We start from the raw sequence: 44,197 nt of genomic DNA on the forward strand, positions 1-44,197 counted from the left end.
CAACACTTATTGAACGAAATACACGGCTCTGTATCTTGGCAACATTACCTGATGCAAAGGCAGAATCAGTGCGCAAGGCTTTAACTGAAGCTCTGAAATATTTACCTGCAGAACTGCGTAAAACGTTGACCTATGACCGTGGACGCGAGATGGCAGAACATAAAATACTTGAAGAAGATTTAGGCATAGATGTATATTTCTGTGACCCACATTCACCCTGGCAAAAAGGCACATGCGAAAATATGAATGGTTTAATTAGGCAATATTTACCTAAAGGGATTGATTTAAATCAGGCAGATCAGCATTATTTAAATCAAGTTGCCATGTCACTGAATACTCGTCCTAGAAAAGCGTTAGATTGGCTTACACCATTAGAGAAATTTGCTCAGCTTGTTGATTATCATAAGACTTTTCAAACTGTCGCACCTCATGTTTGAATTCGCCATAGTATTGATTAAATATTTTCTATTAAAATAAGAAGTTAATTTTTAAAATAGAAATTTAATATTTAACTGTAAAGCAGCAGTAGGAAATTTACAAAAAATAATAGAACAGCTATAAGCTAATATTTATAGAGTGGCTTTTAAATATTAAGTAAAAGGTAAAAATGGTAATTTATAAAAATAAAAATGGAGCCAAGACTCCATTTTTATATAAAATTTATAATATTAGGCTTACTTAGCGAACAACTTTTGCATGAGGGTCATGGTGCACTGTTTTACCCAGTTTAGTACCCGTATAAATTAGATAAAGTGCAGACAAACCAACCAATACATAAATAATTCGGGATAGAGTACTCATTTCACCAAAAATTGCAGCAACTAGATCAAAATTAAATGCACCAACTAGGCCCCAGTTAATTCCACCAATAATTGTTAAAGCATATGCAATCCAGTCGATTGTATTAAGTCTCATAGGTTACTCTCCAGCCATCTATTTGATATATTAATTATGAGAATTTAATTAAATTTAATATGTTGTTTTGATGCTAAAAAGCTGTTTTCTATGTTGAGCTAGTGTCATTTTATAGAGTTTAAATTTTAACTAGGTTACTTTTATTTGTACAATTAGTGTTCAATGTAAACTTATAAAAATTGAGTTTTTTAGCTATAAAAAAATACTATTAAATATTTTACGTAATTTAAATTCCTTATATAGAGTGCCTAAAGATTAAAAATTTTGGAATTTTCTATTTAAAAAATTTATCTCCAGCCAATTACTAACTTATACTCTTAAAATTAAGAGAATAAATAACTTTAAAATATTTAATGAAATTTTTTTCTTTTTTATATAACCCATTAAGTAAATATAAATAAATATACTGAAAATAAAAATGGCTTATCGGAAGACTCAACTTATTCAAAATAATATCTAGAAAAATAGGCTGAATATCATTAACAGACTTTTTAAATCCTAAAAACAAGAGCCCGGGTTCGGGCCTTGATTTACTGTTGCTGTTGTTGCTGCCAGCGGCGCTGTTGTAGCTTCTCACCTTCTACTTCCCGCTTATTACGTGCCGACTCATACAATTGAGTACCTTTTAGCTCAGGGGGCAAGTACTCCTGTAATACAAAATGCTCCGGATAATCGTGCGGATATAGATAATTCACTCCATAACCTTGATCTTTCATCAGTTTAGTAGGCGCATTTCTTAAATGTAGGGGAACAGGCAGGTTGGCAGTTTTCTCGGCCAAGGCCAAGGCTTTATTAATTGCCAGATAAGTACTATTACTTTTCGCACTGGTGGCAAGATATACTGCTGTCTGACCTAAAATAATCCGTGCTTCAGGCATACCCACTGCCTGAACTGAACGGAAGCATTCTCCAGCCAGTAAAAGTGCATTCGGATTAGAATTGCCAATATCTTCTGATGCTGCAATCAGCATACGGCGAGCAATAAATACCGGATCTTCTCCACCTTTAAGCATCCGGGCCATCCAGTACAAAGTTGCATCCGGATCACTTCCCCGAATTGACTTAATAAATGCTGATACTAAATCATAATGCTGTTCACCGGATTTGTCGTAACGTGCGATATTCTGCTGTGCAACCTTAACCACGATGGCATTATTAATTATATTTTCAAGGCCGGATTCAAAGGTACTGGCAATCAGATCAAGTAGATTGAGTGCTTTGCGAGCATCTCCAGCAGCAAACTGGATGAGTGCATCATATTCTTCAATCTGGATATGTCGTTCTTTTAAAAATTCATCTGTTTGAAGTGCTTTATCAAGCAAGGTTTGAATAGATTCGCTATCAAGAATATTTAAGGTATAAACCTGGCAGCGTGACAAAAGCGCACCATTTACCTCAAAAGACGGGTTCTCAGTTGTCGCTCCGATTAAGGTGATTTTACCTTTCTCTACCGCATTTAATAGCGCATCCTGCTGAGACTTGTTAAAGCGATGAATTTCATCAATAAAAACTACAGGTGTCAGCAGATCGCCACTTTCAGCAATAATTTCCCGTAGTTCTTTAACCCCAGTATTGAGCGCTGAAAGGCTAATAAAAGGTCGATCTACAGCCTGTGCCAGAAGCAAGGCAATAGTAGTTTTACCCACACCCGGTGGACCCCAGAAAATAATAGAAGGCAAATGCCCCTGATCAATCATCTGCCGTAAAGGTGCCTGCTCACCGAGCAGATGATCCTGTCCGATAATTTCTGAGAGGTCACGTGGACGCAGACGTTCAGGTAGAGGGATTTGAGTATCTGACATATTCTTTTTGCATTACTGTATAAGCTTTTATAGTAGCGTATTTTCAGGCTGCTGCACGGCAGTTTTTAAGCAGTACTGTATATAAGTGCGGGGCAAAAATAGCAAATATTCTGGCTAAAATATCAGCTTCATACCCGGATGCTTCATACGCCAGCCGTTAGTTTCAAAAGTTTTGCATTTTTGCCATCCTCAATAACCCAGATCGAACCATCCTGAGCTTCCTGTAATCCCCGAATACGTTCTTTCATATCAATACGCTGAATTTCTTTCGCCGGGTTTTGCTCCAGCTCTACGATAATCAAAGCCTCTGAAGACAGCCCTCCAATCAGTGCCTTCCCCTGCCACTTGGGAAATTGCCGGCCTTGATAAATCAGCAGACTCGAGGGAGAAATGACAGGTGTCCAGCTTAGCTCGGGTTTTTGAAATTCAGGTCGGGTTGAATGGTCAGGAATCGGTTTACCATCATAATGATCTCCATTGGAAACGATGGGATAACCATAATTTTTCCCCTTTCTAATCAGGTTCAGCTCATCCCCACCTTTCGGTCCCATTTCTACGACCCAGAGCTGATTTTTAGCATCAAATGCAATCCCAAGCGGATTTCGATGGCCGAGTGACCAGATCTCGGCGGTTACTCTACCCTGCTGTGCAAATGGATTATTACTGGCCGGCGTACCGTCATCGTTTAGACGCAGTACTTTCCCAAGATTAGATTTCATATCCTGTGCCGGCGTAAACTTCTGGCGCTCACCTGAGGCAATCCAGAGTTTTCCTTCATGGTCAAAAGCCAGACGATGACCATAATGGCCTTGCCCCGAAACTTTTGGTATCTGACGCCAGATTACTTCATGGTTTTTTAAAGCTGGTGCTGCACTGTTCAGGTCCAGCCGGGCTCTGGCGACAGCTGCTCCCTGTCCTCCAGCACCTTTTTCCGCATAACTATAGTAAACCCACTGGTTTTGATTAAAATTTGGATGCAATACGATATCGCCCAGACCGCCTTGCCCACCGTATGCTACTTCAGGCAGACCTGTGATATTTACTGTACGTTTTGTCAGCGGGTCAAATAGCTTGAGCTGACCTTTTCGTTCAGTGACCAGTAGTCGCTGGTCAGGTAGAACAGCGAGTGCCCAAGGTTCATTAAACTGGGTAATTTGCTGTACTTTAAATGTCTGTAACTGCTTAGAAGTTGAAGTCTGGTCAGCCTGTTGATGGCTTTCCGGAGTATTAGTGTGTCCCTGATTTGAATTACAGCCATACAAGGTAAACAGGCTAAAAAATAGTATGGATGTTATGCGGAATTTATTGTTATACATCACTTCTCTCTTAAATTCTGACTATATTTTCCATCATACAAATGAATGAATATATCTGTCCGATTTAATCAAAGTATTGCTTTACCAAATATTTCCTTTTGATTTAGTTAATTTTCAGGGAAGTTAAAGCTTATGGTTCAGGGTGCTTAAGGCCAGAAACAATTTTGCAGTCCTGAATAGTAAGGTCAGCCCGACAGGTCTGGCGCAGCTGCTGTAACTTTGTACGGAAATTTTCAAGGCGTTGAAGTTTTTGTTCAATATGTCCCAAATGATCTTCTAGCAGTTGATCAACTGTATTGCACTGTTGCTGCGGTTTTTTCAACAGTTCAGTCAGCTGCCCAATTTCTTTAAGTGACATTCCCAGTTCACGGCAATGCCGGATAAAGATAAGCTGTTCAAGCGCAGTGTCATCATAATAACGATAGTTATTATTACCCCGTAATGGCAGCGAAAGCAGATTTTTCTTTTCATAAAAGCGGATACTGTCTACCGAAATTTTACTTTTCCTGGCCAGTTCACCAATCGAATACAGCATACATTCCCCTCTTGACTCTGGAGTTACTCCAGACTTTTTAATTATTCTATCTGATCTTTCAGGAGTTGAATAATGGCAGGTTGCTGTAGTTGTCAGGAAACACAGGCCAAAAGCCGTAAATTCAGAAATGCGCTGTGGATAGCCCTATTTTTAAATTTCACTATGTTTATTGTTGAGGTTACAGGTGGAGCACATACAGGTTCCACTTCACTCTGGGCTGATGCACTGGATTTTGCAGGAGATTCTTTCAATTACCTGATTTCTATTTTTGTACTGGGTCTTGGATTATACTGGCGCGCAACAGCTGCCCTGTTAAAAGGACTGATGATGCTGGTTTTTGCTTTCATTGTTCTGGGCAAAGTGGTCTGGTCCTATATACATGGTGTACCACCAGAAGCGATTACTATGGGTATTATTGGTACACTGGCACTGATCGCGAATATCCTGACTGCCCTGATTCTATATGCTTTTCGGGATGGTGAAGCCAACATGAAGTCAGTATGGCTGTGCAGTCGTAATGATGCAATTGGTAACGTTGCGGTAGTTCTGGCAGCTGTAGGCGTATTTGGAACACAGCAGGTCTGGCCAGATTTAATTGTAGCCTCAATTATGATTTTACTTGGCTTAAGTTCCAGCCTTACTATTATCCGGACCTCATGGAAAGAACGGATTCAGGCCAAGCTCGGATGAGATAGAATAAAAGAGAAGCTTGAGATACTTCTCTTTTATTTTTAATTTAACGTACCCAGCGCACGATATATTCTTCTATCTGGTCTTCCTCAATGTCCAGTTCAGAAATACAGCGGCCGGCTGCTGATTTTTTGGCTTTCATCACACTTTGGCGGCTACCGGTATTCAAATAGTGCCATGAAGGTAAATTTTTACCTTCAGACAGACGGCGATAAGCACAACTCGGAGGTAACCAGTGAATTGTAGCGAGCTTTTCTGGAGTCAGCTGGATACAGTCAGGAACCTGCTGTTTCCGGTTGGTATAATCACTGCACCGCGCTGTCTTGCAGTCCAGTAATTTACAGGCAACTTTGGTATAGGCAACCTCTTGAGTCTCTTCATCTTCAAGTTTGACCAGACAACACAAACCACAGCCATCACAAAGCGCTTCCCACTCTTCCGGGCTAAGTTGTTCAAGTGGATAGACTTTCCAAAACTGTGGACGCAACGGCTTCACCATAATACTTCATACAAATTTACTACCTGAACAGTATATCATTGTGTGTTTTGACTTTTAAAAAATACATCTCTCACAAATCATTTACTTAACGCAATACCTGGTATAATTTTTAAACACAAAGCTCACACTTATATTTTATTTTGCTCTCTATACTAAAAACACATTAATAAAAAATTATGGAGATAAATCATGTTTCGTTGGGCGATTATTTTTGCGGTGATTGCACTAATTGCAAGTCTGTTAGGTTTCGGTGGCGTAGCAGGCTTATCTAAAGACTTTGCAGTGATTCTGCTTGTGATTGCAGTTATTCTGGCAATCGTTGGTTTTATCTCACGCGGCCGAGTATAAATATATATTCATCGTGTTATAAAAAAGAAGGATTTATCCTTCTTTTTTATTTTTTCATCTTATTCAAAACATAAATTTTCACATTTCTTCTTTCATATTCTTTTTCTTTTCAGTCATTTTAAATATTTTTTATGATTTAATCAGGTCATTCTCTTAAGTTTATACAAGGATTGATCAGAATGACTTCAACAATCAAAACCCGCGAAATTCATTATAACGCAGCAGATGGTACCAACTTAGTTGGCTATTTTGCTGCGCCAGAATCTGATGCACCAGTAGCGGGTGTGATTGTAGCGCCAGAATGGTGGGGCAGAACTGAATATACTGAACAACGTGCCCGTGAGCTGGCTGAGCATGGTTATGCTGCACTTGCAATTGATATGTATGGTGACAAAAAGGTAACTACCGATGCGGGCCAAGCCAATGAATGGATGACTCAAACTTTTCAGGATCCGGACACAATAGTGACTCGTGCGTCAGCTGGCCTAAAGGCTCTGGCTGAACAAAATGAAGTAAATCCGGATAAACTGGCAGCAATAGGCTTTTGCTATGGGGGCAAGGTCGTCCTTGATCTGGCACGCTCAGGTGCACCACTTAAAGCCGTTGCTACTTTTCACGGTAATCTCTCTGCAAAAGAGCCGGCACAGCCTGGAAAAATTCAGGCTGAAGTTCTGGTATTGCACGGTGAACTCGACAGCATGGTCACTCTAGATGATGTAGCCAGTTTCAAGCAGGAAATGCAGGCAGCCGGTGTAGAGCATGATGTTATTGTATTTGAAGCAGCAAAACATGGTTTTAGTAATCCATTAGCCGATGAACGTGCCCGGGCCAATGGAGTAGATCTGGGCTATAACGCAGAAGCAGAGCGACAAAGCTTAAAGGCCATGTATGATTTGCTACAACGTCACCTTTAACCTATAAAAGATTAAAACCGCAGTAAGGTGCTGATTACCTTACTGCATAGATTCAACCTATAAATAAAACGATGAGGGTATAATCATGATTGAAAATAATTGTCCATATTGTGACTTTGATGAATATGATGTGATTGATAAAAATGACTTTGGTGCCATTTTGCCTGAGCCAAAACCGTTATCTAAGGGACATTCTGTTATTATTCCCCTGCGCCATATCAGTTCATTTTTCGATGTCACTGATAAAGAACGTAAAAGTCTGATGTCGCTTCTGGAACTGGCGCGTAATGAACTTAAAATTCGTCATCAGCCTGAAGGTTTCCATATCGGCTTTAATGATGGTTCTGTCTTTGGAGAAGCTTCCCAGCATCTCCATATCCATATTATTCCACGCTATGCGGGTCAGGCTTTAAGACTGGACGAGCGCTGGGGAATACTGGACGAAGAATAAATGAGTAGATGATGCCTAGGGCATCATCTTTTATCCTGGTTACTGGGTTTAATGATTTCTGCCGTTTACTATAACGGTGCTATTTATCTTTAATACTTAATCTTTAAGCTGTTTAAAACCCCTGCCATGAAACAGCCTTTTTCCAACTAAAAAATCTATTCTCGCTGTAGTTCAGCTATAATCTCTAGGTAATTCTTGCCTGAAATTTATATGTCCGAATTTTCCTTTTCACATGCTTTACTTGAATGGTTTGATGTTCATGGCCGGCATGATCTGCCTTGGCAAGTCAGTGATGATCCCTATAAAGTCTGGGTTTCAGAAATTATGCTTCAACAAACCCAGGTCAAGACTGTGCTGCAATATTTCGAACGCTTTATCCAGCGGTTTCCTACTGTAAATGACTTGGGACTGGCTAGTTGGGATGAAGTAGCCCCATACTGGGCTGGACTGGGCTATTATGCACGTGCCCGAAATCTGCATAAAGCAGCTGAAATAGTTAGCCGTGAAGGTAAATTTCCAGACAGCCTTGAGGGCTGGATTGCTTTGCCCGGTATAGGCCGCTCGACAGCAGGCGCATTAATGTCACTCGGATTGCGCCAGTACGGTGTCATTATGGATGGCAATGTTAAACGGGTACTGGCACGCTTTTTTGCAATTGAAGAAGATTTGAGCCAGCCGGCACAAGAACGCAGGCTCTGGAAACTGGCAGAAGAGCTATGTCCGACTGAACGTAACCATGATTATACGCAAGCTATCATGGATCTGGGTGCTACCATTTGTACACCCAAAAAACCGTTATGCCTTTACTGCCCGATGCAGCAGCACTGTCTTGCCCATCAGCAAGGGTTAGAAACTGAATTGCCTTATAAAAAACCAAAAAAGCCTGTGCCGCTGAAACAGGGCCATATCTTATTATTACAAAGCCAAGACCAATGGTTATGGCAGCAGCGGCCAGCTAGCGGTCTCTGGGGCGGCTTGTATTGTCTGCCTATAATTGAAGATAAGCAGCAGTTTTCTCAGCTGCTGGCACAATATGGTTTAAAGCAGAAGCAAGCACCTGTTCAGATTACACATGGCTTCACTCATTTTACCTGGCTGCTAGATACCTATCTGTTCCACGTGGAACCAGAACAACGTGAGTTTCTACAGACTGAACTGGGTGGTGAATGGCTGAGTCCTGAACAGGCTCTAATGCGTGGTCTGCCAACGGCTATGAAAAAATTGATTCAGCTTATCGAGTGATGACATACTGGTTACTGTCATTTTATAAACTTATTTAATCAAGGAAGTCGTGTGTCACGTTTTGCCGGTTATATTTTTTTAAGTTTGTGTTTTATCTTGATAGCGGCCTGTACCACTGCGCCGAAAAAACCTTCTGCCCTACCCGCTGCCCAAGTAAGTAAACTTCATCGTATGCAGCTTGCTTCACGTTTGCCGGTTCCAGTGAAGAGCGTGGAGCGTCAACAACTCAGTGATACCTGGGGAGTGTCACGTAGTAAAGGACGCACTCATGAAGGTATTGATATTATGTCTCCACGCGGTACAAAAGTTTATAGTGCCACAGAGGGGCTGATCGCAGATCTGCGCAATAACAATCTTGGAGGTAAAGTCATCTGGATTTTGGGACCAGGTGGCAGCTGGCACTATTATGCCCATCTTGATGGGCACAAAAGAGGTCTGGAAGTCGGTGATTATATTAAAAAGGGACAGCTCATCGGTTACGTAGGCAATACTGGTAATGCCCGTCATACAGCCCCTCATCTTCATTATGGAATTTATCTGCAAGGCAAAGGTCGTGGTGCAGTGAATCCATATCTGTATCTGCGTTAGGAAAAAAATATGTCAGAAGCTTTAATTCAACGGCTGGTCGAGTTTGCAGAATCTGGAAACCAGCAGAAAATTGTGCTGGCCGGACAGAATTACCAAGGCTGGATAATGGAAATTACTGAAGATGCACTGATGATCAGCACAGGTTTTAATGATAAGAATGGTAAAGATTGCTGGTTAAAGTTTGACGATCTTACTATTGCCGAACTATATTTTTGGAATAATCTTACCAGTGAGTGGATAAGATTTACTATTTAAGAACCTTAAGTTAAACCACTCAGGGAGCACCATGATGACCCCTCAGCGCTGCGGATGGTGCTCAGATGACCCGCTTTATATTGCCTATCATGACCAAGAGTGGGGAAAACCTGAATATGATGAGCAACGCCTATTTGAAATGCTGTGTCTGGAAGGTCAGCAAGCCGGCCTCTCCTGGATTACTGTTTTGAAAAAGCGCGAGGCTTATCGGCAGCATTTTTTTCAATATCCGATTGCTGAGATTGCCGGCTTGAGTGATGAGTCGTTACAGCAAAAAATGCAGGATTCAGGTCTTATCCGTCACTTGGGCAAGTTGAAGGCTATTCGTGACAACGCAGTTGCCTGGCAAAAATTTAAAGCTGAAGTCGGTGATGTAAGCCACTGGTTATGGCAAGTTGTCGATGGTCAACCTTTATATCGGAATGTAACAGATTTTCGTCAGGCTCCTGCCCAGACAGAGACCAGTCTTGCACTTTCAAAAACTTTAAAAAAATATGGTTTCAAATTTGTTGGACCGACGACCTGTTATGCTTTTATGCAGGCAGTCGGTATGGTTGATGATCATGAAAATAGCTGTAAATTTAAGTCTAAGCCAAACATCCGCTTTTCTGCCAAGGAGTTATTATGAGTCAGAAGAATACTATTCGTGCCTATGCTGCCATGCAGCCAGGTGCGGCACTGGTTCCCTATGAGTTCGATGCCGGTGATTTACAGCCACATCAGGTTGAAGTCAAGGTTGAGTACTGTGGCTTGTGTCACTCTGATATTTCAGTACTAAATAATGACTGGGGCAGTTCGGTTTATCCGGTTGTGGCTGGTCATGAAATTATCGGTACAATTATTGGCTTAGGCTCAGAAGCCAGAGGCTTGCAACTGGGTCAACGTGTGGGTATCGGCTGGACAGCAGAAAGCTGTCAGCATTGTGATTACTGTATTGCCGGTGATCAGGTAATGTGTAATGGTGGCTCTAAAGCGACTATTGTTGACCATGCTGGCGGTTTTGCTGAAAAAGTACGTGCCGACTGGCAATGGGCGATTCCTCTTCCCGATGATCTGGATCCACAAAGTGCCGGCCCCCTGCTCTGTGGTGGTATTACTGTTTTTGACCCTTTATTGAAACATCAAATTCAATCTGTACATCATGTCGGTGTTATCGGAATTGGGGGCTTGGGCCATATGGCCATCAAGCTGCTTAAAGCATGGGGCTGCGAAATTACCGCCTTCACTTCCAGTCTGGATAAAACACCCGAGCTGATTGACATGGGTGCAGACCACGTAGTAAACAGCCGTGATTCTGCGGCACTTAAAGACCAATACGGCAAGTTTGACTTATTGCTCAGTACCGTCAATGTCAGTCTGGACTGGAAATCCTATCTGCACACACTGGCACCACATGGTACCGTACATATGTTGGGACTCACCCTTGAACCGATGCAGGTACCAGTAGGAACCCTTATTGGAGGGAACAAATCAGTGACGGGCTCACCCACCGGTTCACCGGCGGCTTTACGTCAGTTACTCAAGTTTGCAGCACGTAAAAATATTGCTCCACAGATTGAACTGTTTCCAATGTCACAGATTAATGAAGCTATTGAACGCCTGCACTCAGGTCAAGTACGTTACCGGGTGGTTTTAAAAGCAGATTTTGACTAACTGTCTGTGTTATCAAGTTTTTGTTTTACCCATTCTGCCAGTTTATCAATCGACTGGCAGATCTCATGACTTAAGCCATGTCCGGCATTTAAACGGATAAAATGCCGATAGCGCCGGTCTTCTCCAAATACTTCTCCCGGTACAATATTAATGCCATGCTGCTGTGCAAAATGATACATTTCCAGTCCGTCAATCTGCACCGGAAATTCCAGCCACAGGGCATAACCACCCTCAGGCTGACTTAGACCGATTTTAACGCCTTGAAAAACCTTTAAAATATATTCCTGATATTGTCTTACCTGCTGCATAAGACGGGGGCGTAAACTATTTAAATGTTCACTGTAACTACGGCTATATATCAGATCGGCCAGTGCAAGCTGCAATGGTGTATTAACGATGGCATTTCCATTTAATAACCCAATTCTAAAAGACTGTAGCTGCTGGCTGATACATACCCACCCAATGCGGTAAGCAGATGATAAAGACTTGGAAACTGAACCGCAGTAGATGATGTAACCGGCCTGATCCCAGTACTTAATAGGTAATGGTCGTTCCAGATTAAAGCCGCATTCAGCATAAATATCATCTTCAATCACATAACAGCGGTAGCGTTCTGCCAGCTGTGCAATCTGTGCCTTTTCTGTATTGCTCAGACAGTAGCCGAGCGGATTTTGGTAATTCGCAGTCATCAGGCAGGCCTTTACCTGCCCGCTTTGCATCATCTGTTCCAGCCGGTCCAGATCAACGCCTGCATGGCTGGCCGGTATTTCGATAATTTTACGCTTCAGACTGGCCAGTAGCTGTAACTGGCCATTAAAACTTGGGGTTGGTACCAGAATGCTATCACCCACTTCAGTAAGCTGCTGAATAATGAGTGATAACGCAGGCATACAGCCACTGGTAATTAAAATATCTTCTGGCTGAATATACAGGCCATCTTCTGCCCAGTGTTCGCTTAAAGCCTGACGTAACTTTTTATGGCCCTGCCGGTCACTGTATAGAAAGTCTTCCGGCTGGCTATGCTTGAGCGCACGCTGGATCGAACGGCGTAAAGCCTCTACAGGTACCAGTTGTGGTGATAGCTGGATAGCCCCCAGATGTACTAAATTATTCTGAATGGAAGCCTGTTGTATTTCAATTTGCAGTTCAAGATTACTGACATCACGCGGTCTGGACTGGAAATCTAAATGACGGGGTAACGGGTTTTGTAATGACTGCCCTTTCACAAAATAGCCAGATCTGGGCCGTACATAAATTAAGCCTTGAGCTTCTAGTAATTCATAACAGCTTTGTGCAGTGCTGAGGCTCACTTCATGCTGCCGGGCAAAATCCCGAAGAGAACTGAGCCGCTGATCGGCTTTTAAAGCTTGGCTGTGAATTTTTCCGGCCAGCTGACTGGCAAGAAGTTGGTAGTGAAATGCCATATCTGTACTGCTTTTTTAAATTTTTTTGTGTCTGTAATGCTCTATAGCATAGGTTTAAGCTGAAAAAAATTAAAATTGAGCAAAACTTGATGAAAACTTGTACTTTATTATTTATTTGTCTATGGCTAGCAGCTTGCCAGCCACAATATCAGCAGAATACTTCTCAAAATGCACTGTGTCAGTCATTAATTGGAGGTTATTTAAAAATGCAGTCACTGCCTGGCTATCAGCTCTGGAAAATTACAGCACTCCCTTCCAGCACAGAGTGGCATTATCTTTATAAGAAACCTACTGAAAACGGGCTGATTATGACAGGTCTACTCCAGCCTAAAATCGAGTTTGTCTGTTCACAACAGCAGCAGCATTTACGACTCGAATTATTGCAGACATCCAGACAGCTCAGGCTCCCATTATTTGAGCTCCGTTTGCCTGTGCCAGCCTCTCAGGTAAATGGTTCAAAATGAAAACCCGAGCTTAATTCCTGTACCAGATATTCGATCAGTAGCCTGACCCGTTTTGGTAAATGTTCCTGCTGATAATAAACCGCATGAATAGGCTGATAATGTAATTCAATCTGGTCTTCAAACAAGGCAACTAGTCTGTTCTGGGCCAGATCCTGACCCACCAGAAATTCAGACAGGCAGGTAATTCCATGATGCAACAGGGCCAGCTGCCGTACAGTCTCACCATTAGATGCCCGAATTGGTGCAGTTGCGGTAAAGTATTCATTACCCAGTTTGAGAGGCCAAGTGTTCAAATGCTTGGGAGAACTAAACCCGATTAACTGATGCTGCAATAGCTCCCCAGCAGTTTGTGGAGTGCCATACTGTTCCAGATAAGCGGGGCTTGCAACTATATATAAGCGGCTTTGAGTGAGTAAACGAGCATGCAGACTTGAATCATTCAGCTGACCAAAACGGATAGCCACATCGGTCCGATGTTCTAAAAGGTCAATAATCTGGTCATGGCTGTTCAGTTCAATTTCAATATATGGATAGCGCTGCATAAATTTCTGCATGAGTGGAGCAATTACATGTAGCACAAAGGGGGTGGCCGAGTCGATCCGGATTTTACCGGAAACCTCGTGGTCAGATTTAAGCAGCAGCTCTTCAGCATCGTTCAGCTCATTGATAATCTTGCGTGCACGCTCTAGAAACAGCTGGCCTTCCTGTGTCAGCGAGAGCTTGCGGGTAGTACGTTCCAGTAACGTAACGTTTAACTTACTCTCCAGACGCTGCAAAATACGGCTTAAACCAGAAGTTGACTGGCCGAGCTGTTCAGACGCCTTAACAATCGAACCACTATCCACAATACTGACAAAAACCTGCAGCTCTTCAAAAGTAGATTTCATCACATCCAATTAATGACAAATTAACAATAATATTTTGCAGATTATCTACTTTTTTAGCAACAAAGCTTCCGACAAAATAATCTTAACTTTTAAAAATAGTCGAGGTTACGATGATTATTCCTAAAATCGGTGTAGGTACCTTTCGCCTGTCCGGTCAAACCGTCATTGATTCAGTCAGCCAGGCACTCGATGTTGGATACCGGGCGATTGATACAGCCCAGATTTATGGTAATGAAGCAGAAGTTGGTACAGCCATACAGCAAAGTAAGGTCTCCCGACAGGAGCTTTTCTTAACCACCAAGATCTGGACTGAAAATTATGCACCAGAACGGATGATTGCCAGCCTGAAGGACAGCCTGCACAAGTTACAGACAGATGCTGTGAACTTGACACTCATTCATTGGCCAGCCCCCGGTCTGGGCTACTCTGCTGCTGAACTGGTGCAGAGCCTGTATCAAGCCAAAAAGCTGGGACTCACCGAACATATTGGTGTGTCCAATTTCAATATTGCCCAGACAGAAGAGGCGATTGCAGCAGTTGGACCAGACCAGATTGTAACCAACCAGATCGAGCTAAGCCCTTATTTGCAAAACCGTACATTAGTGCAATATCTGCAGAGCCAGAATATACAGGTTACCTCTTATATGACACTGGCTTATGGCAAGGTGCTGCAAGACCCTGTTCTTATGCGTATTGCAGCCTTACATGAAGCGAGTACCGCCCAGATTGCCCTGGCATGGGCTATGCAGCAGGGCTTTTCAGTAATTCCATCTTCTACCAAGCGTGAGCATCTGCTCAGTAACCTAGAAGCCCAGAAAATTCTGCTGAGCCATGAAGAAATGCAGAAAATCGCCGAACTTGAACGTAATGGACGGGAAATCAGTCCGGAGCAGCTAGCACCAGTATGGGATTAAGTACGGATGAAAATTAATTTTCCGCTGCTTGCCCTTGCAGTCGGTGCGTTTGCGATTGGTACAACCGAATTCTCGCCAATGGGACTGTTACCTGATATTGCCGGGGATCTTGATGTTTCTATTCCGAGAGCTGGTATGCTGATTACTGGTTATGCGCTGGGCGTAATGCTTGGCGCACCAGTGATGACTTTATGGTTTAGCAGCTTTAGCCGCCGTAAGGCACTTATTCTGCTTATGGCTATTTTCACTATAGGTAATTTGCTGGCAGCAGTTTCTCCCAGTTATATGAGTCTGATGGGTGCACGTCTTATCACCAGTTTAAACCACGGTGCATTTTTTGGAATCGGGTCTGTAGTAGCCGCCAGTGTCGTTCCGGTCCATAAACAGACCAGCGCAGTAGCAGCTATGTTTATGGGTTTGACTGTTGCCAATATTGGTGGTGTCCCTCTGGCAACCTGGGTTGGACAAAATATTGGCTGGCGAATGTCCTTTCTGGCAATTACCGGTCTTGGTCTGCTAACGATACTATCTTTATGGAAAGCCTTACCTAAAGACCATAAAGGTAGTAGGCCTGATGTAAGAGCTGAGCTGAAAGTATTGACACGCAGACCGGTCATACTAGCAATGCTGACCACAGTATTGGCCTCTGGTGCAATGTTTACCCTGTATACCTATATTGCCCCGAGCCTGGTTGAATTTACCCAGGCATCTCCAGGATTCATCACCTTGATGCTGGTACTGATTGGTATAGGTTTCTCGATCGGCAATCATTTAGGCGGAAAATTTGCTGACCTGTCTCTGGACAAAACCCTAATCGGTTTCTTTGTATTGCTGATCGTCAGTATGCTGCTCTTTCCGTTACTGGCAAAAAGTCCACTGGGGGCAGCAGTCGGACTGGTGATCTGGGGCATAGCTACCTTTGCTCTGGTACCCCCTTTACAGATGCGGGTAATGTCAACCGCTCATGATGCACCAGGACTTGCGTCCTCAGTTAATATCGGGGCATTTAATCTGGGTAATGCGCTTGGCGCTGTAGCGGGTGGTGCCGTACTTAGCATGGGCTGGAGTTATATGGCAGTGCCGGTCAGTGGCGCAGTACTGAGCATAGTAGGCCTGCTTCTGGTATTCATCCAGAGGAAAGGACAACAGCCTTCCATAGCCTGTGAATCATAAGTGCTATCAATTTCAGCCTGTAAGGTAGGCTGAAATGACTTTATTGAATAGCCACAGGAAGTTTGGCATTGATATACATGGGCCGTTCAAGCTCGGATCGCATGATTTTAAGCATTTGGTAAGGCTGCTGTTCCACAAACATGTTCATAAAACTGATGGGTAAACTGCCTTCCGGGTTTACATATCCCATTGTGGTGACTTTAACTTTATTTGCACCTAGACGCTGAAAAGTCCAGTCTCCCTGATAGTCTTGAAGACGTATATAGTCAGGCTGACTAAAACGGGAATCTGCCATACCCCGGTTACGGATATTCACTGTACCATTACGCTCTCTAGTAATTTTACTTTGAATAATAAGGTCACGATCTTTAAGCGGAAAAGGTAAGTCCATTACCACATGCAGCAAAAATTCTCCAGCTTGATCATCTCGGTTTAATATACTGATTTTCCCCATATAGGGGACCCATTGTTGGGCACGCTCAACATCCATAATCAGCGCAACAGCCCGTTCCAAGGGTACATTAAATACTGTCTCTGCCTTATAGGATGCAGCCGGGTTGCGAGACATCTGGTAAGTCCAGACTTTGATATTCTGTTTATTAATTTTTAGTCTGGCCTGCTCTGCCGAGGTAAATTGAGTAATTAACAGACTCAGTAACATCAAGCAAATATTGAATATAGTTTTCTTTCTCATTTTTATTTTTCATACTTTTTATATAAGTGTAATCAGGCCCCTTTCTTCCTGAAAAGGGCCATTAGCGCTACATCTGGATATCATTGAATCCAAGCACATCTTTCATATCATATTTACCTGCTTCACGTCCAACGACCCATGCGGCTGCACGTACTGCACCGGCGGCAAAATTCATCCGGTTGGTTGCCTTATGGGTCACTTCGACACGCTCACCTTCCCCGATAAACATGACAGTATGCTCACCAACAATATCGCCACCACGAATAGTTTCAAAGCCAATGGTCTGACGCTCACGTGGGCCAGTATGGCCTTCGCGGCCATAAACTGCCACTTCTTTTAAATTACGGCCCAAGGTATCCGCAATCGCTTCACCCATCATGAGCGCAGTACCCGATGGAGCATCGACTTTATGACGGTGATGTGCTTCAATCACTTCAATATCAACTGTATCACCAAACACTTTTGCTGCAAGCTCGAGCAGTTTGATCGACACATTGACTCCAACTGAATAATTGGCTGCATAAACTACAGGTGTCTGGCTAGCACTTTCTTCCAGTACGGCTTTTTGTTCATCATTCATGCCAGTGGTTCCAATGACCATTGCTACCCCTGCTTCACGGCAAAGTTTCAAGTGCTGTTCAGTGGCAGCAGGTGCAGTAAAATCAATGATTACATCACAATCATTAAGCACGTCAGCCAGCTGACCAGATACTTTGACTCCCAGCGTACCAATACCTGCCAGCTCACCCGCATCGGCTCCTACCAGTGAGCTCTCTGGACGCTCTACTGCTGCTGCCAGCTGGTAACCTGCCTGCTGGACAGCCTGAACCAGAATCCGGCCCATACGGCCACCTGCACCTAAAACACCAATACGTGGAGTTGCTGACATAACATTTTCCCTGCAGTCATCTTTAAAATTGCTCTACTATAACAAAACTCTTCCCGCTCTCTGAAACTTGTCTGGAAAAATTATGGCTTAAAGTTCCTTTATAAAAATGAACCATTAAGAAAACAAGCAGTTCAAAGAAGAAGCAATATTTTTAGCTCATTCATGACTTTATTTATCCAGTTAACTGCTGAAAAATATTAAAAAATGTTCAGACAATTTCGTATTTTTCACAATTCTTTAAACAAGCAGGCGCAGACTAGCCAGCACCATTGGGTGTCATCAAATAAGGAAAAGATATGCGCTTTCACTTTACGGGTTTGGGAATCGTTTTAATACTGTGTACGGGTGCAGTCTGGGCTGAGCCGGTAGTTCAAGCGGGCGATACACTGGCAAATTTATCTACAGCACGCATCACGACGACTCTGCGCCAGACCTCTTTACCGTCTGGGACAGTACAGGTTCAGAATGAAACAGCTACAAGTATTGCAGTCGAGGAAATTGACACTATTATGCCCGATGAGCAGACAAGTAGAATACAGGAACAGTCTTCTGCGGCACAGGTTACCCAGCAGAGTATACTCCAGGCCTCTACCTCAGCCACTGGGCAGGAAGAACTGGTAAGCTGGAATGATATTGATGCCATACAGCCAGAATAAACCTGTGACTAAACAGACAGGTTTGTTAAGTATTCCAGATTATTTTAAATAAGAAAAAGCAGCTATGAAGAAAAGCTCCTCAATAGCTGCCTTTTATCTCAGAGCACCTGCTTAGTCAAACAGGCGATCAAAGAATGACTTTTTCTTCGGTGAAGACGTACTGTCTTCACCATCAAAAGAGGCCTGCAATTCTTTTAGCAGTTCACGTTGATGGCTGGTCAGATTGACCGGAGTTTCAATCACGATACGGCAAAGCAGATCGCCTACCATGCTGCTACGTACCGGACGTACGCCTTTACCCCGTAAACGGAACAGCTTTCCGGTCTGGGTACCTTCAGGAATTTTCAGACTTACACGGCCTTCAAGTGTAGGAATCTGGATTTCCTTGCCAAGCGCTGCATCAGCAATGCTGACAGGCACATCCATATACAGATCAGCCCCATCACGCTGGAAGATTTCATGCTCACGCACTACGACTTCAACATAGAGGTCACCTGACTGGCCATCACGAATAGCTTCGCCCTTGCCACTCAGACGTACCCGGTCACCATTATCCACACCTGCAGGAATCGTAACTTCCAGAGTCTGCTGACGGTCTGCAACACCGGAACCATGACAGGCATGACATGGGTTTTTAATAATTTTACCTTGGCCACGACAAGTGCTACAGGTCTGCTGTACAGAGAAAAAGCCCTGCTGCATCCGTACCTGTCCTGCACCGTGACAGGTTTTACAGGTTTCTACATCATTTGGATTCTTGGAACCCTTTCCATGACAGACTTCACAAGGCGCAGGCGCATTGAAAGTAATAGTTTTCTTGACACCACGTACTGCCTCTTCAAGTGTCAATTCCATCACATAACGCAGGTCGGAACCACGGCGTTGACGCTGCTGACGTCCACCACCACCAAAGCCCCGCCAAAGATATCACCAAACTGGCTAAAAATATCTTCAGCACTAAAACCGCCAAAGCCGCCGCCTGCGCCGCCAAAGCCGCCTTCAAACGCGCTATGACCCATACGGTCATACATACTACGCTTTTCGCTGTCAGACAGGACTTCATAAGCCTCTGAGGCTTCTTTAAATTTTTCTTCAGCTTCCGGGTTATCAGGATTTCGGTCCGGATGATATTTCATCGCCAACTTTCGGTAGGCTTTTTTAATCTCATCATCACTTGCGGTTTTGGAAACCCCTAAAACCTCATAATAATCACGTTTAGCCATGACTGGCGATGCTCCTCACGGAATTTTAATTTATACAACTGCCGTGTAAAATTGGGGATTAGGTACTGTTTTACAAGGGCAAAGCCGGTTTTTTTAAAAGACTTTAAAAAACTGCCTTGTAATTGAAGAACTTGGAAATACCTTTAATCCAGGCATTTAACAGGAACAGCCAGGCAATCGCAGTAAAGACGACGCCTAGAACTGTACAGGCTGTAACCCAAAGTTCGCTGTCCCAGTAAAAGAAAATCAGCGGAATAAACCATAGCGCTGCAAAAACTGTCATTCCCAAAAACAGCACTATATTTCGCATAATCCATAAGGCATGGGAATTAAGCCAGACTTCTGCATGATCGACACCAGCAACTTTGCGCGCCAGAATATAGGCAATGACTGCGGTAATGACACTAAATAATGCCAGAAACATGAAAACATACGAGATCGCAATATAACGGCGATGCTGTGCGAGTGTATCTTGCCTCATGGATTCTCTGACCTCATTCATTGCATGCATCAGTTATTTTTATGCAATGAAATTTGCTGTGTTATTTTGTGTAAAAGATAAGGTGCTACTATATTGAAGTTTTCAATATTTCGCACCTCATATTCAGCAAAAATTACTGCATATTTACGGTTTTTTCACCTTAAACCATGCTGCATATAAAGCTGGCAAGAAAAATAGTGTTAACAGCGTCGCAATAATCAGTCCACCCATAATCGCTACAGCCATCGGACCGAAAAAAATACTGCGTGATAGGGGGATCATGGCCAGAACCGCCGCCAAGGCCGTCAGAATAATAGGACGGAAACGCCGAACCGTCGCATCAATAATGGCATTCCAGCGATCATGACCGGCCTGTATGTCCTGCTCGATCTGGTCAATCAGGATCAGAGAGTTACGCATAATCATGCCGGACAGGGCAATCGTGCCCAGCATGGCCACAAAACCGAAAGGTTTGTTAAACAGCAACAAAAAGATGACTACACCAATCAGGCCAAGAGGTGCGGTCAGAAATACTATCAATGCCCGCGAGATACTCTTGAGCTGTAACATCAGTAAAGTCATGACCACAGCCAGAAATAGCGGCATTCCTGCATTTACTGAACTTTGGCCACGGGCCGACTCTTCCACTGTCCCGCCAACTTCAATCAGGTAACCAGGCGGTAACTTGTTACGTAACTGCTCGATCTGTCCGGCCATTTCATTCACGACTGTTGCAGGTTGCTGCTGACTGCGTATGTCTGCCCGGACTGTAATGGTCGGTAAACGGTTACGATGCCAGATCAATCCATCTTCAAAGCTGTAATCAATCTGGGCAATCTGGGCCAAAGGAACAGTACTCCCTTGGCTGGTCGGTACGGCCAGGCTGGCCAATGAACCGACATCCACCCGTTCTGCCTGGTCTCCTCTTAGACGGATCTCAATCAGTTCACGTTTTTCCCGGTACTGGTCAATAGCCGCCCCGCTGATGGAACTGTTCAGGAATCTGGCCAGATCAGCACTGCTAATTCCCATCTGGCGAGCGCGGTCCTGATCAATATTTAAAATAATGGTCTTGCTGGGCTCACCCCAATCCAGATGTACATTGGTAGTATTTGGATTTTTACCAATGACCTGCGCTACACGCTCTGCCCATTGACGGACCAAGCTTAAATCCTCACCTGAAACCCGATACTGAATCGGATACCCGACCGGAGGCCCATTTTCCAGTAATGACACCCGGGTACGAACTTCCGGTAAAAGTTTACGGATCTGCTGGTCCAGTGAGCGACGGATTTCATCCCGATCATCCAGAGAAGAAGCCAGTACCACAAACTGGGCAAAGCTGGCTTGAGGTAACTGCTGGTCCAAAGGCAGATAAAATCGTGGTGAACCGGTTCCGACATAGGCTACAAAATTATCAATACCCTCTTGTGTGGAGAGGAATCTCTCGACCTTTTTGACAGCATTTTCAGTAGCAGTAAGCGAAGCACCTTCTTCAAGTTTTAAATCAACCAGAATTTCAGCACGGTTAGATGGTGGAAAGAACTGCTGTGGCACCAGTTTAAACATGAGGATTGACAGTATAAATAATCCCACTGTACTGATGATAACGGTCTTACGATAAGTTACACAGGTATTGACGAGTTTTCTGAACCGTTGATAAAAACCGCTCTGATAGGGATCATGAACTTCATCCAATGCATGTACCGGTCTGACCGGCTCTGGTTCAGGGCGTTTGCGCAGCCGCGCCCATAGACGCTGGTACCACGGTGCCCGAACCGGTAACTGATTAAAATCAGGTAAAAACTTCTCACCTAAGTAAGGAACAAACAGCACTGCTGCGAACCAGGAAACAATCAGGGCAATGGTGACTACCTGAAAAATAGAACGGGTATATTCACCAGTACTTGAAGCAGCTGTGGCAATTGGCAGAAAACCGGCAGCAGTAATCAGTGTTCCGGTCAACATTGGAAAAGCTGTACTGTTCCATGCAAAACCAGCAGCTTTTATACGGCTGTAGCCCTGCTCCATTTTAATAGCCATCATTTCGACAGCAATAATGGCATCATCTACCAGCAGACCTAAAGCCAGAATCAGGGCACCAAGTGAAATCTTGTGGAGTCCGACATCAAACAGGTTCATTCCGGCAAATGTCATCGCCAGCACAAGCGGTATAGAAAAAGCCACCACCAGACCGGTGCGAAAGCCCAGAGAGAAAAAGCTGACCAGTAGAACAATAATAACTGCTTCGGCCAGTACTTTCATAAACTCGTTAACACTACGTTTCACTGCAACTGGCTGGTCAGATACTTTTTGCAGTTGCATACCCAGCGGCAAGGTTTTCTGTAACTTAGCAAAGGTATTTTCCAGATTTTTACCCAGCGCCAGAATATCTCCACCCTTACGCATGGAAACAGCTATTCCAATTCCATTTTCACCCATAAAGCGCATCCGCGGCTGGGCCGGTTCACTAAAGCCGCGGTAAACCTCTGCCACATCAGATAACTGGATGGTCTGCCCGCCGACCAGTAACGGCATCTGTTTTAATTCTTCTACACTTTGAATCTGTCCGCTCACCCGTAGCTGGATACGATCAGTTCCGGTTTCAAAGAATCCGGCATTAGCAACACTATTTTGCTGTTGAAGGGCCTGCTGGATGGCAGTCACCGGGATACCCAGCTGTGCCGCCTTGGTATTAGAAATTTCAACCCAGATTTTCTGGTCCTGCAGTCCGATCAGCTCAACTTTACCGACGTCCTTGACCCGCTGTAACTGTAACTGCAAACGGTCGGCATATTCTTTTAAAATGGCGTAGTCAAAATCTTTTCCGGTCAGTACATAGATATTGCCAAAGGTATCTCCAAACTCGTCATTAAAAAATGGCCCCTGTACACCTTGAGGTAATTGATGGCGAATATCACTGACTTTTTTACGCACGTTGTACCAGACATCGGGAATCTGGTCTGATTTGAGCGAGTCCTTGGCAATAAAGGTAACCATTGACTCGCCCGGCCGGGAATAAGCCATGATGCGTTCATATTGTCCGGTGGTCATCAGCTCTTTTTGAATACGGTCAGTAACCTGCAAGGAAACTTCTCTGGCTGTTGCTCCCGGCCAGTAAGTTTGTACCACCATAACCTTAAAGGTAAATGGCGGGTCTTCACTTTGTGCCAGTTTGGAATAAGAATAAATGCCGACAATACCCAGCAATATCATCAAATAAAGTACTAATCCTTTATGACGCAGTGCCCATTCCGACAGGTTAAACTTCATGGTTGTGCTCCTGCTGCAAGCTTCACCGGACGATTATTACGGTCTACCGGATGAATTCTCTGCTTGTCATGCAACAGGTGTACTCCTCCAATTACTACCCAGTCCCCAGCTTTGAGACCGGAAAGTACGGGCACAGAGTCCCGGCCATAGGCTCCGAGCTGAACTGGTACTTTATGTATACGCTGATCCTGCTGAAGAACCCAAATATAAGGCTGTTTTTCATGGGCAGATACGCTGGATAAAGGCACACTCAGGACATTCGGCTGACTATAATCAAAAAATACCCGTGCGCTTTGCCCGAGTTGAATGGCAGATGGCCCTTCACGTAACGCAACTTTAACCTTGAAGGTACGTGACTCATCTGCTGCAGGTGAGATTTCCCGAACATAAGCGGCTAATCTGGCTTGTGGCTGTGACCAAAGGGTAACCCAGGCAGTCTGACCAACTTTTATAGCGCTGGTAGTCTGTTCGGGTATGCCGATAACTACGTCCCGGTCGCCATCAATTGCCAGCTGATATGCTACCTGCCCGGCTGCTACCACTTGCCCAACCTCAATATTACGTTCGGTAATCACGCCCGCTCGATTAGCCTGTAGCTGGTTATAGCGGGTCTGGTTGGTACTGACCTGATAATTGGACTGGGCCTGACGATAGGCGGACTCAGCCGATTTATACTGGTTTTCAACCGCGTCATACTGGGAACGGCTGACTGCATTCATCGGCAGCAGCTGTCTAAAGCGCTGTAATTCATCGGCCGCTATTTTTAAAGCAGCTTGAGCACTTTCCAGCTGGGCCCTGGCAGCATTACTTTGTAGTTGTGCATCACTCACATCCAGCCGGGCCAAGACCTGACCTGCCCGGACTCGATCCCCTACCTCTGCCAGCCGGGCAGTAACCTGCCCGCCAACCCGAAAAGCCAGTGCTGTCTGCTGGCGGGCTTGAACCTCGCCGGCATAACTTTTCTGTTCATGATGCGTAGTCAAGGGCTGTGCGACCATTACATAAGGAATTTCTTCAGTTTGGGGAGCTTCCCGGCTACACCCCCCTAAAGTCAGGTAACACATAAAAATCAGGCTCACCAGGGCGGATTTGGTTAAACTCATGCAAATTGCTCTTATTTCAGATTTATTTTTAAGGCAGAATAATGATCGCTATACTAAATTGTTTATTTTTTAATTAATATACCGCGCGGTACATAAATTAGAATATTTTTAATTCTTATTTTATTTAAAGTTTCTGGATAATGGTGTGCAAATAACAGCAGGTCGTCCTAAAGATTTGGAAAAACGAGCCCGGATCCTGGCCGCAGCCAAGTGTATGTTTTTAAAACAGGGCTATCACGGCTCCAGTATGAACCAGATTGCATCTGAAGCCGGTGTAACCAAGCTGACGGTCTATAATCATTTTCAGGACAAGGCCACTTTATTTACCTGTGCCATTGAAGAAAGTTGCGAGGAAGCGATACCGGCCCGCCAATTCAGTCTGCATGCACAAAGCCATTTTGCTAAAGAGCTGTATCAGGTCTGTAGCCGAGTATTACATCTAATTTACCTGCCAGAAGCGCTCAAGCTTGAATATATACTGCTGCAGCTGGCAGCCGAGCAGAGTCCTCTGGTAGAACAGTTTTTTAAGGCTTCGCATCAGCGCCTGACCAATAGCCTGACAGATTTCTTCCGCCAGGCTATTGAGTTGAGCTTTATTCAGCCAGCTGCCCCGGTCATGTATACCGAGCTATTACTTTCCCTGTTATTGGGTATCCGACATCAGCATGTATTACTTGGTATGCAGCCGGTCCCAGATCAGCAAGAACGTGACTGTATGATTCAGCAGTCCATTGAGCTGTTTTTATTACGCTATCAGGTTCGCTCATCTCCACCTTGAACCAGACTTCCACTCTATTTTAAAAATTTTAACTGTATTGCCTGTTATTTTTTGCACAAAAGATCAGGAATTCAAATTCTCTGTCTTGGCAAGTCACATAATCGCGGTATAGTCAAAAAGATATAAGGAAAACAGCCTCAGGAGAAAGGTGATGATTCAACAAATTGATGCCCCGTTACGTGAAGATGTCCGTTTGCTCGGTAATCTTCTGGGTGAAACCCTTAAACTGCATGCGGGACAGGATTTGTTTAATCAGATTGAACAGATTCGTGCTTTGGCTAAAGGTGCACGTGACGGACAAAAAGAAGCAGAAAAACAGCTTGAAGAACTATTTTCAACATTAAAAGATGAAGAAATTCTGCCCCTGACCCGGGCTTTTTCCCATTTTCTGAACTTTGCCAATATTGCCGAGCAATATCATCTGGTCCGCAGCCGGAGACAGCATGAATTCGATGAAAATGCTCCTTCTCCAAACCCGCTTGATCACCTGTTTCAGAAATTTAAACAAAAAGATATCAGTGCTGATGCCCTCTACCAGCAAGTTTGTGAACTCAAGATCGAGCTGGTACTGACCGCACATCCTACAGAAGTCAGCCGCCGTACCCTGATTCAGAAATATGATGGAATCAACCAGTGCCTGTCGCGTCTGGACCAGCAAAAACTGACCCCTCATGAACGTCAGAGTGTACTAGATGAAATGAAGCAGCTGATCTGTTCAGCCTGGCAAACCGATGAAATCCGCCAGCATCGTCCAACCCCGATTGATGAGGCAAAATGGGGTTTTACCACTATCGAACAAACCCTGTGGAATGCTGTACCTAAATTTATTCATGAACTGGATCAGCTGGTACTCGAGCATTGTGGCCGACCTCTGCCGCTCGAAGTTGCACCTATTCGCTTTGCTTCATGGATGGGCGGCGACCGGGACGGGAATCCGAATGTAACCCATCAGGTTACACAGGAAGTTTTATGGCTATCACGCTGGCAGGCTGCTGATCTGTATGTACGTGATATTGAAGCCTTGCGCTGGGAACTTTCCATTCAGAACTGCTCCGAGGAAATGAGCGAAGCGTTGGGATATACCCACCCTGAACCCTACCGGGAATATCTGCGTCAAACACGCGAACGTTTACGCGCTACCCGTCACTGGCTTGCACAGAAATTACAGGGGCAAGATGCTGACGCCAGCCTTGTTATTCATAGTAAGGACGAATTACTCCAGCCTTTACTTCTCTGTTATCGCTCACTGATGGCCTGTAATCTGCCAGAAATTGCCAATGGCCGACTGCTGGATTTTATCCGTCGGGTTAACTGTTTTGGTATCGAACTCTTAAAACTGGATGTCCGTCAGGAGTCGGGCCGTCATCGCCAAGCCATCTCGGCCATTACCGAATACCTGGGTCTGGGCAATTTTGACACCTGGACAGAACAGGCACGCCAGAATTTCTTGTTGCAGGAATTACAAAGTAAACGGCCTTTACTACCTAAACACTTCAATGAGCCGGCACAAAGTCTGATCCTGCATCCCGATGTCCAGGAAGTGTTTGCGACCATGCAGACCTTGGCCGAACAGCCATCTGAAAGCCTGGGTGCCTATATTATATCTATGGCAGAGTACCCGAGCGATGTACTGGCCGTACTGCTACTGCAAAAAGAAGCAGGTATACAACGACCATTGCGTGTTGTGCCCCTGTTCGAAACCTTAAAGGATCTGGATGGTGCAGCCGCTACGATGGCGACACTGTTCAATATGCACTGGTACAGACAGCACATTCAGGGTAAGCATGAGGTAATGATCGGATATTCCGACTCCGCAAAAGATGCCGGCTTTATGTCTGCCAACTGGGCACAATACCGTGCTCAGGAAGAGCTAACTGCGGTGGCCCGGCAACATGCTGTTCAGCTGACTTTGTTTCATGGTCGTGGTGGTTCTATTAGCCGTGGTGGAGCACCGACCCAGCAGGCTTTATTCTCCCAGCCGCCCGGTTCAATATCAGGGGCTATTCGGGTAACAGAACAGGGTGAAATGATCCGCTTCAAATTTGGTGTGGAAGGTATTGCCCTGCAAAATCTGGAAATTTATACCGCAGCAACGCTAGAGGCAACTTTATTGCCACCGCCAGAACCTAAAGCCGAATGGCGTGAACTGATGCATTGCATGACTGATCTTTCAGTACAGGTCTATCGCCAGACTGTACGGGAGAATCCACACTTTGTGCAATATCTGCGTACTGTAACTCCTGAGCTGGAACTACAGATGCTGCCGCTAGGCTCACGCCCGGCCAAACGTAAAGTTAGTGGCGGTATCGAATCCCTGCGTGCTATTCCATGGGTATTTGCCTGGACCCAGATTCGGCTGATGCTCCCTGCCTGGCTGGGTACAGGTGCTGCGCTGAATCAGGTACTGGATCAGGGCCAAAAAGAACTGCTGGATGAAATGTTACAGCAATGGCCTTATTTTCAGACACTGATAGACATGCTGGAAATGGTGCTGTCCAAGGCCGATGCCCATGTAGCGCTATATTATGAGGCTCATCTGACTGATGACCCTGAACTCAAAGCACTTGGACAAGAGTTGCGTCAGCGTCTGCAAGATGCAGTTCAGACTTTACTGGCACTCAAGGGCGAATCCAAGCTGCTCAGTCATAATGAAGTACTGGACCAGTCAATGCGGGTGCGTAAACCGTATCTGTTGCCCCTGCACCTGTTACAGGCCAAATTGATGAAACGCCGCCGGATCTATCTGGCTGAACAGCAACTTGAACATACACCGGTTGACCATGCCCTGATGGTCAGTATTGCGGGTATTGCCGCAGGTTTACGTAACACAGGCTAATCCATGCTTTAGCAAATAGGTTTTAAATACTTAAAATCTCTGCCAGTAAATAAGATTTAATTTACTGGCAGATCAATATGTAGCTCTCATCCGTTTTGCCATTCCGATCAGGTTCTATTAAAAAATACTGCTTAAAACATATTATTTTTATCTCATGCAAAAATTATTTTTAAAGTCAATACTCTAAAAAATCATAAATTAATTGATTGATTTCGTAAAATTTAGCTTATTCAACCTTTTTACCGGTTGGTAAAAAAACCAAAAAACTATTGTAATTATCATCATTTAATTTTACTGGAGAGATTAATTCTCCAGAAAAGAAAGAGTATGATGTCGCCAGTTTGAATTTCAAGAGCTCATTTTATGTCCAATTGGTTTCCCAAATGGCGTCCTTATGCCGGTCACATTGACCAGCGACCCGTCTCTACCAATGAATATCTCCCTCCGGCACAAAGTGTAGTTTTAGGTATCCAGCATGCATTCGCCATGTTTGGCGCAACGGTACTTGCACCTTTACTGATGGGCTTTGATCCTAACCTGGCTATTTTGATGTCCGGGATCTGCACCATTTTATTCTTTTTAATTACAGGCGGTCGGGTACCAAGTTATCTGGGTTCAAGCTTTGCTTTCATTGGTGTAGTCGCAGCAGCAAGTGGTCATGCCATTGGTAGCGGTGTCAATCCGAACCTGGCTGTTGCTCTGGGCGGTATAGTGGCCTGTGGGGTATTTTATGCCGTCATCGGTTTCATTGTCATGCTGACTGGTACCCGCTGGATCGAGAAACTGATGCCTCCTGTGGTAACAGGCGCAGTGGTAATGATTATTGGCCTGAACCTTGCGCCAGTGACCGTCAAGAGTGTAGCAGGCAATCAGTTTGATATGTGGATGGCACTACTAACGGTACTTTCTATGGGTATGATCGCAGTCTTTACCCGTGGACTTTTGCAGCGTTTATTATTGCTGGTTGGGCTACTACTGTCTTACCTGCTTTATTTTATCATCAGTAATGTGCTGGGCTATGGTAAACCGATTGATTTTTCAGTCATCTCGAATGCAGCCTGGTTCGGACTGCCAAGTATGACCACGCCCCGGTTTGAAATGAATGCCATGCTGATTATTGCACCTGTTGCACTGATCCTGGTAGCTGAAAACCTGGGACATATCAAGGCAGTTGGGGCGATGACAGGTGAAAATCTGACCCCGCATCTAGGCAAGGCATTTGTTGCAGACGGGATTGCGACTTCACTGTCTGGCAGTGTTGGTGCTCCCGGTATGACGACTTATGGTGAAAATATTGGGGTAATGGCAATTACCCGGGTTTACTCTACCATTATTTTTGTGATTGCCGGTATCTTTGCAATTTTTCTGGGCCTTTCACCAAAATTTGGTGCAGTCATCTCTACTATTCCTACCGCTATCCTGACAGGTGCATCAATTGTAGTATTTGGCCTGATTACCATTGCCGGCGCCAAAATCTGGATTGAAAACAAGGTCAATTTTGCTAATAACAAAAATCTGGTGGTTGCTGCCGTGACTATTATTTTGGGAGCCGGTAATTTTGAGCTGGTCTTTGGCAACTTTAATCTGGGCGGTATTGGTACTGCAACCTTCGCAGCAATTTTATTGAACTGGTTTTTTAGCCTTAAAGATAAAACCTGATTTGATCTGTTGATTTCGGCAGCCTTCGGGCTGCTTTTTTTATGGGGGTTTTAGTAAGATAGTGGTACTTTCCAAGAACAGCTCAGCCATGCGCCTTGACTTATTTGATCTGCAGCTTTTTTTGAATATTGTAGACAGTGGCAGTCTGACCCGGGGTGCTGAGCGCTCAGCCATTTCCTTGCAGGCAGCCAGTGAACGTATCAAAAAACTGGAGCAGCAGTTTACCGTACAGCTGTTTATCCGGCACTCTTCTGGTGTCAGTCTGACCTTGGCCGGACAAGCCTTTGCCGAACAGGCCACATTGATGATCCAGCAAGGGCGGCATTTACAGCACAGTATGCTACCTTTCTCCAGAAATTTAAGCTGTGAAGTCGCACTCTGGTGCAACTCATCTGCACAAAGTGAGTATCTGCCACAGTTGCTACCCCAGTATCTGGTTGAAAATCCTCAGGTCAGAATCGATCTGAAAGAGGCAGAAAGTAACGATATTATTTATGCATTGGATAAGGGAACGGCGCTCCTGGGCCTGATCTCCAGTTTCTTTCAGGCCCATCAGTTACAGACACTGGAGTTCTCTGATGATCCTTTGGTACTGATCTGCCCCCTAAAGCATGAACTGAGTCATTTTAAAGAATTGGTTCTGGCCGATACGCTCACCCAGCCTTTTGTCGGATTAATGCAGCATCATTCTCTACAGCAGTCAATTGAAACCCAAGCCCAGCTTCTTGGCTGCGCTATCCAGTACCGTTTACGCCTGCCAAATTTTGCAGCCATTGCCCAGGTAGTTGCCAATGGCGTAGGAGTGGCAGTTATGCCTAAACGTGCAGCCATGCGACTAAGTGTTCATTACACCTTCCATCAGATCAAGCTGAATGGTGCTTGGGCCAATCGTAAACTCTTATTAGCCGCACGTAGTTTTGACGAGCTGCCAGTGCCATATCAGCATTTCAGCCAGTTTTTGCTGGCAAAGAAAAGTCAGCTCAGTCTGGGCTAGAGCCAGCCTAACTGGTGTAGCATCATATAACTGCCGAATAAAACCAGACCAATGAAAAACACTTTCCGGAATTTCTGCTCGCTTATCTGATAACGGATTTTAGTACCCAACCACATGCCAATAAGTGCCGGAATCAAGGCAATCATCGATAGAGTATAATCAATAGGTGTATTATCAACCGGGTTTTGATGGAGAAAAATAGCCAGACACAGTGTGGAAACGGTAAAAGCTAACCCCAAGGACTGTACCAGATCATCTTTTTTAAGCTGTAAAGACTGCAAATAAGGGACGACCGGGATTACCACCACTCCAGTTGCTACCGTCAGTGCTCCGCCCAGATATCCTATTGCTGGAGAAAGCCATTTCTCATACGGTGCCAGATTCGGCATATTTTTAGCGCACAGGCCATATAATCCGTAAAGCGCCAACATGGCCCCCAGTAAAATTTCGCTATGAAACACCGTATCAGTTTCACCTAGGGTTGGAAAAATACTCCATATTGTCCCGGTGACTATTCCCACTAACATCGGCCAGAAACGTCGGATCAGTCGTACCACATGGCCTTCGGCAAAAAGCTGCCAAAAGTTGGTGACCATGGAAGGTATAATCAATAAGGTCGCCGCCTGAAATGGACTGATCACCAGACTTAGTAATCCCATTGAAACTGCGGGCAGGCCCAGACCAATAGTTCCCTTGATCATTCCCGCTACTGCAAATACACCTATGACATAACCAAGCATTCAACTCATCCCTTTGGGTAGAGCGATTATTTTAAGTAAAGTCAGTAACTTCCAATATCAGGGTTTTATGGAGCAGGCCTCAACAGAAGATTGAGGCCAAATGATACAAGGGACAGAGCGGAAAAACTGTTTTAGCTGCCCATGTTATACTTCCATGCGCTTGGGCTGACTAAAGAATACGTACCATGTTTAGTAACAAAAAAGTAATCTGTTTTGATCTGGATGGAACATTGATCGATTCAGTTGGTATCTGGAACGATATTGATGCCCACCTGATTAAAAGCTTGAGTGGCCAGAACATCTCACTGTCACAGATTCAACAGCAGCGTGACCAGCAACTGAATCTGTTCAGGACTCATGCTGATCCATACCTGGAATATTGTTGTTTTTTAAAAGACAGTTATGGTTCTGCTTTATCAAAACAGGAAATCAAAACATTACGTTATACCATCTCCCAGCATTTTCTTGATCAGGTAATACGTTTAAAACCGTATGCCGAGCATTTCATAAAGGACTTACAACAGCAGAATTTCCTGCTGGCCCTCGCTACCACAACCAGTATTCATAATATCCAGCGTTATCAGCAGAATAATCCCAACATTTACCAGAACTTAGATTTTAATACCCAGTTTTCCCTCATTCTTACCCGCGAAAATGTTACGCGCATTAAACCGGATCCTGAAGTTTACCTTAAGACCTTGGCACATTTTCAGATTACAGCCAGTGAATGCCTGATTATTGAAGACTCGCTGGTCGGTGTAGAGGCAGCACATGCGGCTGGCATACAGGTCGTGGCCATATATGATGAACATTCCCAGCATGAACAGGATCAAATCCGTCTTAAAGCGGACTATATAGTGCAGGACTATAAAGAATTGTTGGAGGTTCTGAACCAGCAGGCTGTCAGCTCAGTCTGGTCAAAGAAAATATAACTGATATATTACTGCTTGGAACTTACAGCTGTTTTTTTATTCCAGTCGGGTTCAGGTTCTTTGATTAATCCCTCTGCTGATGCTCTGCATCATTTTCAGTTTTATACTTTTCTTCCAATACATTGTTAAAAATACTTTCAATCATCCAGACCCGGTACAGGCTGTTAAAGGTATAGCTCTGCCCATCAATCCGTAATTGCAATACTGGTAAACTAGGTTGGTGCATGTTTTCACAGTGCATATCATTCTTTTCCAGTAATGTCACAACATCCTGTTCACCAAGCTGCTCAATTCCCAGACTATGCTGTAGTTGCATAAAATGCGGTTTATACGACAAATCTTTGCCTTGCGTCCACACTGCTTTGAGTAGAGTGTACATGGTTTCAATACGCTGTTCTTCCGGCACACTATAAAATAATCGTGCCATATTTAAAGTTCCTTCCTGAGTGGGGCGGCAAAATGGCGTAAAAGCAACTTCGGTGCGTTTTGATAGGCGGGTGGCCAGACTCCAGTCAAACCAGTCACGGCCATGGTAACTGAGCGGATAAACCTGCAACTGGATATTATAATAATCTGCCAACTCTTCTTTAATATAAGCCAGCAGTAGCCAGCTAATAGGGTCTTCAAGTGCAATATACAGATCAAGCTCCGGATGCATACTGTGAATATCTGACAGCTCTTCAGCATCACTGAGCAGATGCTCACGCCACTCGATATGATTGATCAGGAAAATCGGATTACCCGTCAGCAGTTTTTGCTGTTTGAGACGGCGGGTTAAACGCAGCAGATCATCAACTGCATGGTATTTTCGTCCACCGAACTCAAAGTAGCTGGACAAGATTGCATTATCTGTAAAGATTCGCTCCGGATAGTCATGCGGCTGTTGATGGCGCTTGGCCATTGCATACAGTGTGCGCAACTTGCCATATTGCTGCTGCCAGAGCATATGAAACACATCCTCAAGCAGATACAGGAAATTACGCCCCTGTAACGGTGTATTACGAAGTATCAGTTCGGCCTGTTGCAAGGCCTCTGCAGTAGGCAGTTCCGGAGTTTCATGAAAGCTAAAACGGTGCTGCTTTGCCAGAATCTGCGCATCATTAACGCAATAGGCCTGCCATTCACTGGCAGTCATGTTATTAGGTGGTTCAGCTGCCCGGCTTGAAATAATAATTTTGAGCGGCTTGATGTCATCACTGAGAATATTGTCGAGCTGGGTCAGCTGCTGTGCAGCCAGATAACTATAGACATCATCCAGCCGCAGATAAATACTCAGCCCCTGATCTGTAGGCAATACCGCCTGCCGGGAAGGTTTTTGATAAAACCAGCTCGATCGGATCGGATCAAACCAACGGCGTAACAGTGACATGTGAGTAGCCTCTAAAAATAAAAAACCCTTGTCTTAATACAAGGGTTTATAACAAGTCAGGACAAAATGTTCAATTACACATCCAGATTTAGATCAGTAACGGCACCCTTGTCTGCGCCTGCTGCCAGTTTAGCAAACTTGGCCAGCGCACCCGAAGTATAATTTGGTTTCGGTTTAACCCAAACGGCTTTACGAGCTGCCATTTCTTCATCTGAAATATGCAGGGTCATCTCACGGGTCTCGGCATTAATCGAAATCCGGTCACCATTTTTGACCAGACCAATCGGTCCACCTTCATAGGCTTCCGGAGTTACATGACCAATTACAAAACCATGACTACCACCCGAGAAGCGGCCATCTGTAATCAGGGCAACTGACTGGCCCAAGCCCTTACCGATAATGGCAGAGGTTGGCTTGAGCATTTCTGGCATACCGGGTCCACCTTTTGGCCCTTCACCACGGATGACCACGACTTCGCCTTCTTGAACTTCGCCATCCAGAATACCGCGCATAGCTCCAATTTCACCTTCAAATACCCGCGCCGGGCCTTCAAAGTAAAGCCCTTCTTTACCGGTAATTTTTGCCACGGCACCCATAGGAGACAAGTTGCCCTTCAACACTACCAGATGTGAATCCTTTTTGATTGGTGCATCAAACGGCATGATAATCTGCTGACCCTCAGGATAATCTTCTACATCAGCCAAGTTTTCAGCCAGAGTTTTACCAGTTACTGTCATGCAAGAACCATCCAGCATGCCACGGTCCAGCATCCGCTTCATCAGGGGCTGGATGCCTCCGATTTTAATCAGTTCCGACATCAGGTATTTACCTGAAGGGCGTACATCAGCAACAACCGGAATATCCTTGCCAATACGTACGAAGTCATCCAGTGTCAGTTCGACACTGGCAGTATGTGCCATCGCAATCAAATGCAATACACCGTTGGTTGAACCGCCCAGAGCAATCAGAACTTTAATTGAGTTTTCAAATGCCGCCTTGGTCATGATATCGCGAGGCTTGATATCCAGACGTAACAGGTTCATTACTGCTTCGCCAGCACGCGCACAGTCGAGCTGTTTGTCACTTGATATAGCTTCTTGCGAAGATGAACCCGGCAAGCTCATGCCAAGCGCCTCAATGGCAGAGGCCATTGAATTTGCGGTATACATTCCACCGCATGATCCTGGACCAGGCAATGCCACTTCTTCGATCTGCTTGACCTGAATTGCACTGATTTCACCTTTGGCATGCTGGCCTACTGCTTCAAAGACCGAAATCATATCGGTGTGACCTTCACCCGGTTGAATCGTACCGCCATAAATAAACAGGCCCGGGCGGTTCAGACGGGCAAGTCCCATAATGCATCCCGGCATATTCTTGTCACAGCCACCAATTGCAATTACGCCATCATAAGCCTGGCAGCCAACAACAGCTTCAATTGAGTCAGCAATAATCTCGCGGGATACCAGTGAGTATTTCATACCTTCAGTACCATTTGAGATACCGTCAGAAATAGTAATGGTATTAAAAATGATTCCTTTACCACCGGCTGTATTCACGCCACTTTCTACTTCACGCGCCAGACCATCAATATGCATATTGCATGGTGTAACATTTGCCCAAGTCGAGGCAATACCAATAAATGGACGGGTAAAATCATCATCATTAAAGCCCACCGCACGCATCATGGAACGTGCCGGCGCATTTTCGATGCCCTCATAAACTGGTGCTGAATGCTCGCGTATATTTTCTTTGCTCATGAAAACTCACTCCGTGGCTTAGGCGATGGCCATAGCTATGATCGCATCATCTGTATTTTTTAATTGTGATCATTCTATAGAAGCCTCTGTATTTCTTAAAGCTGCAAAGGCCTTTATCTCTCGAATAATCCCGAAAACTTGCATGAATAATTTTTTATTTTTATATAAAATAAAATTATCAATAAATAGTTTTAAATAAATTTTTGTTCATGTATAGCAGTCAGTTTGTTCAGGTTACAGCCGGATACGCATCGCTTTTAGGCCTCTAGCCGATTATGCCTTATACTTGAAACAAGTTTATAGCGGATTGCACTTGTGAGAATCATTTTTGCCGGCACCCCTGAATTTGCCGCAGTAGCTTTAAATGCATTATTAAAAACACCTCATGACATTGTGGCGGTTTATACCCAGCCAGACCGCAAGGCAGGTCGCGGCCAGAAATTGACTGCCTCAGCGGTAAAACAGCTGGCACTTGCACATGATCTGCCCGTTTTTCAGCCTCTGCATTTTAAAAGCAGTACTGAAGAAGGGCTGGCCGCACAGCAGCAGCTGGCCGCACTTAATGCAGATGTAATGGTGGTGGCGGCTTATGGTCTAATTTTGCCACAAGCTGTTTTAGATACTCCTAAATATGGCTGCCTGAATATTCACGGTTCGCTGCTGCCACGCTGGCGTGGTGCTGCCCCTATTCAGCGCGCTATCGCTACAGGCGATCAGGTTACTGGTGTCACTATTATGAAAATGGCTGCCGGGCTGGATACAGGCGATATGATGCTTAAAACGCTATGTCCGATTCTGGCCAGTGATACCTCGGCAACCTTGCATGATAAACTCGCAGTACAAGGCGCTGAAGCCATCTGTACAGTGCTCGAATCTGAGCAGACCCTGCAACAGGCACTTGCTGACAGTGAAGTCCAGAATGACAGCTTGGCTGTGTATGCTCATAAGCTGAGCAAGGCTGAAGCAGAAATTGATTGGACTCAGGATGCAGTAGCTCTGGACCGCAATATCCGGGCGTTTAATCCGTGGCCGGTAGCATTTTGTCAACTTGATGACAATATTGCGCTGCGTGTCTGGGAATCACGGCTTTCAGACCAGCCAGATACTGCGGCCCAGCCAGGTGAGATTGTTGCGATCGATAAAAAAGGGGTTCATATAAAGTGCGGTCAGCACACTGTACTTTGCTTGACCAGCCTGCAATGGCCAGGCGGTAAACCGCTGAATGCTGTACAAATTAATCAAACCCAGAAACTGAAGGTTGGGCAAATCCTACAATGAGTTATATTCCCTCTCCCGGTCCAGACCTGAATTTACGTGCACAAGTGGTGCATAGTCTGCTGGCAGTACAACAGGGCCAGTCTCTGTCACTGATCCTGAACCAGCAGCTAAACCAGGTGGCCGACCGTGACCGAGCCTTGTTCCATGAGTTGTTACTAGGTACTTTACGCCAATGGTTCGCCCTCAAGTCACTGGCCCTGCCATTGCTGACCAAGCCCCTGAATAATCCTGTAGTCGAAACCTGCCTGTATTTAGGGTTGTATCAGGTACTTTGCACCCGTATTGCGCCACATGCTGCAATTTCGGAAACGGTCACTGCAACCAAACAGCTGGGCTTTCATCCGCTCAGTGGCGTGGTTAATGCCATTTTAAGACGGGCCACACGGGAAACCGAGCAATTTCAGCACACCCTGAACCAGGCGCATGGTCTGCCAAGCTGGCTGTTTAAACGACTGAATAAAGACTGGCCCGAGCAGATCCAGTCACTCAGCCAGAACCTCAAGCAATCAGCCCCACTGACCCTAAGAGTAAACCAGCGTAAAATCAGTCGTGAAGCCTATCTGGAACAACTGCATAATATACAGATTCAGGCCCATGCCTGCGTTGTATCAGAGGTAGGGATTGTACTGGACCAGAGTATGCCTATACGTGAACTACCAGGTTATGACGAGGGCTGGTTTTCAGTACAGGATGAACATGCCCAGCTAAGTACCAGCCTTTTGCCCAATTTGAATACTAAAACGGTTATTGATGCCTGTGCAGCGCCTGGCGGGAAAACGGCGCATCTTCTAGAAAAGTACCAACCTGCGCTACTGGTTGCATTAGATCAGGACCCACAGCGTTTAAAACGAATTACAGAGAATCTGCAACGGCTTGACCTTGAAGCTGGTCATGTTCAGATTGAAGCAGGCGATGCAACACGCTGGCAGCCTGAACAGCCAGTAGACTGTATTATTTTAGATGCGCCCTGTTCGGCTATTGGGGTTCTGCGCCGGCATCCCGACATCCGGCTGTTGCGTCAGCCCTCAGACATTGCCCAGACTGTCGATCTGCAAAAACGGATTTTGCATCATATGTGGCAACAGCTTAATGTTGGCGGAACTTTGCTTTATATCACCTGCTCGATTTTAAAAGTTGAAAATGAGCAGCAAATGACCCAGTTCTTTATTGAACACAAAGATGCTGTAGAAGACAAGATCCAGGCAGATTGGGGGATTGAGCAGCTCTATGGCCGCCAGCTGCTGCCAGAACCTGGACATGGCGATGGCTTTTATTACTGTAGAATTAAGAAAGTGGCAATTTAAGCCACTTTTTTATTCAGCCACTCTTAACTAATAAATCTGAACAGTACCAGACTTGAAGCCAAAATCGCCATGCCGGATACCAGTCCATATACGGTTTCATGGCCTTGGCTATAACGTTTGGCTGTAGGCAGCAGCTCGTCTAAGGCCAGATAAACCATCACACCACCAATAATTCCAAAGACAATGCCATAAATTGCATCACTCATGAAAGGCTGCAAAATAAAATAGCCAAGTGCTGCACCTACAGGTTCAGCAAGACCGGAAACAAAGCTTGCACCTAAAGCAAGTTTTTTATTCTGAGTGGCTATATAGACGGGTAAAGCAATGGCTACCCCTTCAGGAATATTATGAATAGCAATTGCAACTGCAAGTGGTGCTCCCAAGGTCGGACTTTCCAGTGTGGCAAAAAAAGTTGCCAAACCTTCGGGCAGATTATGGGCAGTAATAGCAAACAGGGTCAGCAGTCCCGTCCGCATCAGCTGCTGCTGATCCAGTCCATGCTCTGTACCTTTTTCTACACTTTCATGCGGGTTAGGAATGAAGTGATCAAGTAGTAATACCAGAATAATACCCAGCAGCAATGAAAAAGTTCCCAAGGCATAACCGGTTTTAGGGTCAAAAGCACCAGAGAAAGAAGCAATAGATTTATTAAGAATTTCAGTAAGCGAAACGTAAACCATCGCACCGGCTGAAAAGGCCAGACCGAATGATAAAAACCGGAAGCTGGGCTGCCTAAAAAACAGGACCAGCGCTCCGCCAATCACTGTGGCCAGTCCGGCCAATAAAGTGACCAGAAAAGCTGTCAGGACTTCTTGCTGCATGAAGTTATCCATGGTTTGTCCCTTAAAAGTAAAAAGTCATTATCTACAAGAGATAATGACTTTTTTTATAGGCTTTCAGTATTGAAGCAATGTATTTTTATTTAGAGTCTATGTTGGTCATTAATATCGATCTCTTCAGGATGTCGCATCAAGTGAAGAATAGATAAAATTAGACCACCCCATAGAAAGACAATGGAAATGACCAGCATAATAATTGCAGATGTATTCATATCACCTCCTAACGCTGACTGAGCTTAGTAAACAGCAATGCGCCTAGCGCACAGAAAATAATACTGCCCCAGCCAAACCAGACCTGAAGGCTTAAGGAGTAATCACCATAGCCTTTTTGCAGTAAGGCATTTAAAGTCAGTGCCAAAGTTGACAGCAGTACCACTGGAGTAACTACAGTTAGTGTAAGTTCCCAAGTACGGCCCAGTTTAACTGTAGAAATCGAGTTGATGTGAATTTCTAGTTCAGTCATCAGTACACGTTTGAACCAGGAAACGATAATAATTGAAACTAAAGCACCCGACACAATTCCAAGGTTATTAATAAAGTGGTCAATAATATCGACCAGCTTGATGGCATTGACACTTGAGAACAGGAAAATAGATACCGCACCTGTACTGAAACCAATCACACTTACAGCTTTCTTGCGGCTCCAGTTTAACTTGTCCTGCATGGCAGCAATTGGCACTTCCAGAATACTGACCATTGAAGTTACACCAGCTACAAACAGTGAACCAAAGAACAGAATACCAAACAGATCAGCCCCGGCTCCCAGACTTGAAATCAGTTTAGGAAATGCAATAAAGGCCAGTCCGATCCCGCCACTTACTACTTCCTGTACGCTAGTACCGGCCGAGTGAGCCATAAAGCCCAGTGCAGCAAATACCCCAATACCAGCTAGAAGCTCAAATGACGAATTGGCAAAACCGACAATAAGACCCGAACCCGTTAAATTGGTTTTTGGCTTTAGATAGGAGGCGTAGGTCACCATAATACCGAAGCCAACAGACAAAGAAAAAAAGATATGACCATAAGCTGCCAGCCAGACCTTATAATCCATCATGGCTTTCCAGTTCGGGGTAAAGAAGGCATTTAAACCATCAGCTGCACCAGGTAAGCGCAATGCCTGAATCACCAGAATAGTAAATAGCACTACCAGTAAAGGCATAAAGATACGGTTAGAAAGCTCAACTCCTTTTTTTACGCCTCCATAGAGAATAGCCAAAACCAGCGCCCAGACACCCACCAGAGGCCAAAAAAGATGGCTAACAAAAGACATATCAAAATTGCTGGCTTCCGAAGTTCTCAGGAAGGTTTTGAAGAAGAAAGCCTCCGGGTCATTCCCCCATATTTGTCCCATAGAGAAAAATATATAACTACCCGCCCAGGTGAGCACTCCAGCATAGTACAAAGCAATAATGATACATACACACACCTGCCACCAGCCCAGTGATTCAGCAGGTTTAAATAGTTTTTTATAAGCCTTAGGCGGTGCACCATTGCTTCGGTGCCCGACGGCATAGTCCAGAAATAGCAGAGGTAATCCTGCTGTTAATAGAGCAATAAGATAGGGAATTAAAAATGCACCACCGCCATTTTCATAGGCAACATAGGGAAAGCGCCAAATATTTCCCAACCCCACGGCTGAACCGATGGCCGCAATAATAAAACCTGATCGCGCGGACCAATTTTCACGAGTATCTGTCATAAAACACCTAAATCTTAGGTTTCTTTTAATGCTGCTTTTTTTTGGGATAATAACGCAAGCAAAAAAAGTATCCTGAATAAATCTTCCTTGTTTGAACTTAGGTCAGCCTTTTGAGCTGTATGTCTAATTCACAAACCTGCAAAGTCAGAAAGACCTGCTTAAAGCCGAATCTGAAGTTTTGCTTTTTTATGAAGAAACAATACCTGTTTTTGTTTTACTTTGCTGTAATTTCTACAGTCACCTTTTAAATCTTTCGTCTATTCATCCTTCACTTGTTTTAATTTCAATTATTTAGAAAAATAATTTATAAAGTACAGTCTTATATAGTCCTAAAAATTATAAAAATCTTATTAAAAATTTTCTGTTTTATCCAATATAACCCAATATTTTTCTCTTGCTGACTCTACATTTAAATATAAGTCATCAAATAAAGTTTGCTATATGATGCGCTCTATTACCCGTAGAAATAGTAAAAAAACACCTTTTTACTGCTCCGGTTTTTTAATTTGCTTTTTCATCATTATAAAAGAGACCTTATGAAGTTTTTTCAATATTCAGGTATTGCATTAATGGTCAGCCTAGCCCAGCTTAGCCATGCAGATATCATTGGTGCAAAAGCCGGTATAGATTACTGGTTCTATGATGGCCAGCTCAACCGCAACCAACAGAACCTTAATGATCAGGACCTTGACCAAAAAGGTAGCCCTCAGCTGTCGCTTTCTATTGAACATCCTGTACCGTTGATACCGAATGCCAAACTTAAATATGTTAATTTAAACAGTCAGACAGAAAATGAGCTTGCCGGTGTACCATTACATGAAGTAGATCTAGATCAGACTGATGCTATTTTATATTACGAGATACTCGACAATATTATCAGTGCTGATGTCGGTGTGGGAGCACGTTTTCTTGATGGTAAAATTTCTTCTGTAGGGCTAAATACCCTCGACATTGATGAGACCTACCCGGTACTTTATGGTCTGGTGCAGGCCAAACTTCCCTTTACTGGTCTAAGTGCTCAGGCAGAAGGTATTTATACTAACGTTAATGATGCCAAAATAACTGATCTACAAGCTGAAATAAAATATAACGTAATTGACAGTCTGCTCGTTGATTTAGGTGCAAAAGTTGGCTACCGTAGTTTGAGTATCGACCTGGATGACTATGAAGATAATGATCTGAAATTCGAGTTCAAAGGTCCATATCTAGGATTAGAAGTACATTTTTAACAAGAACATCCAGACGGCCAGCCAATAAAACTTCATTACTGGTCGTCATCACCTATGCATACTGAGTAAGCAATGAAAATCTTCTATTGCCAACAATGCCAGAACCAAGTTTTCTTTAATAATATCTACTGCGAAAAGTGCCAAGCCGCTCTAGGCTATATTGTCGAAAAGAAAATAATGGGTACTTTCAAGCCAGTTAATGACCAGCTTTGGCAACATGCGGATCCCAAGGATTCCAAGCCAGACTATAAACCCTGTTATAACTACGTTCACCACCAGGTCTGCAACTGGATGATTCCGGTAGATGACCCGAATATGTATTGTCCTTCGTGTCAGTTAACCCATAAGATTCCGGATCTATCCATTCCTGAAAATAAACAGTATTGGGGAGCATTAGAACAGGCCAAACGCAGATTTTTATATCTAACCCAGCAGATGAATATCTTGCCGCGTCCAAAAACAGATGATCATGACCGTTATGGCCTGCGTTTCAATTTCCTGATGCCCCTTCCGCATGAGTCTGTGATGACTGGCCATGCTGATGGTGTGATTACCTTAAATGCTTCAGAAGCGGATGTAGTGCATCGTGAACGGACACGGCTTAACATGGGTGAAAATTATCGCACCCTGCTCGGCCATTTCCGTCACGAAAGCGGCCATTATTATTTTGATCTGCTGACCCATACTTATCCAGAATGGCTGGAAGAATTTCGCCAGCTGTTCGGTGATGAAAGACAGGACTACGCCAAGGCCTTAGAGCATCATTATGAACAGGGTGCACCAGAGAACTGGAGTGAGAGCTATATTAGCCAATATGCCTCTGCACATCCTTGGGAAGATTGGGCGGAAACCTGGGCGCATTACCTACATATGATGGATACGCTCGATACCGCATATCATGCTGGTCTAAGGTTAGAGCCTAACCGTCCATCTGACCCTGCCATGAAGTTTAAAGAATCTCCTATTGGCTCACAGGACTTTGAACAGACCCTAATTAACTGGTTTGCTTTGAGCTATAGCTTAAATGCACTTAATCGCAGTATGGGGCTTGAAGACGCTTATCCGTTTACCTTATCCGATACAGTACTGGATAAACTCCGTTTCATAAATAATGGATTACTCAAAGTAGCATTACAGCCAGAAGTACGGGAAGCCTGAATCATTGAAATTGGACAATGATTATTACTTAAATTAGACAATTTAATGCTGAATAAAACATAGTATTTAAAAAGCCCTGCTTTTAGTAGGGCTTTTTAAATGAGTCGTAAAAATGAATGTAAATAAATTTGAAACTGTATCTGTTTTATACAAAGCTGCTTAAGAACTGCTATAGGGGGTTCTATAAAACTCGACTAATCTAAAGAAATATAAAACCAGTAAGGAGTTCAGGAACATGGCAAAAAAAGCATTAATTATTACTTCAAATGCCGGTGTAGAACATGACGAGCTGATTAAACCGCTTGAATTTTTGAAGAGTAAAGGCATTGAAGCAATTCATGCTGCCGAAAAAAATGAAGAAGTACAGACCATGAAAGGTGATAAAGAACCTGGACCAGCCTACACACCTGACAGTACTTTTGAAAAGGTCGATCCGACCGATTATGACATCCTGATTGTACCAGGCGGTACGGTAAATGCTGATACCCTGCGCATTAACGAACAGGTGCAACAACTCATTCAGCATTTTACAGATAACGGTAAACCGATTGCCATGATCTGTCATGCACCTTGGACATTAATTAATGCCGGGCGAATTGAAGGTAAAACCGTTACTGGTTATCAAAGCCTGGAACTGGACCTGAAAAATGCAGGTGGATTATGGAAAGATGAAGCGGTGGCCTATTGCAAGGCCCATGGGTGGATTTTAATTACTTCACGTAATCCAGGAGACCTGCCTGAATTTAATGAAGCAATTTTAAAAGAACTAGAAGCCGCTTAAACCGGGCTGTCAGCCATTGCCAGTATTGCTATGGCTAACTCTTTTTCTTTTACACCTCACGCATAAAAAAAGCCCCCTCAATGAGGGGGCTTTTTGGAATAATGAGCTGGCGATGACTTACTCTCACATGGGTAACCCCACACTACCATCAGCGCTAAGAGGTTTCACTTCTGAGTTCGGGAAGGGATCAGGTGGTTCACTCTTGCTATGGTCGCCAGCACAACTGTTGATGGACTTGTTCGGGTCTGATTTAACTGCGGTGCAGTATGTGCCGTACTTTGGTCCAAATGAGTTATTAACAGCGGGCAGATCTGGGTCTGAATTGTATGTTCCAGCATTAGGCTGAATCAAGGGATATTGCATATTTATGAATCGATTGATGCTTTGTATACAACTGTTTGGGTGTTGTATAGTCAAGCCTCACGAGCAATTAGTATTGGTCAGCTTCACAT

The 44,197-nt window shown here is 44.4% G+C and carries 42 protein-coding genes, 1 rRNA gene and 1 pseudogene; 24 read left to right on the top strand and 20 right to left on the bottom strand.

Annotated elements, in window-relative coordinates; all coding sequences use genetic code 11:
* Positions 1-437: IS30 family transposase (locus J502_RS09395; RefSeq protein WP_034683909.1), on the top strand; the 437-nt coding region annotated here is incomplete at its 5' end.
* Positions 438-678: 241 nt separating this feature from the next.
* Here J502_RS09395 and J502_RS09400 read toward each other — a convergent pair.
* From J502_RS09400 to J502_RS09415, 4 genes are all read right to left on the bottom strand, one after another.
* Positions 679-915, bottom strand: coding sequence for a DUF378 domain-containing protein (locus J502_RS09400; RefSeq protein WP_005017702.1), 237 nt, complete (start codon positions 913-915; stop codon positions 679-681).
* Positions 916-1,445: 530 nt separating this feature from the next.
* Positions 1,446-2,717, bottom strand: a complete 1,272-nt coding sequence (locus tag J502_RS09405) for a replication-associated recombination protein A (RefSeq protein ID WP_034683911.1) — start codon at positions 2,715-2,717, stop codon at positions 1,446-1,448.
* Between the two features lie 143 nt (positions 2,718-2,860).
* Positions 2,861-4,033: a PQQ-dependent sugar dehydrogenase gene (locus J502_RS09410; RefSeq protein ID WP_034683913.1), complete on the bottom strand. Its 1,173-nt coding sequence runs from the start codon at positions 4,031-4,033 to the stop codon at positions 2,861-2,863.
* A 130-nt stretch (positions 4,034-4,163) separates the two neighbouring features.
* Entirely contained in the window at positions 4,164-4,568 is a 405-nt protein-coding gene (locus J502_RS09415; RefSeq protein WP_005017695.1) for a MerR family transcriptional regulator, read from the bottom strand.
* Positions 4,569-4,640: 72 nt separating this feature from the next.
* Between J502_RS09415 and J502_RS09420 the strand changes: the two genes are divergently transcribed.
* Positions 4,641-5,258, top strand: coding sequence for a cation efflux transmembrane domain-containing protein (locus tag J502_RS09420; RefSeq protein ID WP_005017694.1), 618 nt, complete (start codon positions 4,641-4,643; stop codon positions 5,256-5,258).
* Positions 5,259-5,304: 46 nt separating this feature from the next.
* On the opposite strand, the gene J502_RS09425 is transcribed toward J502_RS09420, so the two are convergent.
* Positions 5,305-5,757 carry a YcgN family cysteine cluster protein gene (locus J502_RS09425; RefSeq protein ID WP_005023938.1) on the bottom strand — a complete coding sequence of 151 codons (453 nt, stop codon included), beginning with the start codon at positions 5,755-5,757 and terminating at the stop codon, positions 5,305-5,307.
* Between the two features lie 189 nt (positions 5,758-5,946).
* Between J502_RS09425 and J502_RS16440 the strand changes: the two genes are divergently transcribed.
* From J502_RS16440 to ahr, 8 genes are all read left to right on the top strand, one after another.
* Positions 5,947-6,105, top strand: a complete 159-nt coding sequence (locus J502_RS16440) for a DUF1328 domain-containing protein (RefSeq protein WP_005017692.1) — start codon at positions 5,947-5,949, stop codon at positions 6,103-6,105.
* Between the two features lie 179 nt (positions 6,106-6,284).
* Positions 6,285-7,019 carry a dienelactone hydrolase family protein gene (locus J502_RS09435; RefSeq protein ID WP_005404676.1) on the top strand — a complete coding sequence of 245 codons (735 nt, stop codon included), beginning with the start codon at positions 6,285-6,287 and terminating at the stop codon, positions 7,017-7,019.
* Between the two features lie 85 nt (positions 7,020-7,104).
* Positions 7,105-7,470, top strand: coding sequence for an HIT family protein (locus J502_RS09440; RefSeq protein WP_005023934.1), 366 nt, complete (start codon positions 7,105-7,107; stop codon positions 7,468-7,470).
* 210 nt (positions 7,471-7,680) lie between these two features.
* A complete protein-coding gene (gene mutY, locus J502_RS09445) occupies positions 7,681-8,712 on the top strand; it encodes an A/G-specific adenine glycosylase (RefSeq protein ID WP_034683914.1) in 1,032 nt (343 codons plus the stop codon).
* A gap of 51 nt (positions 8,713-8,763) precedes the next feature.
* A complete protein-coding gene (locus J502_RS09450) occupies positions 8,764-9,300 on the top strand; it encodes a M23 family metallopeptidase (protein ID WP_005407228.1) in 537 nt (178 codons plus the stop codon).
* Between the two features lie 9 nt (positions 9,301-9,309).
* Positions 9,310-9,555: a hypothetical protein gene (locus tag J502_RS09455; RefSeq protein WP_017401145.1), complete on the top strand. Its 246-nt coding sequence runs from the start codon at positions 9,310-9,312 to the stop codon at positions 9,553-9,555.
* A 34-nt stretch (positions 9,556-9,589) separates the two neighbouring features.
* Complete coding sequence (locus J502_RS09460; RefSeq protein ID WP_026056665.1) at positions 9,590-10,183, top strand: DNA-3-methyladenine glycosylase I; 594 nt, start codon at positions 9,590-9,592, stop codon at positions 10,181-10,183.
* Positions 10,180-11,208 carry an NADPH-dependent aldehyde reductase Ahr gene (gene ahr, locus J502_RS09465; protein WP_034683916.1) on the top strand — a complete coding sequence of 343 codons (1,029 nt, stop codon included), beginning with the start codon at positions 10,180-10,182 and terminating at the stop codon, positions 11,206-11,208. The genes J502_RS09460 and ahr overlap by 4 nt, the downstream gene beginning before the upstream one ends.
* Here ahr and J502_RS09470 read toward each other — a convergent pair.
* On the bottom strand, positions 11,205-12,632 hold the full coding sequence (locus tag J502_RS09470) for an aminotransferase-like domain-containing protein (RefSeq protein WP_034683918.1): 1,428 nt from the start codon (positions 12,630-12,632) through the stop codon (positions 11,205-11,207). The genes ahr and J502_RS09470 overlap by 4 nt on opposite strands.
* Positions 12,633-12,721: 89 nt before the next feature.
* Between J502_RS09470 and J502_RS09475 the strand changes: the two genes are divergently transcribed.
* Positions 12,722-13,096 (top strand): hypothetical protein, encoded by a 375-nt coding sequence (locus J502_RS09475; protein WP_005017672.1) that lies wholly within the window; start codon positions 12,722-12,724, stop codon positions 13,094-13,096.
* On the opposite strand, the gene J502_RS09480 is transcribed toward J502_RS09475, so the two are convergent.
* The gene (locus tag J502_RS09480) at positions 13,075-13,983 is read right to left on the bottom strand and encodes a LysR family transcriptional regulator (protein WP_005023922.1); all 909 of its coding nucleotides are present in this window, start codon (positions 13,981-13,983) and stop codon (positions 13,075-13,077) included. The genes J502_RS09475 and J502_RS09480 overlap by 22 nt on opposite strands.
* A gap of 110 nt (positions 13,984-14,093) precedes the next feature.
* Between J502_RS09480 and dkgB the strand changes: the two genes are divergently transcribed.
* Both dkgB and J502_RS09490 read left to right on the top strand, forming a co-directional pair.
* Positions 14,094-14,897 carry a 2,5-didehydrogluconate reductase DkgB gene (gene dkgB / locus J502_RS09485; RefSeq protein WP_005017667.1) on the top strand — a complete coding sequence of 268 codons (804 nt, stop codon included), beginning with the start codon at positions 14,094-14,096 and terminating at the stop codon, positions 14,895-14,897.
* A gap of 6 nt (positions 14,898-14,903) precedes the next feature.
* Entirely contained in the window at positions 14,904-16,070 is a 1,167-nt protein-coding gene (locus J502_RS09490; RefSeq protein WP_005017665.1) for an MFS transporter, read from the top strand.
* 40 nt (positions 16,071-16,110) lie between these two features.
* Here the strand turns inward: J502_RS09490 and J502_RS09495 are convergent, their stop codons facing one another.
* Positions 16,111-16,764 (bottom strand): START domain-containing protein, encoded by a 654-nt coding sequence (locus J502_RS09495; protein ID WP_248065551.1) that lies wholly within the window; start codon positions 16,762-16,764, stop codon positions 16,111-16,113.
* A gap of 67 nt (positions 16,765-16,831) precedes the next feature.
* Positions 16,832-17,653 (bottom strand): 4-hydroxy-tetrahydrodipicolinate reductase, encoded by an 822-nt coding sequence (gene dapB, locus J502_RS09500; protein WP_005017661.1) that lies wholly within the window; start codon positions 17,651-17,653, stop codon positions 16,832-16,834.
* A 296-nt stretch (positions 17,654-17,949) separates the two neighbouring features.
* On the opposite strand from dapB, the gene J502_RS09505 reads away from it, so the two are divergent.
* Positions 17,950-18,309 carry a hypothetical protein gene (locus J502_RS09505; protein WP_005017659.1) on the top strand — a complete coding sequence of 120 codons (360 nt, stop codon included), beginning with the start codon at positions 17,950-17,952 and terminating at the stop codon, positions 18,307-18,309.
* A gap of 111 nt (positions 18,310-18,420) precedes the next feature.
* Here the strand turns inward: J502_RS09505 and dnaJ are convergent.
* From dnaJ to J502_RS09525, 4 genes and pseudogenes are all read right to left on the bottom strand, one after another.
* A pseudogene (gene dnaJ / locus J502_RS09510) lies at positions 18,421-19,532 on the bottom strand (molecular chaperone DnaJ).
* Positions 19,533-19,635: 103 nt separating this feature from the next.
* The gene (locus tag J502_RS09515; protein ID WP_005017647.1) at positions 19,636-20,013 is read right to left on the bottom strand and encodes a hypothetical protein; all 378 of its coding nucleotides are present in this window, start codon (positions 20,011-20,013) and stop codon (positions 19,636-19,638) included.
* Positions 20,014-20,157: 144 nt separating this feature from the next.
* Entirely contained in the window at positions 20,158-23,286 is a 3,129-nt protein-coding gene (locus J502_RS09520) for an efflux RND transporter permease subunit (RefSeq protein ID WP_005404825.1), read from the bottom strand.
* Positions 23,283-24,389, bottom strand: a complete 1,107-nt coding sequence (locus J502_RS09525) for an efflux RND transporter periplasmic adaptor subunit (RefSeq protein ID WP_005404824.1) — start codon at positions 24,387-24,389, stop codon at positions 23,283-23,285. The genes J502_RS09520 and J502_RS09525 overlap by 4 nt, the downstream gene beginning before the upstream one ends.
* Before the next feature lie 145 nt (positions 24,390-24,534).
* Between J502_RS09525 and J502_RS09530 the strand changes: the two genes are divergently transcribed.
* The 4 genes from J502_RS09530 (at position 24,535) to J502_RS09545 (ending at position 30,656) form a co-directional block, all read left to right on the top strand.
* Positions 24,535-25,167: a TetR/AcrR family transcriptional regulator gene (locus J502_RS09530; protein ID WP_005404691.1), complete on the top strand. Its 633-nt coding sequence runs from the start codon at positions 24,535-24,537 to the stop codon at positions 25,165-25,167.
* A gap of 151 nt (positions 25,168-25,318) precedes the next feature.
* The gene (gene ppc, locus J502_RS09535) at positions 25,319-28,003 is read left to right on the top strand and encodes a phosphoenolpyruvate carboxylase (protein ID WP_005017643.1); all 2,685 of its coding nucleotides are present in this window, start codon (positions 25,319-25,321) and stop codon (positions 28,001-28,003) included.
* A gap of 363 nt (positions 28,004-28,366) precedes the next feature.
* Positions 28,367-29,662 (top strand): solute carrier family 23 protein, encoded by a 1,296-nt coding sequence (locus J502_RS09540; RefSeq protein ID WP_034683920.1) that lies wholly within the window; start codon positions 28,367-28,369, stop codon positions 29,660-29,662.
* Between the two features lie 88 nt (positions 29,663-29,750).
* Positions 29,751-30,656 (top strand): LysR substrate-binding domain-containing protein, encoded by a 906-nt coding sequence (locus J502_RS09545; protein ID WP_005017641.1) that lies wholly within the window; start codon positions 29,751-29,753, stop codon positions 30,654-30,656.
* On the opposite strand, the gene J502_RS09550 is transcribed toward J502_RS09545, so the two are convergent.
* Positions 30,653-31,396 (bottom strand): sulfite exporter TauE/SafE family protein, encoded by a 744-nt coding sequence (locus J502_RS09550; protein ID WP_034683921.1) that lies wholly within the window; start codon positions 31,394-31,396, stop codon positions 30,653-30,655. The two genes, J502_RS09545 and J502_RS09550, sit on opposite strands and share 4 nt — an antisense overlap.
* Before the next feature lie 185 nt (positions 31,397-31,581).
* Here J502_RS09550 and J502_RS09555 point away from each other — a divergent pair, with 185 nt between their 5' ends.
* Positions 31,582-32,328 (top strand): HAD family hydrolase, encoded by a 747-nt coding sequence (locus tag J502_RS09555; protein WP_034683924.1) that lies wholly within the window; start codon positions 31,582-31,584, stop codon positions 32,326-32,328.
* A 64-nt stretch (positions 32,329-32,392) separates the two neighbouring features.
* On the opposite strand, the gene J502_RS09560 is transcribed toward J502_RS09555, so the two are convergent.
* Positions 32,393-33,697 (bottom strand): hypothetical protein, encoded by a 1,305-nt coding sequence (locus J502_RS09560; RefSeq protein WP_034683926.1) that lies wholly within the window; start codon positions 33,695-33,697, stop codon positions 32,393-32,395.
* Positions 33,698-33,771: 74 nt separating this feature from the next.
* On the bottom strand, positions 33,772-35,457 hold the full coding sequence (ilvD, locus tag J502_RS09565) for a dihydroxy-acid dehydratase (RefSeq protein WP_034683928.1): 1,686 nt from the start codon (positions 35,455-35,457) through the stop codon (positions 33,772-33,774).
* 315 nt (positions 35,458-35,772) lie between these two features.
* On the opposite strand from ilvD, the gene fmt reads away from it, so the two are divergent.
* On the top strand, positions 35,773-36,735 hold the full coding sequence (gene fmt, locus J502_RS09570) for a methionyl-tRNA formyltransferase (protein WP_005017623.1): 963 nt from the start codon (positions 35,773-35,775) through the stop codon (positions 36,733-36,735).
* Positions 36,732-38,039 carry a 16S rRNA (cytosine(967)-C(5))-methyltransferase RsmB gene (gene rsmB / locus J502_RS09575; RefSeq protein WP_005017620.1) on the top strand — a complete coding sequence of 436 codons (1,308 nt, stop codon included), beginning with the start codon at positions 36,732-36,734 and terminating at the stop codon, positions 38,037-38,039. Before fmt ends, rsmB begins: the two co-directional genes overlap by 4 nt.
* Before the next feature lie 23 nt (positions 38,040-38,062).
* On the opposite strand, the gene zupT is transcribed toward rsmB, so the two are convergent.
* The 3 genes from zupT to J502_RS09585 form a co-directional block, all read right to left on the bottom strand.
* Entirely contained in the window at positions 38,063-38,872 is an 810-nt protein-coding gene (gene zupT / locus J502_RS09580) for a zinc transporter ZupT (RefSeq protein WP_005017619.1), read from the bottom strand.
* Between the two features lie 89 nt (positions 38,873-38,961).
* Positions 38,962-39,090 (bottom strand): methionine/alanine import family NSS transporter small subunit, encoded by a 129-nt coding sequence (locus J502_RS16585; protein WP_005017618.1) that lies wholly within the window; start codon positions 39,088-39,090, stop codon positions 38,962-38,964.
* An 8-nt stretch (positions 39,091-39,098) separates the two neighbouring features.
* Positions 39,099-40,577, bottom strand: coding sequence for a sodium-dependent transporter (locus tag J502_RS09585; RefSeq protein WP_005017616.1), 1,479 nt, complete (start codon positions 40,575-40,577; stop codon positions 39,099-39,101).
* Between the two features lie 536 nt (positions 40,578-41,113).
* On the opposite strand from J502_RS09585, the gene J502_RS09590 reads away from it, so the two are divergent.
* From J502_RS09590 to J502_RS09600, 3 genes are all read left to right on the top strand, one after another.
* Complete coding sequence (locus J502_RS09590; protein WP_005017614.1) at positions 41,114-41,806, top strand: TIGR04219 family outer membrane beta-barrel protein; 693 nt, start codon at positions 41,114-41,116, stop codon at positions 41,804-41,806.
* 72 nt (positions 41,807-41,878) lie between these two features.
* A complete protein-coding gene (locus tag J502_RS09595) occupies positions 41,879-42,964 on the top strand; it encodes a zinc-binding metallopeptidase family protein (RefSeq protein ID WP_034683929.1) in 1,086 nt (361 codons plus the stop codon).
* A 235-nt stretch (positions 42,965-43,199) separates the two neighbouring features.
* Entirely contained in the window at positions 43,200-43,745 is a 546-nt protein-coding gene (locus J502_RS09600) for a type 1 glutamine amidotransferase domain-containing protein (protein WP_005017610.1), read from the top strand.
* Positions 43,746-43,849: 104 nt separating this feature from the next.
* Here the strand turns inward: J502_RS09600 and rrf are convergent.
* A 5S ribosomal RNA gene (gene rrf, locus J502_RS09605) occupies positions 43,850-43,964 on the bottom strand.
* Positions 43,965-44,197 lie beyond the last annotated feature (233 nt).

It is taken from the genome of Acinetobacter sp. 1294596 (assembly GCF_000582925.1).
In the GTDB taxonomy this organism is placed as follows: domain Bacteria; phylum Pseudomonadota; class Gammaproteobacteria; order Pseudomonadales; family Moraxellaceae; genus Acinetobacter; species Acinetobacter radioresistens.

Bases quoted from the DNA above. Each gene is read 5' to 3' on its own strand.
- J502_RS09470 (WP_034683918.1), bottom strand. From the start codon at position 12,632: ATGGCATTTCACTACCAACTTCTTGCCAGTCAGCTGGCCGGAAAAATT.
- J502_RS09475 (WP_005017672.1), top strand. From the start codon at position 12,722: ATGAAAACTTGTACTTTATTATTTATTTGTCTATGGCTAGCAGCTTGC.
- J502_RS09435 (WP_005404676.1), top strand. From the start codon at position 6,285: ATGACTTCAACAATCAAAACCCGCGAAATTCATTATAACGCAGCAGAT.
- J502_RS09495 (WP_248065551.1), bottom strand. From the start codon at position 16,764: ATGAGAAAGAAAACTATATTCAATATTTGCTTGATGTTACTGAGTCTG.
- J502_RS09520 (WP_005404825.1), bottom strand. From the start codon at position 23,286: ATGAAGTTTAACCTGTCGGAATGGGCACTGCGTCATAAAGGATTAGTA.
- J502_RS09440 (WP_005023934.1), top strand. From the start codon at position 7,105: ATGATTGAAAATAATTGTCCATATTGTGACTTTGATGAATATGATGTG.
- J502_RS09550 (WP_034683921.1), bottom strand. From the start codon at position 31,396: ATGCTTGGTTATGTCATAGGTGTATTTGCAGTAGCGGGAATGATCAAG.
- J502_RS09555 (WP_034683924.1), top strand. From the start codon at position 31,582: ATGTTTAGTAACAAAAAAGTAATCTGTTTTGATCTGGATGGAACATTG.
- J502_RS09595 (WP_034683929.1), top strand. From the start codon at position 41,879: ATGAAAATCTTCTATTGCCAACAATGCCAGAACCAAGTTTTCTTTAAT.
- J502_RS09415 (WP_005017695.1), bottom strand. From the start codon at position 4,568: ATGCTGTATTCGATTGGTGAACTGGCCAGGAAAAGTAAAATTTCGGTA.
- J502_RS09525 (WP_005404824.1), bottom strand. From the start codon at position 24,389: ATGAGTTTAACCAAATCCGCCCTGGTGAGCCTGATTTTTATGTGTTAC.
- J502_RS09460 (WP_026056665.1), top strand. From the start codon at position 9,590: ATGACCCCTCAGCGCTGCGGATGGTGCTCAGATGACCCGCTTTATATT.
- J502_RS09410 (WP_034683913.1), bottom strand. From the start codon at position 4,033: ATGTATAACAATAAATTCCGCATAACATCCATACTATTTTTTAGCCTG.
- J502_RS09480 (WP_005023922.1), bottom strand. From the start codon at position 13,983: ATGAAATCTACTTTTGAAGAGCTGCAGGTTTTTGTCAGTATTGTGGAT.
- J502_RS09515 (WP_005017647.1), bottom strand. From the start codon at position 20,013: ATGAGGCAAGATACACTCGCACAGCATCGCCGTTATATTGCGATCTCG.
- J502_RS09405 (WP_034683911.1), bottom strand. From the start codon at position 2,717: ATGTCAGATACTCAAATCCCTCTACCTGAACGTCTGCGTCCACGTGAC.
- J502_RS09455 (WP_017401145.1), top strand. From the start codon at position 9,310: ATGTCAGAAGCTTTAATTCAACGGCTGGTCGAGTTTGCAGAATCTGGA.
- J502_RS09490 (WP_005017665.1), top strand. From the start codon at position 14,904: ATGAAAATTAATTTTCCGCTGCTTGCCCTTGCAGTCGGTGCGTTTGCG.
- J502_RS09560 (WP_034683926.1), bottom strand. From the start codon at position 33,697: ATGTCACTGTTACGCCGTTGGTTTGATCCGATCCGATCGAGCTGGTTT.
- J502_RS09540 (WP_034683920.1), top strand. From the start codon at position 28,367: ATGTCCAATTGGTTTCCCAAATGGCGTCCTTATGCCGGTCACATTGAC.
- J502_RS16440 (WP_005017692.1), top strand. From the start codon at position 5,947: ATGTTTCGTTGGGCGATTATTTTTGCGGTGATTGCACTAATTGCAAGT.
- J502_RS09420 (WP_005017694.1), top strand. From the start codon at position 4,641: ATGGCAGGTTGCTGTAGTTGTCAGGAAACACAGGCCAAAAGCCGTAAA.
- J502_RS09590 (WP_005017614.1), top strand. From the start codon at position 41,114: ATGAAGTTTTTTCAATATTCAGGTATTGCATTAATGGTCAGCCTAGCC.
- dapB (WP_005017661.1), bottom strand. From the start codon at position 17,653: ATGTCAGCAACTCCACGTATTGGTGTTTTAGGTGCAGGTGGCCGTATG.
- J502_RS09545 (WP_005017641.1), top strand. From the start codon at position 29,751: ATGCGCCTTGACTTATTTGATCTGCAGCTTTTTTTGAATATTGTAGAC.
- ahr (WP_034683916.1), top strand. From the start codon at position 10,180: ATGAGTCAGAAGAATACTATTCGTGCCTATGCTGCCATGCAGCCAGGT.
- J502_RS09425 (WP_005023938.1), bottom strand. From the start codon at position 5,757: ATGGTGAAGCCGTTGCGTCCACAGTTTTGGAAAGTCTATCCACTTGAA.
- J502_RS09505 (WP_005017659.1), top strand. From the start codon at position 17,950: ATGCGCTTTCACTTTACGGGTTTGGGAATCGTTTTAATACTGTGTACG.
- J502_RS09400 (WP_005017702.1), bottom strand. From the start codon at position 915: ATGAGACTTAATACAATCGACTGGATTGCATATGCTTTAACAATTATT.
- mutY (WP_034683914.1), top strand. From the start codon at position 7,681: ATGTCCGAATTTTCCTTTTCACATGCTTTACTTGAATGGTTTGATGTT.
- ilvD (WP_034683928.1), bottom strand. From the start codon at position 35,457: ATGAGCAAAGAAAATATACGCGAGCATTCAGCACCAGTTTATGAGGGC.
- dkgB (WP_005017667.1), top strand. From the start codon at position 14,094: ATGATTATTCCTAAAATCGGTGTAGGTACCTTTCGCCTGTCCGGTCAA.
- J502_RS09600 (WP_005017610.1), top strand. From the start codon at position 43,200: ATGGCAAAAAAAGCATTAATTATTACTTCAAATGCCGGTGTAGAACAT.
- J502_RS09585 (WP_005017616.1), bottom strand. From the start codon at position 40,577: ATGACAGATACTCGTGAAAATTGGTCCGCGCGATCAGGTTTTATTATT.
- rsmB (WP_005017620.1), top strand. From the start codon at position 36,732: ATGAGTTATATTCCCTCTCCCGGTCCAGACCTGAATTTACGTGCACAA.
- ppc (WP_005017643.1), top strand. From the start codon at position 25,319: ATGATTCAACAAATTGATGCCCCGTTACGTGAAGATGTCCGTTTGCTC.
- zupT (WP_005017619.1), bottom strand. From the start codon at position 38,872: ATGGATAACTTCATGCAGCAAGAAGTCCTGACAGCTTTTCTGGTCACT.
- J502_RS16585 (WP_005017618.1), bottom strand. From the start codon at position 39,090: ATGAATACATCTGCAATTATTATGCTGGTCATTTCCATTGTCTTTCTA.